Raw genomic sequence first — 54650 nt, forward strand, 5'->3', positions numbered from 1 at the left:
CGAAGTCATGAGTGAGGTGATGCAGAAAGCTATGGCTATGCAGCATGATGCTCCCGCTTCAATTCAATAACCCTGTTGCACTCAGCTCCTGCAACCACCGCCTTTATATATAAGGGGTTTGGCGTTTTGCTTTCTCGCGATATCGAAAAATATCATTTGGCCATGAAAGAAAGGGCTGGACATTCCGAAATAGTGGCATTTGGGCGATATGCCACTAATTGGTGATTGTTGGGCCACTATTGCGTGTAGGATTTTTCCGACATGCGGAGCGGCGCTCTTGTCAGGAATGGACGAATAGGCGTTTCGGTGAGGTCAGGACGATCGGAAATCCAGGGGAGGCGCGGTGGCATTGCACCACCGCAGGCTGAAGGCGGGCTCAGTCGTTCGGTGTGTCGCGCAGGAAAACCAGCTTGTCCGGTGCGGAATGTTCGGCGGAGTAGGAGTAGCCCTGGGAGTCGAAGCCCTTGAGGGCCTCAGGGTCGCGCAGACGTTCCTTGATCACGAAGCGAGCCATCAGGCCGCGCGCTTTCTTGGCGTAGAAGCTGATGATTTTGTACTGGCCGTTCTTCAGGTCCCGAAATTCGGTGTCGATGATCCGAGCGTTCAGCGCCTTGCGTTTGACCGCGCCGAAATACTCGTTGGAGGCCAGGTTCAGAAGGACGTCGTCGCCTTGCGCCGCGAGGGCCTCGTTCAGCCAGCCGCTGATGCGTTCGCCCCAGAAGGCGTAGAGGTCCTGGCCACGACGGTTGGCCAGCTTGGTGCCCATTTCCAGCCGGTAAGGCTGCATCAGGTCCAGCGGGCGCAGCACGCCATACAGGCCGGAGAGCATGCGCAGGTGATCCTGGGCGAAGTCGAAGTCGGCCTCGCTGAAATCCTCGGCATTCAGCCCGGTATAGACGTCTCCCTTGAAGGCAAGCAGCGCCTGCTTGGCGTTCTCCGGCGTGAAGTCGGGCGTCCAGCTGCCATAGCGGGCGGCGTTGAGCCCGGCGAGCTTGTCGGACAGATGCATGAGTTCGCCGATTTCGGCCGGAGCCATCCGGCGCAACTGGGCGATCAGTTCCTGGGCGTGATCCAGGTGTTGGGGTTGGGTGAAGCGGGAAGTGACCGGCGGGGTCTCGTAATCGAGGGTCTTGGCCGGAGAAATCACCATCAGCATGTATGGTCTCCTGTCAGCGTGCGGCGATTCTAGGGCCCCAGCGGTCCAGGCTCCAGCTATCGAGGCAATCGATTTTCCCTTTGAAGGTGCCGGGTGATCGGATGAGTGCAGCCTTGCATCGAGATGGGCAGGCGAGGAAGCGGTTGACCCTGGGGCCGCCCCGGGGTTTTAGTCTGCTCAGGTCTGCACTTTGGAAGAAGGACGTAACATGAATTCCTGTGATCATTCGCGCTGGGAGCCCTCTCACGATTACCGCCCCCTGGAGCACGGTAGCGAGCGGCAGGCCTGGCGTGTCATGGCACTGACCGGCGTGACCATGCTGGTGGAAATCGCCGCCGGCCACTGGTTCAACTCCATGGCGCTGCTCGCCGACGGTTGGCACATGGCCTCGCACATGGTCGCTATCGGTCTCACCGCGCTCGCCTATCTGCTCGCCCGTCGCTACGCACGGGACCGCCGCTTCGCCTTCGGCACCTGGAAGATCGAGATCCTGGCCGGCTTCGCCAGCGCCTTGCTGTTGGTGGTGGTCGCGGTGCTGATGCTGTTCGAGTCGTTCTGGCGGTTGTGGGAGCCGGTGCGGATCAGCTTCGACCAGGCGCTCTGGGTGGCATCCATCGGCCTGGTGGTGAATCTGTTGTCGGCCTGGTTGCTGCGTGACCAGCCGCATTCTCACAGCCACACTGGCGCCGATCACGATCACGATCACGATCACGATCACGATCACGATCACGATCACGATCACGATCACGATCACGATCACGGACATGGACATGCTCACGGTGGACGCGACCTCAACCGGCATGCGGCCTTCCTCCATGTGCTGGCCGATGCGCTGACATCGGTGGCCGCCATCCTCGCCCTGCTGGGCGGCAAGCTGTTCGGCTGGGATTGGCTGGACCCGGCCATGGGTGTGGTCGGTGCCGTGGTGATCGGTATATGGGCCAAGGGCCTGCTGGTAGAGACCGGCAAGGTGCTGCTCGATCGCGAGATGGATCACCCGCTGGTGGATCGGGTTCGCAGGGTTCTGGAGGACGAGCCGGACACTGAGATCGCCGATCTGCACCTGTGGCGTGTCGGGCGCGCGCAATATGCCTGCATCCTTTCCCTGGTGACCCACGACGACGTTTCGGCGGATCGCTACAAATCGCGCCTGACGGGCTTCAACGAGCTGGTGCACGTGACCGTGGAGGTCAACCGGTGCGGCATAGGACATGGAACGGACCAGGACGATCCGGTCTGTCGGGCGAAGGGATGAAGGGGAGTAAAGCGAGAGGCTCAGCCATATGACTGTAGCGGCGTGGGGAAGGGGCGCCAAGGGTTATTCGTCGAACCGATAAAAAAACCGTAACGGGTGTGAAAAACAGTTTTTCTGTCATTCCTTTTGCGGTATTACCAGAACAAGACCGCCGAATCCTGCAGTCAGGTGGCGTCCCTCCAGGCCCCGCACCTTGCCTGCAAATCCCGAGTTCGCTCGGGAGGCCGGCGGCCCCCTGCGGCGGAGCGCCGACCCGGCATTCCGTCGCTTGGCCCCTCCAAGAAAGGTGACCGAGTATGGATGACCACGGACGTGCCCGCTCCACCCAGCCCACCCTGTATGTCCTCGACACCAATGTCCTGATCCACGATCCGAACGCCTTGCTGAATTTCCAGGAACATCACGTCGCGATTCCGATGACGGTGCTGGAAGAGCTGGACAAGTTGAAGACTGGCAAGCACACCGTCGCTGCCGAATGCCGTCAGGCGATCCGCCTGATCGACCAGGTACTGGGCGAAGCCTCGCCGGAGGAAGTGGAGCAGGGCGTACCGATCCAGCGTGGTAAGAGCGGCCCCTGTGGCTGGCTGTCGATCCTCATGAGCAAGCGGGCCGAGACGGTACTGCCGGAGAACCACAACGACAACCGCATCATCAATCAGCTGGTGGAGTTGAAGAGCCGTCGCACCGGCGTCCCCGTGGTGCTGGTGACCAAGGACATCAACATGCGCTTGAAGGCGCGCGCCTGCGGTATCGCCGCGGAGGACTACCATACCGACCAACTGATCGATGACGTCAACCTGCTGTCCCGCGGCTACCACAGTCTGAGCGGGACCTTCTGGGACCGCGTGAGCAAGGTGGAGACCCGCCAGGACCATGGACGCACCTGGCACCGCGTGCAGCTCACCGACAACCTGCCGGCGGTGCACGTCAACGAGTTCATCGTCGACGAGCAGGGCTTCGTCGGCTGGATCAAGGGCATCAAGCAGGACGAATTGCTGATCCTCGACCTGCACCAGGAACCTCTGCTGCATCAGGAGGCCTGGGGCCTGAGGCCGCGGGACATCTACCAGGCGCTGGCGCTGTACGCGTTGCTCGACCCGGACATCCATCTGGTCAACCTGTCCGGTGCCGCCGGTTCCGGCAAGACCATCCTGGCCCTGGCCGCCGCCATCGAGCAGACCATGGTCAGCAAGCGTTACCGGCGCATCATCGCCACCCGCAGCGTGCAGGGGCTGGACGAGGACATCGGCTTCCTGCCCGGTACCGAGGCCGAGAAGATGGAGCCCTGGCTGGGCGCCATCACCGATAACCTGGAAGCGCTGCACATGGATGACGAGAACACCCACGGCAGCGTGGACTACATCCTGCAAAAAGTGCCGTTGCAGTTCAAATCGCTGAACTACATCCGCGGGCGCAGCTTCCAGCAGAGCCTGATCCTGATCGACGAGTGCCAGAACCTCACGCCGCACCAGATGAAAACCATCATCACCCGTGCCGGCAGCGGTTCGAAGGTGGTCTGCCTGGGCAACCTGGCGCAGATCGACACGCCCTACCTGTCCGCCACCAGTTCGGGCTTGACCTACCTGACGGAGCGCTTCAAGGACTTCCCGCACGGGGTACATATCACCCTTCAAGGGGTACCTCGTTCGGTGCTGGCGGAGTACGCCGAGGCCCATATGTAACGGGCCGGGGACGTTCCGGGGCTGTGGCTGGACGGTGCCGTCCGCCTGCGGCCTGTGGCCTGTGAAGGGGGTGTCGTGTATACAATGCGTCATTCCCTTCACAGATCGACTCCACAATGTTGACCCATCTCGATTCCCAAGGTCATGCCAACATGGTCGACGTCACCGATAAGGCGGTGACGTCCCGTGAGGCCGTGGCCGAAGCACGGGTGCGCATGCGCCCGGAAACCCTGCGCCTGATCCAGGACGGCGGCCATCCCAAGGGCGACGTGTTCGCCGTGGCACGCATCGCCGGCATCCAGGCGGCGAAGAAGACCCATGAATTGATTCCGCTGTGCCATCCGCTCCTGCTCACGGGCGTGAAGGTCGAGCTGGCTCCCGAGGGCGATGACACCGTGCACATCGTTGCCCGCTGCAAGCTGGCCGGGCAGACCGGGGTGGAAATGGAAGCCCTGACCGCCGCCAGCGTCGCCGCGCTGACCCTCTACGACATGTGCAAGGCGGTGGATCGCGGCATGACCATCGAACAGGTGCGTCTGCTGGAGAAGCTTGGCGGCAAGAGCGGCCATTACCGGGCAGAGGACGGCGCGCAATGATCCGTGTGCAGTACTTCGCTCGTTACCGCGAGACCCTGGGCCTCGATGGCGAGGCGCTCGACATGGCCTCCGACTGGACCCGCATCGACGACCTGCGCCAGCACCTGCTGGGCCGTGGCGGCGCCTGGGAGGTGCTCGCCGAGCGTAACCTGATGTGTGCCCGCAACCAGGAACTGTGCAGTCTCGACGAGCCTCTGGAAGACGGCGACGAAGTGGCATTCTTCCCCACGGTCACCGGAGGTTGAGCATGGCCATTCGGGTCCAGGCGGCGGCGTTCGACCCGGGGGTCGAGCTCAATGCCCTGCACGCAGCCAATGTCGGCGTCGGCGCGGTGGTCGGTTTCGTCGGCTATGTGCGCGACTTCAACGATGGCCAGGAAGTCGGCGGCATGTTCCTCGAACACTATCCCGGCATGACCGAGAAGGCGCTGGAGAAGATCGCCCGCGAAGCGGAGCAACGCTGGCCATTGCTCCGCCTCGAGATTCTGCACCGCATCGGCCGCCTGGAGCCGGGCGAACCCATCGTCTTCGTCGGCACGGCCAGTGCTCATCGCCAGGCAGCGTTCGACGCCTGCAATTTCGTCATGGATTACCTGAAGACCCGCGCACCGTTCTGGAAGAAGGAAGATACCCAGGATGGCCCACGCTGGGTCGAAGGCCGCGACAGCGACAAAGCTGCGGCCGACCGCTGGCGCAACGACTGATTTCCTTCGGCGACCGCCGCCTCCGCTCGTTTTTCTCTCCAGTTGCCGGGCTTTCGAGCCCGACGGCTGCGTTCGTCCGTTCACAACGCTGGGCGTTGACCATTTGTACTTATAAGTCCATATTGGACTAAAAGTACAAGATGGCGGCTCGCCCATGGGCACCGAAACCTGTTCGCTTCGCTTATCGCTTCCGCCCGTTCTCGCCACGGCGTCCTGCTTCCGTTCCTGCCAACCCCCAAAACCGTCCGCCTCAGGCGGCACGCATTCGCATCCGGGAGTCGCACCATGAAGAAAATCGTCCTGTTGGGCAGCCTTGCCCTGGGCCTGTTGGCCTCCAGCCTGTTCGCCGCCGATAAGCCCCTGCGCCTGGGCATCGAGGCAGCTTATCCGCCGTTCGCCTACAAGACGCCCGAGGGGGCGATCGCCGGCTTCGACTACGACATCGGAAACGCCCTGTGCGAACAGATGCAGACCCGCTGCGAATGGGTCGAGCAGGAGTTCGACGGGCTGATCCCCTCGCTAAAGGTGCGCAAGGTGGATGCGATTCTCTCGTCCATGACCATTACCGAAGAACGGCGCCGGTCGGTGGATTTCACCGGCAAGTACTACTACAGCCCTGCGCGTCTGGTGATGAAGGAAGGCACCACCGTGGACGCCGATTTCGCCAACCTGAAGGGCAAGCGCATCGCCGTCCAGCGTTCCACCACCACCGATCGTTTCGCCACCGGGGTGCTGCAGCCCAAGGGGGTCGAGGTGGTGCGTTACAGCACCCAGAACGAGATTTACCTGGACCTGCTCGCCGGCCGCCTGGACGGGGTGCTGGCCGATGCCATCCCGCTGGACGAAGGCTTCCTCAAGACCGAGAGCGGCAAGGGCTTCGCCTTCGTCGGGCCGGACTTCAGCGATCCGCATTATTTCGGCGAGGGGGCCGGCATCGCCGTACGCAAGGGCGATGCGGAGCTGCTGGACAAACTCAATGCAGCCATCGCGGCGATCCGCGCCAACGGCCGCTACCAGGCAATCCAGAGCAAATACTTCAGCTTCGACATCTACGGCGAGTGAAGGCGGGAGGGGCACCCTCCGTCAGACGTAGATCCGCTGGCCGCGATAGATCCGTACCGAGCCGGAGGGCTTTCCTGTCAGGCTGGCGGGAGCCGGTACGTCGGCCAGCGGCTGGCCCTTCGGGGTGGCGCGGACGGGTGCAGGGATCAGATCGCTGAACTCCGCCAGACGCTGGCCGAGGGTGCGGGTTTCCAAGTCGTTGGAGTTCAGGCAGGCGGCGAGCATCGCCGGGATGGCATCCGGCTGGCTGAGGCGGATATTCACCGCCAACTCGTCGCGCAGGCGCCGACGCAGTGCCTGCATGCAATCCAGAACGGCTTTGTTCAGCTCCATGCATTTCTCCTTCAGTGAGAACGCTCCGGGGGACACTCTTCCTGAGTGACCCGGAGCCGCGGGCTGGTACAGACCCGACCCGTCGTCTTCCTGACCGGAGAATCGCCTTGATCCCCCGATTAGTGCTGAGGCAAGCCTTGTGCCAGTTCACAGAAGGAGGAACTGCGCGGCGTCCAGGCAGTCGATGGTTCATCGCCGCTCCCGTCCGGTGCGTCGTGCACCGGCATGGCGCTACGCTGAAGCGCCGGACACGAACCGGTATACTCGCGGCTACCGAGTCTTCCCGCGCTCCCTGAAGGTTTATCCATGCGTAACGATGCCCACGACGAACTGGATCACGTGCCCAGCCTGAGGCCCGATATCCGCGATGACGACGACTTCGACCCGGATGCGGCCGATCCGCTGGAACGCGGTTACGGCCGTGGGGCGGTACGTGCGGCAAGGCCGGCGAAAGCCGCGAAAGGAGCCAGCACCGGCCCGCTGTGGGCGTTGGTCGGCGCCCTGACCATTGCCCTGGGCGGCCTGGGATGGTGGAGCTTCCAGCAGATTTCGCTGATGGAGCAGCAGTTGGTGGCGACCCAGGAGAGCTTCGCCCGCATCAGCGAAGAGGCTGCCGGGCGCATCCAGGACATCACCGGCAAGGTGGTGGCCACCGAGTCCAGCGTCACCACCGGTAGCGAAGCCCTGAAACTGCAGGTCAAGCAACTGGAAAGCAAACTCGCTGAGCTAAGCCGCCAGCAGCAGGGCGTTGCCGGGCAGCAGGGCGAACAGGCCAAGCGCCTCGACCAACTGGCCGCCGATCTCAAGGCACAGAAGAGCGACGCTGCCCAGCTCGATACCCGTCTGAAAGGCTTGGCCGGGGAACAGGAAAAGCTGCAGGCCGCACAGGCCGACCTGAAGGCCGCCCAGGGCGACACCCAGTCGGCCAAACAGGAACTGGCTCGCCTGGATACCCGTCTCAAAGGGTTGGCGGCGGATCTCGAAACCCTGAAGAAGCAGGGCAATCCCAACCAGGCCATTGGCCGCCTGGAGCAGGACCTGCTGGTCCTGCGCAGCGAAATGGAAACCCGCGCTGGCTCCGGCCAGGGCAGCGCCGCCGAATTCGACGCTTTCCGCGCCCAGATGACCCGCAACATCACTAGCCTGCAAAGCCAACTGCAAAGTCTGCAACAGCAGATCAACGCACGCTGATGCCAAACGCCATCCGGGTCACCCCGGATGGTGCCATCCCTGACCCGCTTTCCGTAGAGTCAGCTCTGCCGGCGAAGCTCCTGCGTGGCCTCCAATCGCGAGCGGAGCTCGCTCCTACACAGAGCCGTAACCCGGATTGCGCCCAGGCTTATCCGGGCTACGATCCGAAAGTCCACACCACCTCTGTGGGGGCGAATTTATTCGCCCGGCGATGGCCGCGTATCTGTGGGAGCGAGCAGGCCTTACAGCCGCGGATAGTCCAGGTAGCCCACCGGTCCCGAGCTATAGAAGGTCGCCGGGTCGGCTTCGTTGAGCGGGGCGTTCTGTTTGAACCGTTCCACCAGGTCCGGGTTGGCGATGTAGGGCACGCCGAAGGCCACCGCATCGGCTTTGCCGGCTGCCAGCCAGGCGTCGGCCTGCTCCCTGGTGAAGCGCTCGTTGGCGATGAACACGCCGCCGAAGGCTTCCTTCAGGCGCGGAGCGAGGCTGTCGTCGGCTTCCTTCTCGCGGGCGCAGATGAAGGCGATACCGCGCTTGCCCAGCTCGTGGGCGACGTAGGTGAAGGTCTCGGCCCGATTCGAATCGCCCATGTCATGCAGGTCGGCACGGGGCGCCAGGTGGACGCCGACACGACCGGCGCCCCAGACCTCGATGGCCGCATCGGTGACTTCCAGCAGCAGACGAGCGCGGTTTTCCAGCGAGCCGCCGTAGCGGTCGGTGCGCTGGTTGGTGCTGTCCTGCAGGAACTGGTCGAGCAGATAACCGTTGGCCGCATGGATTTCCACACCGTCGAAGCCGGCAGCCTTGGCGTTTTCGGCGCCGGTACGGTAGGCCTCGACGATGTCGGCGATTTCCTCGGTTTCCAAGGCGCGCGGGGTGACGAAGTCACGCAGCGGCCGCAGCAGGCTGACATGGCCCTTGGCGGCGATGGCGCTGGGGGCGACCGGCAGTTCGCCGTTCAGGTAGCTGGGATCGGAAATGCGCCCGACGTGCCAGAGCTGCAGCATGATCTTGCCGCCATTGGCATGCACCGCCTTGGTGATATTGCTCCAGCCGCGCACCTGGGCGTCGGACCAGATGCCGGGGGTGTCGGGGTAGCCGACGCCCATCGGCGACACCGACGTGGCCTCGCTGAGAATCAGGCCGGCGGAGGCGCGCTGGGCGTAGTACTCGGCCATCAGCGCGTTGGGCACGCGGCCTTCGTCCGCGCGGCAACGAGTCAGCGGGGCCATGACGATACGGTTGTTCAGTTCCAGGTCGCCGATCTTGATCGGGTCGAAGAGCGTGGTCATTGGAATATCTCCGTTAACGGTCGGTCGAGAGCCTGTTCGGGCTCGGTTTTTCGGGCAAAGCGGGGCGAGAAGCGAAGTCGGAGTGGGCCTGCTCCTGTTGAAAAGGGAAGAACGGGGAAGTGCTACAACTCGTCGCCGATCTGGCGCAGGAATGCCTGGATGGTGTCCTCGTTGCGTTTGAAGAAATTCCACTGGCCAACCCGCTGGCTGGTCACCAGTCCCGCCCGTTGCAAGGTCGCCAAGTGCGCCGAGACGGTGGACTGGGAAAGCCCGGTACGCTGGTCGAACTTGCCGGCGCAGACGCCGATCTCGAACGGGTGTTCCTGCTCGATGAAGTATTTCTCCGGGTCCTTCAGCCAATGCAGCATGTCGCGGCGCACCGGGTGGGCGAGGGCCTTGATGATTTCATCGATGTCGATGGGCATGACGTGGCGGTTCATGAATCGCGATGGAACGAACTGTATATCGGTCTATCGCGATATGCCGATCAAAGAGAGCGATAGTCGTCATCGACGGCTTCGATAGAAGGAATGGAGTAAGCTCGCTCCATGAATTACCTGGCCCATCTTCACCTCGGCGGCGATGCTCCGGCCGCGTTGCTCGGCAGTCTCTACGGCGACTTCGTAAAAGGTCCGCTGGACGGACGCTGGCCGACGGATATCGAGGCGGGAATCCGTCTGCACCGGCGCATCGATGCGTTTACCGATGCGCATCCGCTCATCGAGCGGGCCAAGGCGCGCTTTCCACAGGAGCGGCGGCGCCTGGCCGGCATCCTGCTCGATGTGTTCTTCGATCATTGTCTGGCGCGGGATTGGAACCTGTTCTCCGATGAGCCGCTGGACCGGTTCACCGCGCGGGTCTACCGGTTGCTCGCCGATGAGGCACGGCTGCCGGAGCGGTTGGCCCTGATCGCACCGCGCATGGCCGCCCAGGACTGGCTGGGCAGCTACCGGGAATTCGCTGTGCTGGAGCAGGTCATCGCCGGCATGGGGCGGCGTTTGTCACGGCCGCATCTGTTGGCTGGTGGGATGGAGCTGCTGGAGCGGCTGTACGAGCCGCTGAGCGAGGATTTCCAGCGCTTCTATCCGGAGCTGCAGCGCTTCGTCGATGCACAAGGGCAGGCGTTGCGCTGAGCGGTGTCCCGGATTGGCTCAGGACAAATCCGGGATACGGGGAGACGTATCAGGCGACGTCGCGCAGCCTGTCTTCCGGGGTGCCGAACAAGGCGTCATGCACCGCCTGCTGGGCACGCTGGGCCAGGGCGCCGCGCTCCAGGCCGTGGCTTTCGATGGGCGCCAGCAGGTGGATATCCACCTCGATGGGGTCGGCCTTCAGCAGGCGCAGCAGATGGGATGGCAGGTCATCGTCGCCGATGAAGGGGGCGACTTCGATATCCCGCTCGGCCCCGCGCCGATAACCGATCGCCACCGGCTGTAGCGCTACGCCGGCCTCGATGGCGCTGGCCAGCAGGCGACCGTGGAAGGTGCGCACGCGGCTGCCGTCGGTGGTGGTGCCTTCCGGAAAGATCGCCAAATGCCGCTGCTGGTGCAGGTGGCGGGCGAGCTGGCGGTTGACCAGATTGCTGTCGCCCGAGCCGCGGCGGATGAACAGGGTACCGGCCTTATGCGCCAGCCAGCCGGCCAGCGGCCAGGCACGGACTTCGGCTTTCGAGAGGAACGACAACGGTGCCAGGGCGCCGAGCAGCGGGATATCGGTCCAGGACACGTGGTTGCCCACCCATAGCATCGGCCGGTCCGGCAGTTGGCCGTGCACGGTCACGCGGAACGGCAGGGCGGCGGCGAGGCGGGCGAGGTACCAGCGGGTCAGGCGCTGGCGCAGCGGCATCAGGTCGTGGCGGCGCAGGCGTTCGAGCAGGCTCACCCATCCCGCCAGGACCAGGCCGAGGCCGATCACGGCGAGCAGGCTGGCGATGCGGAGGTAGAGGCGGAGTCGCTTCATCGGGGCTCCCGGCGCGGATCAGACCGCGGCCCTGAAGTGACGGGCGTAGCGCGGGCACAGCTCGTCGCGCTTGAGCAGGATGAACACGTCGGCGACCTGGAAGTCCGGGTCCCAGCAGGGTTCGCCGCAGACCTTCGCACCCAGGCGCATGTAGGCCTTGAGCAGCGGCGGCATCTCGGCGATGACGTTGCCCGGCAGCTCCAGCGGCGGCAGCGGGTTCTTCGGCTCGGCGCGCAGGTGTTCGGTGCACAGGTAGCGTTCGCGCAGGCGCTGCATGATCGCTTGGGCCTGGATACCGCCGTCCTGCATGGGGATGCTGGCGCAGCCCATCAGATAGCGGTAGCCGCCTTCGTTGAGCACTTCCGCGAGTTCGCCCCAGAGCACGGCGATGGTGGCGCCATTGCGGTAGGCCGGGTCGACGCATGTGCGGCCGATTTCCAGCACCGGCCCTTGCAGTTGCAACAGGCCATGCAGGTTGAATTCCTCTTCGCTGTAGAAGCGGCCCAGGCCGGCGGCGGCGCGATGGTCGAGCAGGCGGGTGGTGGCGACCAGGCGTCCGTTGTTCTGGTCGCGTACGCCGATGTGGGCGCAGTGCTCGTCGAAGTCGTCGAGGTCCAGCCCCTGCTCGGCGCCCTTGAGCTTGGCGTCGAATTCCGCGCTGAACACTTGGTAGCGCAGGGCCTGGGCTTCTCGCAGCGCGGCGGTGCCGAGCAGGCGTTCGGCTTGCAGGCGGCGTTCCGGGGTGGGCTGGCGGGTGAGGGCGATCTGGGTCATGTGAGCCTCCGTGAGCCGGCCTTTCTGGTGGTTGCAGCCGGTCGACTTTGTTGTGCAAGCTCAGGCTAGGCAGACCCGGTGTCACCCCCGTGACGGTTCGGTGATGCTTATGTGACGACCTTTTCAGGAGACCGCCATGCCCTGGCAATCCGTGCTCGGCCCCGCCGAACGCCTACCCGCGATGACTGCCCTGGACGACTGGTTCGCCGCCTTGCTGGAGCGCACCGGCAACGTCGGGCCGCTGGAGATGGCGTTGCTGGGAGGGCGTCTGGCGGCCACGCCGGGATTAGCCTTTCTCGCCGGTTACCAGGGTGCGTTGCGCGCGCTCTGGCCTTCGGCTCCGGCGAGCCTGGGGGCGCTCTGCGTCACCGAGCAGCGCAGCACCCGGCCGGCGGACCTGGCGACTCGCCTGGAGGACCTGAAGCTGACGGGGCGCAAGGATTTCGTCACCGCCGCCGAGGCGGCCGACTGGCTGCTGGTGGCGGCACGGGAAGAGGCGTCCGGGGAGCCGCCGCGGCTGGCGCTGTGCGTGCTCTACGGCGGCGCGCCGGGCGTACGTATCGAGCCCTTGCCGGCACTGCCGCTGATGCCGGACGTCGGCCATGCCCGCCTGCATCTCGACAACGCCCTCTGTGAGCGGCTGGCGGGCGACGGCTGGGATGCCTACGTCAAGCCGTTCCGCACGCTGGAAGATACCCACGTGCTGGCCGCGTTCTGCGCCTGGCTGTACGGCGTGGGGCTGGAGAGCACCTGGCCGCGCGACCTGTTGCTGCGCCTCGGCGCACTGCTCGCCGGTTGTGCCGAGGTGGCCCGGCAGAGCGCCGGGGCGCCGGCCACTCATATCCTGCTGGCCGGCCTGTTCGCCCAGTTCGAATCGCTCAGGCCGGCGCTCGACGCAGCCTTTGCCAGTGGAGAGCAGAGTTGGGCTGCGCTGTGGATACGGGATCGCGACCTGCTGTCGATTGCCAGTGGCCAGCGTGCACGGCGGTTGGAGATAGCCTTGGCGAGCCTGGGCATGGCATGACCGGTTGGTAATCGGAGTGTCGTTTCGGTCACGAAAGCTGCCTGACGACCTGCGCATATACCTCTAAAGACATATCTCGTTGATCCAGGTCAGTGAGGGCCTGGCGCGGAGCGCATATACCTAGCGTCGCTCTTTTCCGAGAGGTTTCCATGCGACGCGAACCCATCATGCTGTTCGATAACGGCAGCCACCAATGCCTGATGTTCGATGACCTGGTCAGTGGCGACGGTGTGCAGTCCAACCAGTTCCTGATCATCGACCATGACGAGTACCTGCTGCTCGATCCGGGCGGCGATCTCACCTACACACCCCTGTCGCTGGAGCTGTCCAAGCACATCCCGGTGCAGGACCTGACTTACATCTTCGCCTCGCACCAGGACCCGGACATCATCGCCTCGCTGGACAAGTGGCTGCTGCATACGCGCGCCCGAGTGATCTGTTCCAAGCTGTGGGCGCGTTTCCTGCCGCACCTGACGGCCAACTATCTGGCCATCAGCCATGGCATCTCCACCTACGACCGGATCATCGCCCTGCCGGACCGTGGGCAGAAGTTCCCTCTCGGCAAGTGCCAGTTGAAGGCAATACCGGCGCACTTCCTTCATTCGGTGGGCAACTTCCAGCTCTACGATCCCGTGAGCAAGATTCTCTTTTCCGGTGACATGGGCGCGTCCATGGTGGACGACGCCGACCCGGTGCGCGATTTCGCCAGCCATGTGCCGAGTATGGAAGGCTTCCATCGTCGCTACATGGCCAGCAACAAGGTCGCCCGGCTGTGGGCGCAGATGGTACGCGGCATGGACGTGGAAATGATCGTGCCGCAGCACGGCCGGCCCTTCGTCGGCAAGGAAATGATCAGCGCCTTCCTGTACTGGATCGAAGGTCTGGAATGCGGCATTGACCTGATGAGTGCCGACGATTACCGGGCGCCCTGAAACGGGCATCGCTTTCGCTTTTCCGTCATGAGGGCATGCTAGGGTTTCGCCTCCGACAGGAGGTCCTTCGATGCCCCGACCGTTTTCTTTTCTCCTTGGTATTGCCGGCTGCTTCGTCATTGGCGCCGCCCAGGCTGTCGCCGAAGCCTGGCCCGATGACGACTGGCCCCGCGGCGCGACGCCGACGGGCGAGGCCCTTGCCGCCTTCGAGTCCTATGCCTTCCCTGAGCGTGACGAGGTATCCCGGCTGGGCGTGCGCAGCGATGCGGTGGTGGTGATCCGCGACGGTGAGTTGATCTACGAACGCTATGCCGGCGAGACCCGCGCCGACACCCCGCACCTGACCTGGTCGGTGAGCAAGAGCGTGCTCGCCAGCGTCCTCGGCGTGGCCTACGGCGAGGGGCGTTTCCGCCTCGACGACCCGGCGGCCCGCTACTACCCGGCGCTCACCGCACACCCGCAGGTCAGTCTGCGGCACCTGCTCAACTGGTCCTCCGGGCTGGCCTGGCAGGAAGACTACGAGTACGCGCCGGTAAAATCGTCGGTGGTGGCGATGCTTTACACACAAGGGCGCACGGACATGGCCGCATTCACCGCCGCCCATGCTCAGGAGATGCCACCGGGCCAGCATTTCCGCTACTCCAGCGGCGACAGCAACGTCCTGGCCGCCGCGCTGAAAGGCGTGGTCGGTGCCGCAGCCTACCCGGACTACCCCTGGACCGCGCTGTTCGAACCGTTGGGCATTCGTTCCGCAGTGTGGGAGGCCGATGCCGCCGGCACCTTCGTCGGCTCGTCCTACACCTACCTCACGGCGCGCGATCTGGCGCGGGTCGGTCTGCTCATGCAGCGCGACGGACGCTGGTACGACCGGCAACTGCTGCCGCGCGACTGGGTTGCCTTCAACCGCACCCCAGCGCCGAGCTACCGACCGCTGGAAGACGAGGCGGTGCCCGGTGGCCATTGGTGGCTCAATGTGCGGCTGGGCGGTGCCGAGAAACCCTGGCCGAACGCGCCGGAAGACACCTTCGCCGCCCTCGGCCATTGGGGGCAGGCGCTGTACGTGTTGCCCGCCGCGCGACTGGTGATCGTGCGCTACGCCGACGACCGCGACGCCAGCTATCGCCATGACGAATTCCTCAAGCGTGCCGTCGCCGCCTTCGCCAGGGAGACCGGGCAATGATCCGTCGCCATCCGTTCCTCAGCCTGTTGGTCCTGCTGGTGGCGGTGCTCAGCCTGCTCGGCTGGCAGAACCGCACCCACCTGGCGGCCTTCCCGGACATCATCGGCGCCTACACGGCGAAGGAATATTGTTCCTGTCGCTACGTCAGCGGGAACTCGGCGGACTATTGCCGGGCCTATACCCAACAGTACGTGCCGATCAGCGCGTTTCACGACGACCAGGCCGGCAAGCGGGTGACTGCCCGTGGCCTCGGCCGTACGCATACCGCCGCCTGGCTCGGCCCGCGTCAGGGTTGCCGCCTGCTGCCGGAGGCGGACGATTTGCCCGAATCCTGACGGGCGCGGCGTCTTCGCAGGCGGCGCCGTGTTGCCCGCCTCGCGGAGTAGTCATGCGCGCATTGGTTTTTCTCCTGGCAGTCCTTCCGGCTTCCTGGGCGCTGGCCGACTGGCAACTGGACCCCAAGTTGTCGCGGATCAGCTTCGTCTCGGTCAAGCGCGGCGATATGGCCGACGTGCAGCGCTTCACCGAACTCTCCGGGACGGTCGACGGCCAAGGGTTGGCGCGTGTCGTCATTCCCTTCAGCGGTCTCGACACCGGGCTTGCCCTGCGTGACGAACGCACCCGCGAGACGCTGTTCGAAACCGAGCGCTTTCCCCAGGCGGAGGTGTCCAGCCAGATCGATCTGGCAATCTGGGAGCAACTGGACGTCGGCGCGTCGCAGATCGAGAACCTAGAGTTCCAGCTCGACCTGCACGGCCAGCAGCGGCGCCTGAAGGCCGAGGTGCTGGTCAGTCGCCTGGGCGAGGAGCGCCTCCAGGTGACCCTGCTCGAACCCTTGGTAATCAAGGCCGACGATTTCGCCCTGATCGACGGGTTGGAAAAGCTCAAGGCCATCGCCAGCGTTCCGTCGATCACGCCGGAGGTGCCGGTCTTCGCGGTGCTGAACTTCCAGCGGCAGCCCTGAACCGCTATGGTGCGCAGATTCCTTTCCACAGGGAGCGTTCATGCGAAAGCTGTTAGCTCTTGCGCTGGCTGCCTCGGCCAGTGCAACCGCCCATGCCAGTTGGTATCTGGATAACGAATCGTCACGGCTGTCGTTCATCTCCACCAAGGCCGTGAATTTCTCCGAGGTGCACCGGTTTCTCACGCTGCACGGCAAGGTCGACGACCAGGGTCGTGCGCGTTTGCGCGTCGAGCTGGAGTCGGTGAGCACCGGCATTCCGCTGCGCGATGAGCGGATGCGCAACCTGCTGTTCGATACCCGGCACTTCGCCGAGGCGGAGGTGGAGGCCCAGCTCGCCCTTGGGCCGATCACCGACTTGGCACCCGGCGCGCAACTGGAACTGCGCCTGCCACTGACCTTGCGTCTGCATGGGAAGGAAAAACGCCTGGACGCCGAACTGCTGGCGACTCGCCTGGACGACCGCCGTTTCCAGGTCGTGACCCTGGCGCCACTGGTGCTGCATGCCGACGACTTCGGTTTGGCGCCGGGCGTCGAGGCATTGCGCAAGGCGGCCGCGCTCCCGGCCATCAGCCTGTCCGTGCCGGTGGGCGCGGTGCTGATTTTCACCGCCCGCTGACATGCGTCGAGGCGCAATCTTTCCCTGGCGGGGCGGCAATCGTTTCGAATTGCTGGTGGATGGGCCTGCATTCTTCCCGCGTATGCTGGAGGCCATCGAGGCCGCCGAGCGCCAGGTCGAGCTGGAGCTGTATCTGGTCGAGGCGGGGGCCTGTCTCGACGCCTTGCTGGACGTGCTCTGCCGGGTTGGCCGGCGTGGCGTGCAGGTGCGCTGCCTGTTCGACGATTTCGGCAGCCTTGCCTTCACTCCGGCGGAGCGTCAGCGCCTGCTGGACGTCGGGGTGCAACTGCGCTTCTACAACCCGCTGCGCTGGCGACGAGGCTTGCGCAACCTGTTCCGCGACCATCGCAAGTTGCTGGTGGTGGACGGTACTCGTGCCTTCATCGGCGGCACCGGCGTGACCGACGACTTCTGGACGCCGGGCGCGGAGCAAAGCGCCTGGCACGAGATGATGGTGGAAATCGCCGGCCCGCTGGTGGCCGACTGGCAACAACTGTTCGAGCGCCAGTGGCTGGCCTGCCTGGCGCGCTTGGCGTGGAAACCGCAGTACCCGCTTGGGTTGCCGCGTCTGCCGCCGTACCCACCAGCGGGCGTGGGGCTGGGCCGGGTGGCCTATGCCGATGCCCGCCAGCATCGCGACATCCTGCAATCGCTGATCCGCTCCCTGCGCGGCAGCAAGGCGCGCATCTGGCTGGCCACGCCCTATTTCCTGCCAACCTGGAAGGTCCGTCGCGCCCTGCGCAAGGCCGCGTCGCAGGGTATCGACGTGCGTCTGCTGCTCACCGGCCAGCATACCGATCATCCGCCGATACGCTACGCCGGCCAGCGCTATTACCCACGGCTGCTCAAGGCCGGGGTACGCATCTTCGAATACCAGCCGCGCTTCATGCACCAGAAGATCGTGCTGGTGGACGACTGGGTCAGCATTGGCTCATGCAACTTCGATCATTGGAACCTGCGCTTCAATCTGGAAGCCAACCTGGAAGCCATGGACCCGCAACTGACCCGGTCCGTGACGGAAAGCTTCATCGAGGACTTCGGTCAGAGCCGTGAAATCAGTCTGGAGCTGTGGCGGGCGCGGCCGTGGTGGCGGCGTCTGCAACAGCGTCTGTGGGGCTGGCTGGACCGGCTGGTGGTGAACCTGCTCGACCGGCGCGGCTGACCGCACTTTTGTCGGGTGCCGTGGCTGATGGTGATGGCTATGCTCGGCGCATAACCATAGAGCCTGTTCAAAGTCTGCTGCGCGTCGGCCCTGCTGCGTTGAAAACAGGCTGGATCGCCAGCCCGGTCGGACTGCTCATTTACAGTTCGTAAACTCCGCGTCCTCGCCTGTTTTTGCGGGGCCGCCGAGGCCTTGCATGGCTCTAGCTCGCGAGACTTTGAACACGCTCTTAAGAGGGAAGCGTATGCGCAGTCGCCTGTTGTTCGTCCTTCCGTTGCTGGCCGTCCTGGCCGGTTGTTCCACCTCCGGTGCCTTCTTCGGCGAAACCGACGGGCCGGCATTCCAGGCTCACACGCCGAGCGACGGGCAGCATGCGCTGGTCTACCTGTACCGGCCGCGCAGCGACTGGGCCGACCAGGAGCTGGAGGCCCCCGGGCTGTTCATCAACAACAACCTGATCGGCAGCCTGCCGAGCAATGGCTACCTGGTGCTGGAGTTCGAGGCCGCCGGCTATCAGCTGGAAATGCGTCGTCCCTTGTTCGGCAGCTTCTGGACCCTGTTCGCCGACGGCCCGCTGGATTTCACCCGCATCGCCAGCTTCAGCCTGGAAACCGAGGCGGGCAGTGCCTACTACCTGCGCTACGACGAACTCAACCCGCCCCCGGCCAACTGCAAGCCGAACCAGGGCGACGGCCCGTTGCAACTGGTATCGGAAAGCCTCGCGCTGAGCGAACTCGCCGCGACTCGACAGGTGCAGCCCTTCGAGCAGATCGCCGCCAACGGCGACAAGAAACCGCGACCGCAGCGTGGCTTCTGGCGCGGCGTAGGGCGGGCGTTGGACAAGATCGGTATCTGAGGGCTACGGGCGGAGAAGTGTGGGAGTGAATTCATTCGCGAACCCAGATACACCGCTGCTTCGCCATTCGCGGATGAATCCGCTCCGACAATAGCGGCCGCCTCTGGGCGAACTCATTCGCCCAACCCAACCCTGTTCCACCCGTCGCAGCCAATCGGCCATCCGCCGTTGTAGTACTACGCTATTACCCGCTGCCCGGGGAGGCGCGCGATGATCCGTGCGTTCCCCATCCATCAAGGAGACAGATCATGGCTGCGAAGAAGATTCTGATGCTGGTCGGCGACTACGCCGAAGACTACGAGACCATGGTGCCGTTCCAGGCACTGCAGATGGTGGGGCATACCGTGCATGCCGTGTGTCCGGACAAAAAGGCCGGGCAGAGCGTTCGCACGGCGGTGCATGACTTCGAAGGCGACCAGACCTACAGCGAGAAGCCCGGACACAACTTCGCCCTGAATGCGGACTTCGCCGGCGTGCGTGCCGAGGATTACGATGCGCTGTTGATCCCGGGTGGACGGGCGCCGGAATACTTGCGGCTGAACGCCACGGTGATCGAGCTGGTGAAGGCGTTCGATGCGGCGAAGAAACCCATCGCGGCGGTCTGCCACGGCGCCCAACTGCTCGCCGCTGCCGGCGTGCTCAAGGGCCGTGCCTGCAGCGCCTACCCGGCTTGTGCCCCGGAGGTGCGGCTGGCGGGTGGCGACTACGTGGCTATCCCGGTGGACCAGGCACACGTCGAGGGTAATCTGGTCACCGCGCCGGCCTGGCCGGCGCATCCGGCGTGGTTGGCGAAGTTCCTCGAACTGCTCGGTACCCGCATCGACCTGTAGTCGTCGCGGCTCCCGGCGCGACCGATATGCGCCGGGCAGCCGGCTTCGGAGATCGAAATGTGTGAACTCTATGTAAAAGCCGACCCGATTCTCTACGAGTCCCGCTCGCGCTCGCTGCGCATCCGTGGAGTGGTCACCACCCTGCGCCTGGAGAACCAGTTCTGGGACATCCTGCGGGAAATCGCCGAAGTGGACGGCATGACCACCAACCAGTTGATCACCAAGCTGTACGACGAGGTGATGGACTATCGTGGCGAAGTGGTCAATTTTGCGTCCTTCCTGCGGGTGAGCTGCACCCGCTACCTCGCCCAGCGCCGCGCCAGCGTGCATGAGTTGCCGAAACCGCGGGCATTGGCGTAGCGGTGAGGTAATGTCGGCGAAGCTCCGCTGAGCGAATGAATTCGCCCCGGTTGCGTGTACCATCGGTCCGCTTTTGTAGGAGCTAGCTCCGCTGGTGATGCACTTGTGCTGCCCATTTCGCGAGCAAGCTCGCTCCCACAAGTTTCCACGCCTTCCACGGGAGTGGGTCATGGGTGGGGGCGAAGTTCCCCTCAATCGACCTGGGCGATCCAGTCCATCAGGTTGTAGTAGTTGGTCACGCGGGCGATCTTGCCGTCGCGGATCTCGAAGAAGGCGCCGGCCGGCAGTTCGTAGGTCTGGCCGGTGGCGGGCGGCAGGCCTTCGTCGTCCACCAGATACTGGCCATGCACCACGAACTCCGCCGCGGCGCGGCTGCCGTCGCCGTTGGTCATTACCACGATGTCGCTGAGGCGCTCCTTGTAGCAGTGGTTCATTTTGTCCATGAAGGCGCTGAACGCCGGCTTCCCGGTCTCCCGCATGCCCTGGTTGATGTCATGGACGACGTCGTCGCAAAGCAGGGCGAGGAAGGCCGGCATGTCATGGGCATTGAAGGCGGCGTAGTAAGCGTGGATCAGCTCGGTGGTGGTCATGCGATGGTTCCTGTCGCAAAGGGTTAAACCGGACGATGACGGCCATGATAGGTTTTTCACTTAGATGGGGCATTGCCATCCACGTCATTTACGCCAACAAAACGACGTTTTTTTCATGGATATCCACCTGCTTCACGGTTCGGCCATCGAACCGTTCATAACCGACCTGGCGCGGCTGCGCATCGAAGTATTCCGCGAGTTCCCGTACCTCTACGACGGTACCGCGGAATACGAGGCGAACTACCTGAATACCTATGCCCGTTCGGCGCGGAGCCTGTTCGTCCTGGCATTGGACCGCGGGCAGGTGGTCGGTGCATCCACCGGTTTGCCGATGGCCGACGAGACGGACGAGTTCAAGCGGCCGTTCCTCGAACAGGGCTGGGACCCGCAGCGGATTTTCTATTTCGGCGAGTCGGTGCTGTTGCCGGCATACCGTGGCTCCGGCCTGGGCGTGCGTTTTTTCGTCGAACGCGAGGGGTATGCCCGTCGCCTCGGTGGTTTCGACTGGTGCGCGTTCTGCGCCGTCGAGCGTCCTGCCGATCATCCGCGCCGGCCTCCCGGCTACCAGCCGCTGAACGCCTTCTGGGAGAAGCGCGGCTATCGCCATCACCCCGAGCTGCGCACCGAATACCGTTGGCGGGACCTGGGCGATGCCGAGGAAAGCGCCAAGCCCATGTCCTTCTGGCTGAAAGAGTTGAACACATGATCCGGGTCGCCGCCTGCCAGTACGCCATCGAATTGTTCGAGACGGCCGAGTCCTATGCCGGGCACCTGCGCGCCCTCTGTCGCCAGGCGACCGGGCAGGGCGCCCGGCTATTGCTCCTGCCGGAATACGCCGGGCTGGTCCTCAGCGGCCAACTGCCGCCAGCGCAACGCAGCGACCTGTCGGGTTCTATCGCCGGTATCCAGACGTTGCTGGACGGCTGGTTGCAGCTCTGTGCGGACATCGCCCGTGAGTTGGGAATTTATCTGCAACCGGGCTCGGCGCCGGTCCGCGACCCGGATGGCCGCTACCGCAACCGCGCCTGGCTGTTCGGCCCGGATGGCTGCCTGGGGCATCAGGACAAGCTGATGATGACCCGCTTCGAGCGCGAGCAATGGGGCATTGAGGCGGGGGAAGGACTCAGGGTGTTCGATACCGACCTCGGTCGATTGGGCATCCTGATCTGCTACGACAACGAATTCCCGCTGCTCGCCCGCCGCCTGGCCGAGGGCGGTGCCGATCTGATCCTGGCACCCAGTTGCACCGATACCGAGGCTGGCTTCCACCGGGTGCGCATCGGTTGCCAGGCGCGGGCGCTGGAAAACCAGATCGCCGTGCTGCAGTCGCCCACCGTGGGGCTGGCGCCCTGGTCGCCGGCACTGGACGAGAACATCGGCCGCGCCGGGCTCTATGTCCCGCCGGACTACGGCATGCCTGCGGATGGTGTGGTGGCGTCGAGTGCCGGGCTCTGTCCGTCCGGCAGCCAGTGGCTGATCGCCGATCTCGATCTCGACGAGGTACGCCGGGTACGCGAGCAAGGGCAAGTGTTCACCCGCCGCGACTGGCCGGAGCAGTTCGCGGACGGGATGTTGCGATTGCGCTGAGGAGCCGGGCGGCGGGCGCCCGGCGATTCTTCCCTTAGCGTCCGGCGTTGGCCTGGAGGGCGGCGACGGCCTGTGCCAGATAGGCGAGGAGCGCCGGAGTCGTCCAGGTGCCTTCGTTCAGGGTCGGTTCGCGCTCATGGGCGAGGCGAATCTTCCGGTGCGTCTCGGGATCGTCGCCAGCGTAGCCGCGCAACAGCTCCAGCCAGCGGCCGGCCAGTTGGCGCGCTTGCGGGCTGTCCGCTGCCATGCCGTCGTCCATTACTTGGCGCAAGTCCGCCAGCAGCGCCGGCCATGCCTGCATCCGCTGCGCATAGTGCCCTCGCATGAAGGTCATCTCGTCGGCCGACAGGTAGCGCTCGTACAGTGCCAGCCGGCTCTCCGCGAAGGCCGTCATGATGAACGCGCCGATCGCCGGCGTGATGCCCAGTTGCGCCTGCAGCGAGGCTTCGTGGGCATGCATGTCGTTGAGCTTCACCAGCCAGGCCGGGTTCGCCGCCGTGTCGCGTTCCAAGGCGCACATCCAGCGCCGGGCCAGGGCCTGGGCGGCTTCGCTGCGTGGCGATGCGGACTGGCGCATGAGAGTCTCCGCCTCGCGGGCCAGGGCGGTCCATTCCTCGCGCTTGGTGGCGCCGTCCTGGTAGAAGGGCAGTGCGGCGAGTTCTTCCGGGGAAAAGTAGCGGTCGTACATGGTCATCATTTCCAAGGTGGTCAGCCAGTCGGCCAGCTCCGGCTCTTCCCCATCGAGAAACTGCCCGTGCAACTGCGCCAGTCGTTCGCGCAGCAGGCGTTGTTGGGCGATCTGTCGATCCAGCAGACGGATCTGCTGCTCGACGAGACGGGGAAGGGACAGATCCGGCCGGTCCAGGATCGCTCCGATGTCCGCCAGCGAGACGCCCAGACCTCGCAGCGCCTGGATTTGATGCAGGCGCGCGATGTCCTTGCGTCCATAGAGCCGGTAGCCGGCGTCGGAGCGTGCCGAAGGACGGAGCAGGCCGATGCTGTCGTAATGGTGCAGGGTCCTGACGGTCAGGCCGCTGCGTCGGGCGAGTTCGCCCACGCGCAGGTTCATCGATGTGTCCTCCCTTCGAGCGTTGCCATCCTCGGGCCTCACGTTGCGTGAGGGTCAAGCGTTCTTTCCGGCTGCGGAAAAACGAACGCCCCGAACGGGTCGGGGCGTTTGTCGTGTCGCGAGGCGGTTTTTTTACTTCACTTCCACCGCCAGGTTCTCGGCGATCTTCTTCTGCCAGATCGCCGGGCCGGTGATGTGTACCGATTCGCCCTGGGTGTCGACCGCCACGGTCACCGGCATGTCCTTCACTTCGAACTCGTAGATGGCTTCCATCCCGAGTTCCTCGAAGGCCAGCACCTTGGACTTCTTGATCGCCTGGGCCACGAGGTATGCGGCGCCGCCGACGGCCATCAGGTAGACGGCCTTGTTGTCCTTGATCGCCTCGATGGCGATGGGGCCGCGCTCGGACTTGCCGATCATGCCGAGCAGACCGGTCTGCTCGAGAATCTGGCGGGTGAACTTGTCCATGCGGGTGGCGGTGGTGGGACCGGCCGGGCCGACCACTTCGTCGCCGACCGGATCGACCGGGCCGACGTAATAGATGAAGCGGCCTTTCAGGTCCACCGGCAGCGGCTCGCCCTTGTTCAGCATGTCGACCATGCGCTTGTGCGCGGCGTCGCGGCCGGTGAGCATCTTGCCGTTGAGCAGCAGGGTCTCGCCCGGCTTCCAGCTCTGCACGTCTTCCGGGGTAACGGTGTCGAGGTTCACGCGACGCGCACTCGGGCCGGCTTCCCAGACGATTTCCGGGTAGGCGTCCAGCGGCGGCGCCTCCAGGCTGGCCGGGCCGGAGCCATCGAGCACGAAGTGGGCGTGACGGGTGGCGGCGCAGTTGGGGATCATGCACACCGGCAGCGAGGCGGCGTGGGTCGGGTAATCCATGATCTTGACGTCGAGCACGGTGGTCAGACCGCCCAGGCCCTGGGCGCCGATGCCCAGCTGGTTGACCTTCTCGAACAGCTCCAGGCGCAGTTCCTCGATGCGGTTCTGCGGGCCGCGGGCTTTCAGTTCGTGGATGTCGATGGGCTCCATCAGGACTTCCTTCGCCATCACCGCAGCCTTCTCGGCGGTGCCGCCGATGCCGATGCCGAGCATGCCCGGCGGGCACCAGCCGGCACCCATGGTCGGAACGGTCTTCAGCACCCAGTCGACGATGGAGTCGGACGGGTTGAGCATGGCCATCTTCGACTTGTTCTCCGAGCCGCCGCCCTTGGCCGCGACGTCCACCTCGACCTTGTCGCCGGGGACGATGGAGTAGTGGATCACCGCCGGGGTGTTGTCCTTGGTGTTCTTACGGGCCCCGGCCGGGTCGGCCAGGATCGAGGCGCGCAGGACGTTCTCCGGCAGGTTGTAGGCACGGCGAACGCCTTCGTTGATCATATCGTCGACGCTCATGGTGGCGCCGTCCCAACGCACGTCCATGCCGACGCGGATGAACACGGTGACGATGCCGGTGTCCTGGCAGATCGGGCGGTGGCCGGTGGCGCACATGCGCGAGTTGATCAGGATCTGCGCCATGGAATCGCGCGCGGCCGGCGATTCTTCCTTCAGGTAGGCCTCGTGCATGGCCTGGATGAAATCAACCGGGTGGTAATAGGAGATGAACTGCAGGGCGTCGGCGACGCTCTGAATCAGGTCGTCTTGCTTGATCACGGTCACGGGGGCGCGCTCCTCTGGAATACGGGAACATCTGGAAGCGCCGGACCACGACCCGGCGCGCTTGCAAGGTAAAAAAGGCGCGGCAGTATACCGCGCACGTCGTAACGGGGACACCCGCCACGGTCGACCTTGGTAGGTGATCGCCAGATTCGGCCGGCGACTTTTCCTCTGGAATCTAGGCATTTTGTGATCACAGGGGTAGAGTGGCGGCCAGGTGCCAGCACGGGACGGAGCCCATGAGCACATCGAGTCACCGGGGCAAGCGCCGAGCCTTGCAGAGCCTGCTGATGAAGCGCTTCTACATGGCGGCGGCGACGTACGGCCTGGGATTGCTGCTGAATTGGGTCGCGGTGTTCAGCGACCTCTACCAGGCGTCGGTGGCCGGTGCGCTGCTGACCACCGGGCTGGTCGTGCTCAGCCAACTGGCCTTCTTCCTGATCTTCCGCAGCGGGCGCAACCTGCGCCTGCGCGATCCCAGCCTGACCGAGCCCCAGGTGCTGGTGGCGCTGGCCTGGCACACCTGGTTCCTTTCGCAAATGAGCGTCGGGCGCGGCACCTTGCTGGTGCTCTACGTGTTGATCCTGCTATTCGGCGTCTTCCAGTTGCAGCCGAAAGTCTTCGTGCGCTGCGCCGCTGCGGCCTTCTTCGGATTCGCCGGGCTGAACCTGTGGGAAGCCTGGCGGATGACCCTGGACGATCCCGGCCTGGCGGTGCTGCAGCTCAGCGTGCTGTTCGTGGTGCTGGTCTGGCTCAGCCTGTTCGCCAGTTACGTGCACGCGCTGCGCCAGCGCATGCGGCAAAGGCGCTTTGCCTTGCAGGCGCATCAGGATACGCTGCGCGGCATGATGCGCCAGCTCGAAGACCTGGTTGCCACCGACGAGTTGACCGGGTTGTTCAATCGCCGCCATTTCCTCCGCCTCGCCGCCCGTGAACTGGGGCAGCTTGCCCACGGCCGCCAGCTCGGCCTGGCACTGATCGACCTGGATTACTTCAAGCGGATCAACGACGTCCACGGCCATGCTGCTGGCGACCGCGTGCTGCAAACCTTTGCCGCGGTGGCGCGGGCCTGCCTGCGCGACGGCGACGTGCTGGCGCGTTATGGCGGCGAAGAGTTCGTCCTGCTGCTGCCGAACACCGATGCCGACCAGTGCACCGCCTGCTGCGAGCGCCTGCGCGAAGCCTTCAGCCAGGCCGAGCCGGTGGGTGTGCAGGTGGACAACCTCAGCCTATCGGTGGGCATGACCCTGCTGAACTGCGGCGACGATCTGGACGAGGCCTTGCAGCGCGCCGACCAGGCGCTCTACCGGGCCAAGCGTGGCGGGCGCAACCGTTGCGACGCCACCTGGGAGGGCGTCGATGCCTGAGCTGTACGCCGGCGGCCGCCACTGGGTCGTCGCCCCTGGCGCCAACCTGCTGGACGCCTTGCGTGACGGCGGGGTGGCCGTTCCCTACAGTTGCCGGGCCGGCAGTTGTCATGCCTGCCTGGTGCGTTGCCGGCGCGGCGAACCGAACGATGCCCAGCCCGATGCGCTCGACGCCGCGCGCCGCGAGAGCGGCTGGCGGCTGGCCTGTCAGTGCCGGGTAGTGGATGACCTCGAGGTGGAAGTCTTCGACCCGCTGCGCGACGGGCTTCCCGCCGACGTGGCGGAAGTCGGCTGGATGAGCCCGACCGTCCTGCGGTTGCGCGTGCATCCGCAGAAGCCGCTGGCCTACCGCGCCGGGCAGCATCTGGTGCTGTGGACGGCGACGGGAGTGGCTCGACCGTATTCCCTGGCCAGCCTGCCGGGCGAGGACCCTTGGCTCGAATTTCACTTGGACTGCCGTCAGCCCGGGGCCTTCAGCGATGCAGCCCGGGCCTTGCGTCCGGGCGATGCGTTGCGTCTCGGCGAGCTGCGCGGCGGAGCTCTGCACTACGACCCCGACTGGCAGGAGCGGCCGCTCTGCCTGATGGCTGCCGGCACCGGTCTGGCGCCGCTCTGGGGTGTGCTGCGCGAGGCGCTGCGGCAGGATCACCGAGGCCCCATCCGCCTCATTCACCTCGCCCATGATGCCGCCGAGCATTACCTCGCCGAGCCCCTGGCGGCGCTGGCCCGGCAGCATCCTGCGGTGCAGGCGGAGCTGATCGTGCCGGCCGAGTTGCCGGCTGTTTTGGCCGGATTCCGCCTTGTTTCGCGGCAAACCGTCGCCTTACTCTGCGGCCATCCCGACCGTGTCGAGACCTTCGCCCGCCGCCTCTATCTCGCCGGCTTGCCGCGCAACCAGATGCTGGCCGACGTTTTTCTCCCGCGCGTCGGCTGACTTCGCCGCCAGGGAATCGCCATGACCGATCACATCCTCGTCGAGCGCGAGCAGGGGCTGCTGACCCTGCGTCTCAATCGCCCGGACAAGCTCAACGCACTGACCCGCGCCATGTACGGCCGCCTGGCCGATGCACTGACCGAGGCCGACCAGGATCCGACGGTGCGGGCGGTGCTGATCGCCGGCAGCGACACCTGCTTCACCAGCGGCAACGATGTGGAAGATTTCCTCAAGGCGCCGCCGAGCGGCCTGGACAGCCCGGTGTTCCATTTCATGCGCGCGCTGTTCGAGCTGAGCAAACCGGTGGCGGCGGCGGTGGCCGGGCCGGCGGTGGGTATCGGCACCACGCTGTTGCTGCATTGCGACCTGGTCTACGTGAGCCGGGATGCCCGTCTGAAGATGCCGTTCGTCAACCTCGGCCTGTGCCCCGAGTTCGGTTCCAGCCTGATCCTGCCGCGTCTGCTCGGTCAGGCACGGGCGGCTGAATTGTTGCTGCTGGGCGAAGGGTTCAGCGGCGAACAGGCAGCGGCCTGGGGCATTGCCCTGGAAGCGTTGGACGACGGCCCTGCCACCCTGGCCAGGGCACGGGAGCGGGCCTTGCGCTTCCTCGAACTGCCACCGGCCGCGGTGGCCGACAGCAAGCGTCTGATGCGTGCGCCGGGGCGCGAGGAGCTGCGCCGGGTGATCACCGAAGAAGGCGAGCTGTTCGGCCAGCGCCTGCGTTCGCCGGAGGCGGTCGAGGCACTGAGCGCATTTTTGCAAAGGCGGAAGCCGGATTTCTCTCGCTTCGCTTGAGAGCGGCTCCGGACACTGGTCAGCCGCAGGTAACCCGCTTGATCACCTGGGCGGCGTCGGTTTCCAGGTTGAGGCGCTGGGCGTTGTATTCCATGGTCACTGCGTCGTTCGGTCCCAGCACACGCGCGGTCTGGGCGCCGGCCTTGCGGCGGGCTTCTTCGAGGATCTCGAAACTGGCGGTCTTGCCGATCAGGCTCTGCACCGGCGCGGCGTCGCATCGGCCGCTGAAGTGATCGCCGGCCGGCTCTTCCGGTGCCTGGACGGGTTTATCCGTCGTACTGCTGCAGCCGGCGAGAGTGGCGAAGACCAGGGCGCAGCCGATGATTAATTGTTTGGAATGCATGCTCTCTCCTTGGGTGTCGTGAAGCACAACCATACCCGCCAGGGGCAGGCGTGTGCATCGGACTGTTCCGGCGAGGTGGTGTTCCCGGTGCGTATGTATCGGCGCTTGTCAGGCGGTGGTGTCGATGAAGTTGCCGAGATTCGGCGGATTGGCGCCGGAGGGCAGGGGTGGCAGGGCCTCGACCAGGGCTAGGGCGCTCAGGGCCTGGAGGTCCAGCGCCTTTTCCAGGACCTGCACGGACGTTTCCATCGCGAGCTGCGCGGCGGTGGCGGCGGTGAAGGCGCTGGTGAGGCTGGAGATTTCCATGCGGGTCCCTGGGCCGGAAGGGGAGCCTGCAGGTTAACCCGGATGCGTCCGGTGCGAAACCCATGGGGAGCGCCGGGGGACGGAAGGTCGTGGTGGCCCGATAGAAAAGCGCACCTGATCTGAGCGTTTTGGATCGCATGGCCGCTTTCAAAATCGGTAGGCGCTGAAGTCAGCCAGAAAGACATGACTACTTCAGGCCACCCCTAAGGCCGATCAGTTAATCCCCAATCTTCCCAAAGGAAACTCTGAAAAAGCCCTGAATTTGCGAAGCAGCCGCTCTGTAACCCGCATGGTTGCTAGAGCGTATTTTTCAAGGACTGGCTTTTTCAGACCATCCCAAACAGCCGATCAGAAATGGAATGCCAGTCAGCTTAACTGGCTGGTATAGCCGCTTCGGCTCTTCTTTTTGTCAGGGAACATATTTCAACTGGAACTGTTGGTTTATTCCGTTCAAATGGGTCCATTGGCGAATATCGCCGCCGTTCTCGGTGCTGAAGTTGAAAACATCGAGGGCCAAGTTGCTGTGCCGTGAAACGATATTGTAAAACCCGGCACCGACATCGATCAATTTCCATTGTTGATGAGTACCACCCGTCCAGGTGCCCTGGCGGATATCCGCTCCCGCCACTGTGCTTTGTTGTTCGACTTCAACGGCTTTGCCGCTATGGGAAGCTCGGATCGAGTAATAACCATTCCCCAGCGATTTGAGATCGAAATGCTGGTTGGCACGATTGTCGTATGTCCACTGTATGATATCGGCATTATCTGCCTTGCTGCCTCCCTCCACATCCAAGACCTTTCCACTGAGCCGGGAAACGATTGCGACACGTCCCTCGATGCTCGTCATTACTGTGTTCGAACTCTTCTGTAAAGTGAAATTGCGTGTGAATTTAGGCCAGTCGTTAGTGAAGCTCATCTGGAGAAGATCAAGCCTTGGGATTCCTTTGTCGGTGGTGCCGTCATAGTAGTGAATGCTGACAAGGTGCTGGCCGTTATTATTGAAATAACCAAAATGGCCAGGTCCAATGTAACGGCCCTTTGTCTTCAATACGGTAGTGCCGCCACCATTATAAAGATCGACCCCGTTTTTATCGAGAAACGGGCCTGTCGGTTTGTCGGATTTTCCTGCCACGACGTAATAAGTGCTTTTCGTTCCTGCGCAGCAATCGCCAAGGTTGGCGAAGAGATAATAATAGCCGTTGATATATTGAATCTGGCCCGCCTCGAGTTCATGCCACTTACCATTATTCCCTGCGACAGGATAGCGGATATTATTCATCCTTTTGCCAGTGGTGGGGTCGATTTGTGCAACGAACAAGCCAGAATAGTGGGAGCCATATATCATCCAGACGTTATCGTTCGCGTCCTTGAATACGCCAGGGTCAATTGTATTCGTAGGGAGCTTATATGGGGAGTAAGGTTCGGTTTTCGATGATACGACCATTCCTAGGTCGCGCCACTTCGGAGTGTTCAGAGAATCAGAAACGGCAACGCCTATCGCTGATTCGAAGCTAGAATCCGTTGTGGCAAAGGCAGAATAGTAGAGATAGTACTTGCCATTCATCTTTACTACGTCTGGAGCCCAGAAGTGTCCTTTGAAGTTCTTGACATATTTATTTATCCAGTTCGGCCATGTGCCTTCTGGGAATGTCGGGCCGTTGAATTTCCAGTCGATTAGGTCTGTTGAGTAGCGACTATCTATTCCGTTGCTGGTACTGAAGGTCCAGTAAGTATTTTCTTCTTTTTGTATTGTGGCAGGATCGTGGATTTCTGTGATTCCAGTTAATTGAATGGCATGTATAGGCATGGCAACACATGCCAAAAGGCTGAAACAGAACCCAGTAAATGGTTTTTTCATGTAGATGTGCTTCCTGAAGGAAAGGCGAAAGGAGGAGTTGTTAGATTTCTTGGTAAACGATGTTGCTTCAGGGAAATCCAGTCACGCGGGCCGCCAAATTACCTGCGCAGGTGGAAGTATGGCAATTCTGTCTTGGTTTGTTATGCATCTCGATTCACAAAAAATCGACTGTATCTGGGCCTTTGGGACTTGGGCTTTTCTGCTTTATTTTAAGGATTTTCTTATTCTTCGTAGGGGATTGCTGGCTTGGTGTGGGAAGTTGCTGATACATGGATATTTGGAAAGCTCCGAAGAAGAACTTCCCGATGCTGGTGAAATACGCAGATCCCATTGCCGAGTATCCCGATGAGGCAGATGACTTTCGCCGACCCTGAGTACTCCGGTAAACGCAAGCTTGCGAGCACGGTCTATCGTCTACGTATATAGTCGTCGCTTTCCGCCATCGAGGTACCGAGTCGCTTATGCAAAGGAATGCCGGTCAGGGGCTTTCGTTCGCCAGACGTCTTTACGCGCCGCGCCTGTTCGGTCTGGGGGTCGGCTTCTTCTGCGTCGCCGCCGGGCTCTGGTACCTCGATAAACCGGCCTGGGTCTGGGCGCTGCTGGTTTTCAACGGCTATCTCTGGCCGCACTTGGCCTTTCAATTGGCGAAGCATTCCCAGACCCCCTACCGCGCGGAGCATCGCAACCTGCTGATCGACTCGGTATTCGGCGGGTTCTGGACCGGCGCGATGCAGTTCAACGCGCTGCCCAGCGTGACCATTCTCTCGATGATGGCGATGAACAACGTCGCCGCCGGCGGGGCGCGTTTCTTCCTGGTTGGCAGCCTGGCGCAATTGGCGGGCGTGGCGATCGCCCTGCTGGTCTTCGGTCCGGCGTTTTCCCCGGAGACCCGTCTCGAACAGCTCTACGCCTGCCTGCCGATGCTAGTGCTCTATCCGCTGTCGCTGGGCCTGGTGTGCTACCGCCTGACCATTCAGCTGGCCGACCACAAGCGCGCCCTGCGGGCGGTCAGCCGTACCGACAGCCTGACCAGCCTGTACAACCATGGCTATTGGAAAGACTTGCTCCAGGTCGAATTCCTCAAGTGTCGCGGCCACCATCAGCGTGCCACGGTGGCGCTGATCGACATCGATCATTTCAAGGCGATCAACGACACCCACGGGCACATCGTCGGCGACAGCGTGCTGCGCCTGCTCAGCGAGCGTCTGGTGCAGAACCTGCGTAGCGAGGACCTGGCCGGGCGCTACGGTGGCGACGAGTTCTGCGTGATCCTGCCGAACACCCCGCCGGTGCTGGCCAAGGAGATCATGGAGCGGCTGCGGGAAAGCCTGAGCGACGTGCGCACCGAGCTGGCACCCGAGCTGCGCATCACCCTGAGTATCGGCCTCGCCGGCTACAGCCCTTACCAGCGGGATGCCTCCGACTGGCTCAAGGACGCCGACCAGGCGCTCTACGTCGCCAAGTCGTCCGGTCGCAACCAGGTGAGCATGGCCAACGATGCGCTGCATCATCCGCCGCCGGTCGAGGGCTGACGCGCTCCGGAATCAGGCGGAGCTGCGCAGCCGGGCGAGGTCGCGCAGCGGCGGTGCGCCGAACTGGCGGCTGTACTCGCGGCTGAACTGCGACGGGCTCTCGTAGCCCACCCGGTAGCCGGCCGCCGAGGCTTCCAACCCTTCCGCCAGCATCAGCCGGCGGGCTTCCTGCAGGCGCAACTGCTTCTGGTATTGCAGCGGGCTCATGGCGGTGACTTCCTTGAAACGGTGGTGCAGCGTCGACGGGCTGAGATTGACCGTCCGCGCCAGTTCCTCGATACGCAATGGCTTGTGGTAGTAGCGGTTCAGCCACTCGATGGCGCGCGTCACCCGGTGCGTCTGGCTGTCGGCGATGGCGATCTCCACCAGGCGCTGGCCCTGGGGGCTGCGCAGCAGGCGGTAGAAGATTTCGCGCAGGGCCAGCGGCGCCAGCATGGGGATGTCCTTCGGTGTGTCGAGCAGACGGATCAAACGCAGCACGGCATCCAGCAGCGGCGCATCGACACGCCCAAGATACAGGCCGCGACGATCCTGGGTGGTCAGGCCGAGCGGGCCGGCATCGGCGATCAAGCTGCCGATCTCCGCCGGGTCGATGGCCAGCTTGACACAGAGATAGGGCTGTTCCGGCGAAGCCTCGATCACCGAGCCGGTCACCGGCAGGGTCACCGAGGCGACCAGGTAGTTCAGCGGGTCGTAGACATAGCGCTCGTCGTTCAGCATCACTTCCTTGCGACCCTGGGCAATGATGCACAGGCTGGGCTGGTAGACCCCCGGAGTGAAGGAGGTGGTCTTGTCGCCGCGGATCAGGTCGAGGGGGGCAATAGCGGTCTGATGAATGCCTTCGGCAGTGGTGAAGCGCGAGATCAGCGCCGCCAGTTCGTTCTGGCGCTGTTCGATATCGAGGGGAAGCGCGGCGGTATCCGGCATGATGGGCCTCCTTGGACTTTTCACCAGCTTAGCGGGGCGCGATGAACAAATCTGCGGGCCTCCCCAATCCCGTGCAGGATCGTGCAAGCAATCGGCAGGAACGTGCAACGTCCGGCAGCCCGCGCATGACAGCCTTGTGACGGGCTTTCGCGGACTTTTTCCGCGCGCCGGCCGGCGCGACAGTTTTGGGCAAGAACCCGGCAGGAATCGGTTATCGACCCACGCCAATCAGCCCTTACTCTGGAAGAGTCTCGACCGCTGGTCGTTTCCTGCCGCTTTTTCAAGGAGCACCGCCATGAGCGAAACGATGCCCGTCACCACTCTGGCTCTGGTTCGCGCCCGCGCCGGCCGCTCGGACGAACTCGGCTGCCGTCTCGGCGTGTTGATCGAGCCCGCCCTGAGCACGCCCGGCTGCCTGCGCTATGAACTGCAACGTGCGCCGGACGATCCCGATCTCTGGCGAATCCATGGCCTCTGGGCTTCGGAGGAGGCCATGACCACCTACCTCGACATGCCTGTGGTGCAGGTATTCGCCGACATTCTCCACGACCGATCCGCCAGCCTGGTGGACCTGCACAGCTTCGCCGGCAGCCTCGCATCGCTGGAAGACTGGCGGGCGGCGTAGCATGTCAAAGCCATGGCAGTCGGGTAGGCTAGAGGCTTTCTCACTGCCAGGGATATCGACATGACCACCGAGACGGATGCCCAATCCCAGCCGGTCGAACCGCTCAACGCTATCGAAGTCCGCATCGTCGGCAGCCTGATCGAGAAGCAGGCCACCACTCCGGAAGCCTATCCGCTGACGCTCAACGCACTCCTGCTCGCCTGTAACCAGAAGACCAGTCGCGAGCCGGTGATGAACCTCACCGCCGGCCAAGTCGGCCAGAGCCTGCGCCGCCTGGAGGATCGCGGCCTGGTGCGGCTGGTGATGGGCAGCCGCGCCGACCGCTGGGAACACCGTGCGGAGAAGGGCCTGGAGCTGACCCCGGCGCAGGTGGTGCTGATCGGCCTGTTGTTCCTGCGCGGCCCGCAGACCCTCAACGAGCTGCTTACCCGCAGCAACCGGATGTTCGAGTTCGACGACCTGGACGATCTCCAGCACCCGTTGGAGCGTCTGATCGCCCGCGGCCTGGCCTGCAAGCTGCCGCGCCAGCCGGGGCAGCGCGAAGACCGCTACATGCACCTGCTGGGCGATCCGGCCGACCTCGAACAACTGCTCGCCGCCCGCCAGGCCCAGGATGCCCGCCAAGGCAGCGGAGCAGGGCAGACGGATGAGCGAGTCGATGCGCTGGAAGCCCGCCTGGCCGAACTGGAGGAACGTCTGGCACGGTTGGAGCAACGGGTCGCCGACTGACGCGCTGGCCGTTCCGTCGCCCCGGGCTGAACCTCGTCGGGTCTTTGCGACTCAACAGTGCAAGTGCAGCGGACGGGGTGTGGCATGGTGAACGAGGCTTTTCTTCAGACCGTTCGCAGGGCGTGGCCATGGGGGCTGCACGGTTGAAGCGGACGGCGCCGAAGGCGCGCGGCAGTGTCGTGCTCTATCCCAACCGGCGTTCGGAGCCACAGCACGAGCGGGTGGTGCACGCGGCGCTGGCGCAGCGTCTCGCGGCGCTGTTGGGGATGGTCTTCCGCGGCGATTTCGACCCCACGGCCCGCCCGCCGGAACCGGTCTACTTCGTGCCGAGCGACAGCATCGTCGGTCTCGACGAAGCCCGCCGACTGGGTATCGCCAGCGAGCGGGACCTGTTCGGCGGCGTGGTACCGCATCCCTTCATGGCCACCAAGGCCATCACCCATCCGCTGGTGCGGCCGAAGGCGGCGGCGCCGGCCGGCTGGTCGGCGGCTTTCGGCCAGCATGTCGACCGCGCGGTATTCCGGGGTTTCACCGTGTTCAGCCTCGACGATGCGTGGACGGCGGCGCGGCGCCTGTTCGCCGACGGGCCGATCCGCATCAAGCCGGTGCGGGCCACCGCCGGGCGAGGACAAGTGGTGGTCAACGACATCGCCGAACTGGAGGCCGCGCTGGACGCCCAATGCGTCGACGAGCTGGCGAATTGCGGACTGGTGCTGGAAGAACACCTGGAACGCATGACCACCTTCAGCGTCGGCCGGGTGCGGGTCGGCGAGCTGCTGGCCAGCTATTGCGGCACCCAGCGGCTAACCGTCGACAACCAGGGCGAGACCGTCTATGGCGGCTCCGACCTACTGGTGGTGCGGGGCGACTTCGACGCGCTGCTGCAGCTCGACCTGCCGGAGGCGGCACGTCTCGCCGTCACCCAGGCCCAGCTCTACGACGGCGCCGCCAGCGCATGCTTCGCCGGCTTGCTGGCCTCGCGGCGCAACTACGATATCGGCCAGGGGGTGGACGCCCGGGGGCGGGTCCGCTCCGGCGTGCTCGAACAATCCTGGCGCATCGGTGGCGCCAGCGGGGCGGAAGTGGCTGCGCTCCAGGCGTTCCACGGCGGCGGGCAATGCGCGGTGCGGGCCTCGACGGTGGAACTCTATGGCGGTCGGGAGACTCCACCCCCACAGGCGGACGTGCTATTCGATGGCCTCGACGAGGAGGTCGGGCGAATCACCAAGTACATCACGGTGGAGGCTTATGAACACCCGGAGTGAGGCGCTGGAAATCGCCGTCGACGACGAACAGATCGACGCGACCCTGCTGGCGCCAAGCGCGAAAATGCCCGGCGTGCTGTTCGTGCACGGCTGGGGCGGCAGCCAGAAGCGCGACATCGCGCGGGCCAAGGGCTTGGCCGGGCTCGGCTGCGTATGCCTGACCTTCGATATGCGCGGTCATGAACGAACGCTGGAGCGGCAGCAGCGCGTCACCCGCGAAGACAACCTGCGCGACCTGCTGTCCGCCTACGATCGCCTGGCTCGCCACCCGTCCATCGACCCCTCGGCCATCGCCGTGGTCGGCAGCAGCTACGGCGGCTACCTGTCCACCATCCTCACCAGCCTGCGCCCGGTGCGCTGGCTCGCGCTGCGCGTGCCGGCGCTGTACCGCGACGAAGGCTGGCTGACGCCGAAGCGCGAACTCGACCGCAAGGATTTGGTGGAATACCGCAACACCCCGCTGCCTTCCACGGCCAATCGGGCACTGGCGGCCTGCGCGGCATTCGAAGGCGACGTGCTGATCGTCGAGTCCGAACAGGACCACCTGATCCCCCACACCACCATCACCAACTACCTGTCGGCGTTCTCCCGTGCCCATTCGCTGACCCACCGCATCATCGACGGCGCCGACCATGGCCTCACGAGCGAAGCCTGCCGGCAGGCGTACACCTCCATCCTGCTCAACTGGGCAACGGAAATGGTGGTAGGGGCGCGCATTGGCGACGGCGTGTTCGAGGAGGTGGCGGCCTGATCGGGCTTGGGTCGAAGAGGGCGGGGTGCCCAGGGCTTGCCTTGCAAAGTCCGTGAGGCTCTTCTAGCGTGAACTGCACCGCAGGACGCACCCGTTGGCAGGAGCCTCCGCTGTTCTTCATCCTCGCCGCATCCGGTTCGTTCCTCGCGTCCAGGCTCCGCCATAACGGGCGGATGTAGCTATCCCCGTAGCAACCGACTGGCGCGCAGGCGCAAGGAGGCCGGGATGGAAAGGATGTCCGCTGGCGGTCCATCGTTTCGCTTCCTGGCCTCGATGGCCATTCCCTTCGTTGTTTTTCCGCTCCGGCCAGATCGGGGCAATCCCATACCTGTCCATTCCCGCAGGGAGACCGCTCGGCCTCTGTCTCGTTGGCCCCGAAGCGCTTCGCCGTATCAGCCATCGGAAGATCCGCATTACAAGGAGATAACCATGCCACGCGTGTTCGAGTCCCTTTCGGGGCGGTGCCTGTTCCTCTTGCTACTGGCATTTTCGTTGCTCGGCGGCAAGGCCGTCGTTGCCGACGATAGCTGCCCCGCCAGCCAGAGCTGGATCACCAGTCCCAATCCGCCCAGTGAAATCCCCGAGGGCAGCAATGCCGATTTCTGCGATTTTTACCAATTCAGTTGGCAGTGGTTCCTGCAACTGACCAGCCCGTCGTCAAGCGATGCCAGCCTGCGCAACTTCCAGGTGCCCACCAGCTTCCCCGTGCTCCAGGCCACTGGGACGGACTCCTGTTCGCCGAATGCGCCGAAGGAAGTGATGTTCGTCCGCACCGTCAAGCCGGTTGCCGCCGACACGCCGTTCAACCTGCCCGACCGCACCGGCCAGGCGGCGAAGGGGGCGACCATCTATGACCAGGACGGCAATGTGGTGTTCTACGAGGTGCGCTTCAGCCGCAACCTGTGCAACGTCGGGCAGATCCAGTCGCAGCCGCAATTCCCGGCTGGCACCACCGAGATGAAGATCGCTTGGCGCATCATCACCGACGCGGAGAAGCCGCAGTACTTCTGGATCGAAGCGAACGTGGATGGTGTGCCCGGCGATGAGCTGCTGGGCATGGTGGGTTTCCATATTGTCATGGCCACGGCGCTGCACCCGGAGTTCATCTGGGCCACCTTCGAGCACCGCGCCAACGCGCCCGAATGCGCCAACCCGGGCACGGCGCCGGCTTCCGGCTGGTCGTTCACCAGCGCTAAATGCGCCGGCGAGCTGCCCAACCCGTCGTCGGACTGTGCCTTCAACCAGGCCGTGGAGAGCCAGAGCCTGACCGGGACACCGACGGAAATCTGCCGGGTATTCCATGACGGCACCGATCCGAGCGACCACGAAGGCACGGACAATATCGCGATCATCGACAGCATGAATACCCAGATCCAGGCCATGCTGGCCGCGCTGCCGAGCAGTAGCCCTATGTCTGTCTGGCAGAATTACATGATGGTCGGCGCGCTCTGGGAAAACGACGTCACCCAGCCGTCGTCCACCGTCTCCAACCAGCGCGGCTCGATGCGCCTGGCCAACACGGTGATGGAGACCACGGTACAGAACATCGATCTCAATGCGACGTTCGTCTCTAACTGCTTCGGTTGTCACCAATTCGCCGGTTCGGGCAACAGCAACACGCTGCCGTCCTCCAGCCTCAGCCACATCTTCGACGATGTGATGCAGGGCCAGTGCAAGGCCAACGACGTCCAGGCCGGGCCGATCTGGAACAACCAGGACGCCCAGCAGAAATGCGTGCAGACCTGCCAGAACAAGGGAGGCTGGAACGGCAACTGGAAAACCACCGAGCCGGGTGTGATGTCCGTCTGCGGCTGTTGCGGCGGCTGACAGGGTTGTGGCTGCGGCCACGTCTGCCGGGCCCGAAAGGGTCGTCGTCGGTAGCGTGGCCGGAGCCCTTGGCGCCGCGCTTCAGCGGGACCATCGCGCGTCCTGTACCGACCCTCTCCGTGGGAGCGAATTCGTTCGCGATTGGCGAAGCGCCGTCGTCCCCCCATCGCGAATGAATTCGCTTCCACCGGATAATCCATATGCCTCCTGTGGGGCGAATTCATTTGCCCACCGGCACCCTCACTTCCCGCGAATCAACCGGCGCAGGGCGAAGCGGTTCGGGTGGCAGGCTTCGGCCACGCTGCGCGGCAGGGGCAGGGGTTCGTCGTCGAGCCAGGCGGCCAGCAGCTCGCCGGATAGCGGCGCGGTGACCAGCCCGCGTGAGCCGTGGCCGCTATTGACGTACAGCCCTTCGTACCAGGGGCAGGGTGTGTCCGGCACTTGGCGGGCGTCCTTGGCCAGCACGGCGTAAGCCTCGGCCAGGGCTTGGCTGTCCGCCAGCGGACCGACGACCGGCAAGTAGTCAGGGCTGGTGCAACGGAACGCGGCGCGCCCTTGCAGGATAGCCGGGTCGAGGCGGTCGGCCTGCAGGCGATTGCCGAGGTCCGTGGAAATCTCCCGCAGCAAATCCAGGTTGCTGGCGTGCTCGGCCGTCGTCGGCGTGCAGTCCTGGCTGTGGAAATCGAAGCTGGCGCCCAAGGTGTGCTCGTCGCCACGGGCCGGTGCGACGTAACCCTCGGCGCAGACCACGGTACGCAGCGCCCGGCTTTCCGGAGTGGCTGGCAGACGGGTGATCTGCCCGCGGATGCGCTTGAGCGGCAGGTCGGCGGAGTAGGGGAAGCGCTGGATATCGGCGGCACCGGCCAGCACTGCGACCGGTGCCTCGGCCAATACCGTATCGCCGGCACGGGCCTGCCAGCGCTCACCGACCCGCTCCAGCGACAGCGCCTCGCGATGCGTCAGCAGACGGATATTCGGATGCTCCAACAGCCTGCGGCACAGTGCCGGCGGATGCGCCCAGCCGGCTTCCGGGAAGAACAGCCCGCCTGCCGGCAGCGCCACGCCGGCCAGGTCTTCGGCCTGCTGGCGATCCAGTCGACGCAACAGACCATCCGTAAAGGCGTCGGCCAGTTGCGTCTGGCGCTCGGCCTCTTTCTCGTCGAATGCCAGTTGCAGCACGCCGCAGGCGTCCCACTCGGCACCGCGCTCCAGCCGTTCCAGCAGGCGGCGGCTATGGCCGAAGCCGCTGACGATCAGACGCGACAGCGGCGTGCCGTGGGCGGACAGCTTGAGATAAAGCACGCCCTGCGGATTGCCGGAGGCTTCCTGCGCCGGCTCGGCGTGGCGCTCCAGGACCGCCACCTGCCAACCGCGCGCGGCCAGGCTGGCAGCCGTGGCGCAACCGGCCATGCCGGCGCCGATCACCAGGGCGCTGCGCTCCGGGGGACACCAGCCGGGGCGGGCGAACCAGGGTTTGGCGGCTGCCCGTGGGGTGCCGACGAAGTGGCCGCGCAGCATCTGCCATTTCTGGCCGAAGCCCTTGACCTTGTTCATCTCGAAGCCGGCCTCGTTCAGCCCGCGACGAACGAAACCGGCACAGGTGAAGGTGGCCAGGGTTGTGCCGGCGGCGGACAGCCGGGCCATCTGGGCGAACAGCTCCGGCGTCCACATCTCCGGGTTCTTCGAGGGCGCGAAACCATCGAGGAACCAGGCGTCCACGCACGCATCCAGTTCCGGCAGGCACTCCAGCACATCGCCGACCAGCAGGGTGAGCACCACCCGCCCGCCAGCGAACACCAGGCGCTGGAAGCCCGGATGAATGGCCACGTATTGCGCCAGCAATTGCCCGGCGTAGCCGGCCAATTCCGGCCACAGCGCCAGGGCGCGCTGCAGGTCGTCGCGGTGCAGCGGGAATTTCTCCACGCTGACGAAATGCAGCCGCGCATCGGCCGGCGCCGTCTGCTCGAACAGTTGCCAGGCGCAGAGGAAGTTCAGCCCAGTGCCGAAACCGGTTTCGCCGATCGTCAGCCGTCCGCCGGCCGGCAGGGCGGCGAAGCGCTGCGGCAGGTCGTTGTGACCGAGAAACACGTAGCGGCTTTCCTCCAGGCCCGAGGCGCGGGAGAAGTAAATATCGCCAAACACGCTGGACAGCGGTTGGCCTTGTTCGTCCCAGTCGAGCTGGGCGTGGGAAGTGTCGGACATCGCAAGGACACCATGCGCGGAGGCGCGCATTGTAGCGCGCACGCAGGGGAGCGGCGTGCGGCATTCCGGCGCCCACACGGTCTGTATCAATCCGCTAGGCTGTGCGAATCGGGGCGGTGAGCCCATTGAGTTGAAAGCTATTCAGGAGGGAGAGCCTGCATGTTCGAATCTGCCGAGATCGGTCACGCCATCGACAAGGACACCTACGACGCCGACGTGCCGGTGCTGCGCGAGGCATTGTTGGAGGCCCAGTATGAGTTGCAGCAGCAGGCGCGTTTCCCGGTGATCGTGCTGATCAACGGCATCGAGGGCGCCGGCAAGGGCGAGACGGTAAAGCTGCTCAACGAATGGATGGACCCCCGGCTGATCCAGGTGGAAACCTTCGACCAGCAGACCGACGAGGAGCTGGCCCGCCCTCCGGCCTGGCGCTATTGGCGGCGGCTGCCGCCGAAGGGGCGGATGGGCATCTTCTTCGGCAACTGGTACAGCCAGATGCTCCAGGGGCGGATCCACGGCAACTTCAAGGACCCGGTGCTGGACCAGGCCATCGAGGGGGCGGAGCGGTTGGAGCGCATGCTCTGCGACGAGGGTGCGTTGATCTTCAAGTTCTGGTTCCACCTGTCCAAGCAGCAGATGAAAGCGCGCCTGAAGACGCTCAAGGACGACCCGCTGCACAGTTGGCGGCTCAGCCCACTGGACTGGCAGCAGTCGAAGACCTACGACAAGTTCGTGCGCTACGGCGAGCGGGTCTTGCGCCGCACCAGCCGCGACTACGCGCCCTGGTACGTGGTGGAAGGCTTCGACGAGCACTACCGAAGCCTGACCGTCGGCCGCATCCTGCTGGAGGGCATGCAGGCGGCCTTGGCCAACAAGCACCGGCCGGCCCGCCAGCCGCACGCCGCGCCGCTGGTTTCCAGCCTGGACAACCTCGGCCTGCTGGACAGCCTGGACATGAGCCAGAGCCTGGACAAGGAGCGCTACAAGGAACAATTGGCCACCGAGCAGGCGCGCCTGGCCGGACTGATGCGCGACAAGCGCATGCGCAAGCACGCGCTGGTGGCGGTGTTCGAGGGTAACGACGCGGCCGGCAAGGGCGGTGCCATCCGCCGTGTCGCGGGGGCGCTGGACCCGCGGCAGTATCGCATCGTGCCGATTGCCGCGCCCACCGAGGAGGAGCGTGCTCAGCCCTACCTCTGGCGTTTCTGGCGGCACATCCCTGGGCGCGGCATGTTCACCCTGTTCGACCGTTCCTGGTATGGCCGCGTGCTGGTGGAGCGGGTCGAGGGTTTTTGCAGCGAGGCGGATTGGCTGCGCGCCTATGGCGAGATCAACGACTTCGAAGAACAGCTCACCCGTGCCGGCGTGGTGCTGGTGAAGTTCTGGCTGGCCATTGACAAGGACACCCAGTTGCAGCGCTTCAAGGAGCGCGAGCAGACCGCCTTCAAGCGCTTCAAGATCACCGAGGACGATTGGCGCAACCGCGAGAAGTGGGACAGGTACAGCGATGCGGTGGGCGATATGGTCGACCGCACCAGTAGCGAGATCGCGCCCTGGACGCTGGTCGAGGCCAACGACAAGCGCTTCGCCCGGGTCAAGGTGCTGCGCACCCTTAACGATGCGCTGGAGGCGGCCTTCGCGCGGGATTGAATCGCTCGCCATGGCGCCGCATACGGCCGATGAATGATCGTCGCCGCGGGCGACGTGGCGGTTCTATGCTCGGCTGATCGTCAACCTGAGAACAACAAGAGGTGTGCCATGCGTGAAGTGGTGATCGTCGACAGCGTGCGGACTGGCATGGCCAAGTCCTTCCGCGGCAAGTTCAACCAGACCCGGCCGGACGACATGGCGGCCCACTGCGTCAACGCGCTGCTGGCGCGCAACGATCTCGATCCGGCGCTGGTGGACGACTGCATCGTCGGCGCCGGTTCCAACGAAGGCGCCCAGGGCTACAACATCGGCCGCAATGTGGCGGTGCTTTCCGGCCTGGGCATCCAGGTCGCCGGCATGACCCTCAACCGTTACTGTTCCTCCGGCCTGCAGGCCATCGCCATCGCCGCCAACCAGGTGGCGTCCGGCTGCAGCGACATCATCGTCGCCGGCGGGGTGGAGTCCATCAGCCTGACCCTGAAGAGCGTCAATACCGATCACCTCTACAACCCGCTCATCCAGGAGCGCTTCCCAGGTATCTATTTCCCCATGGGGCAGACCGCCGAGATCGTCGCTCGCCGCTATGGCGTGACCCGCGAGCAGCAGGATTTCTACGCCCTGCAAAGCCAGCAGCGCACCGCCCGAGCCCAGGCCGAGGGTCTGTTCGCCGACGAAATCGTGCCGATGAGCGTGAAGTATCTGGTGGAGGACAAGGCCACCGGCGAGAAGAAGATTCTCGACGGTGTGGTCGACCGCGACGACTGCAACCGCCCCGACACCACCCTGGAAAGCCTCGCCGGTCTGAAGCCGGCCTTCGCCGAGGACGGTTCGGTGACCGCCGGCAACGCCTCGCAGCTCTCCGATGGCGCCTCCATGACCCTGGTGATGAGCCTGGACAAGGCCCTGGAACTCGGCCTCAAGCCCAAGGCATTCTTCCGCGGCTTCGTCGCCGCCGGCTGCGAGCCGGACGAGATGGGCATCGGCCCGGTGTTCTCGGTGCCCAAGCTGCTCAAGGCCAAGGGCTTGAGCGTCGCCGACATCGATCTCTGGGAGCTGAACGAAGCTTTCGCCTCGCAGTGCCTGTATTGCCGCGACCGGCTGGAAATCGACAACGAGAAGTACAACGTCAACGGCGGTTCCATCTCGATCGGCCATCCCTTCGGCATGACCGGCTCGCGCCAGGTCGGCCATCTGGTGCGCGAACTGCAGCGGCGCAAGCTGCGCTACGGCGTGGTGACCATGTGCGTGGGCGGCGGGATGGGCGCGACCGGGCTGTTCGAAGCGGTGCGCTGAGGCAAAAATGGGTGGGCAGGCTCTGTGTCGAACGGAGCCTGCCTCCTCGAAAGAGGGTGCGGTGCCCGTCAGTTGCGGCTGGGGACCGCGCGGCCGTAGAGGGCACTGGATTGCTGCATGCGCTGGATGTAACGGCTGATTTCGTGTTCGGCGTCCACCCGGGTGAAGAAGGGGCCTTCGAGCGTACCTTCGCGGGTGGCGAAGAAATATTGGCCGTTCACCGAACTGATGCGATCACTCCGGTAATGCGTACCAGGCAGTGCATCGACTGCGCGTTTTCCATACATGGTCGAATCTCCCGAGACAGACTGGCTAATTTCAGTCTAATTCGGCCTGGCAGGCCTGCCTGATTGGGCGACCAGTGGTCGGAAACTCTTCCTGATCGACGAGAATCGCTGTTTTGGGCGCCAAACGCCTGACGAATCCCGCTGCTCGATCGGTACAGTTGCCTGACGCAATGGACAGGAACTGTGGCTGTGCCGCTGCTGGCACACTCCCTAGAATGGTCGGTCGCGGCCCGCCCGTCATTCCCCCGCATTCGGGGTCGCTCCGAGGCTGCCATGCACATCTCATCCGGCCGTTGGCTGTACGGCCTGTCGCTCGCCCTGCTCACCGCCGTGCTCTGGGGCATCCTGCCAATCAAGCTGAAAGAGGTCCTGCAGGTCATGGACCCGATCACCGTGACCTGGTACCGCCTGCTGGTGTCCGGCTCCCTGTTGCTGGCCTACCTCGCCGCGACCCGCCGCCTGCCGCGCTTCCGGCCGCTGGGGCGCAAGGGCGCCTGGCTGGTGGCCGCGGCCATCGCCGGGCTGACGGCCAACTACGTGCTCTATCTGATCGGCCTGAAGCTGCTCAGCCCCGGCACCACCCAACTGGTGATCCAGGTGGCACCCATCCTCCTGCTGATCAGCAGCCTGTTCATCTTCCGCGAGCGTTTCAGCCTGGGGCAGGGCATTGGCCTGGCGATCCTGCTGGTGGGCTTCGGTCTGTTCTTCAATCAGCGCCTGGGCGAGCTGCTGACCTCGCTGACTGCCTATACCGCCGGGGTGCTCACGGTATTGCTGGCGGCCTTCGTCTGGACCTTCTACGGGCTGGCGCAGAAGCAACTGCTTACCGTGTGGAACTCGCTGCAGGTGATGATGGTGATCTACCTCGGCTGCGCCTTGCTCATCACCCCCTGGGCCCTGCCGCTTCAGGTTCTGGAGCTGAGCCCGCTGCAAGGCTGGCTGCTGCTGGCCTGTTGCCTGAACACCCTGGTGGCCTATGGCGCCTTCGCCGAAGCCCTGGCCCATTGGGAAGCTTCGCGGGTCAGCGCGACCCTGGCCATCACCCCGCTGGTGACCTTCGGCTCCGTCGCCCTGGCCGCCAGCCTCTGGCCGGACCACGTACAGCCGGAGCAGATCAACACCCTCGCTTATGGCGGAGCCTTGCTGGTGGTGCTGGGCTCGGCACTCACCGCCATCGGCCCATCCATGCTCGCCGGCTGGAGAGCACGGCGGGCTCGGAGTGAGGAAGAGTTGGGCATGTAGGCCGTGTGAGCGGGCTCATTCACTCACGCGGCAGCACAAAAAGGGGCGAATTCATTCACCCGACGTAACCGCCCCTAGGCGAATGAATTCGCCTCTACAGGACCTTCTGCCTTCTCAGCAGGCTATGACCGGGGCGGTGTGCCGGATGGCGTGGTCTTGCGGGTTTCGTTGAGGGCGGCGATGGCGTTTTCGAGCTGGGTCCTGAGCGCGCCGAAGTTCTGTTCGAAGCACTTCTGTACCTCGTTCTTCACCAGTTCCTCCAGGCGGCTGGCGATCTGTGCGGTTGCCGCCGGGTCGGTACCGGCCTGGGCGGCGCCGGGTATTGTCGGGTGCAGGTCGGCCAGGGAGTGGGCCGCCGTCACCGCCTTGAGGATCGCCTGTTCGCCGTCCTCCTGGGCCTGGAGGGCCTGGGTCGATGCATTCTGCACGTTCTGCAGGATTTGCCGGATCGAGTCCTGGGTCTGCTGCTTGCCGGCCTCGATGGCCTGTTCGACCTGCTGTCGCGCCAGGGCGGCGGGGTCGTTGCCGGCCTTGGCGGCCAGGCCGAGCTGGAATTGCTGCAACTGCTGCCGTTCGGTGGCGGTCAGTGGGCGCTTCAGCCAGCTTTCCGCCAGCCGGTTGAGGCTTTGGTTCAGTTCGTCCGAAGTGGCCATGGGTGCTCCCTCCCGTGAGGCGATGTGTGGCGTTGGGCGTGCCGGGCAGGCACGCCCGTGGGATGTGCGGCTCCGCCTTCAACTGCTGCCGTCGCCGGTTGGGGGGGTACACAGGGCCGAGGCGGTGTGCAGGGCCGTATGGGCGGTGCTCAGTTGCAGGGCCATCTGGCTGAGGCGTGCCAGGATGTCGTTCGGGTGGTCTTGGGACAGCGACTGCAACCACTGGTTGAGGCAATCGGAGAGCAGGGACTTGACCTGTTCCTTGAGGTTTTCCAGTTCGTCTTGCATGGCGGTTCTCCTGGTGGGGTGGGCTCACTTCAGCAGTTTCAGCAGGCTCAACAGCTTGGCCACGTCGCTGTCCTGCACTTCGATCAGGCGCTTGCCCGTACGGGGTCGCGCCGGGGCTTCGACGGGCGGTGCCGGCGGTTCGGCTACCCCGGTTGCCGGGCCGTTCGACTCGCTGCGAATCAGGTACTGGACGAGGGAGGGCATGGTGGGTCTCCTCAGATTCGCCGGGACTCGATCAGCACGACCGAGTCGGGCGATTCGAAGCCTTCCAACCGGCTCAGCCGGCGCCACTCGAGGGCGATGGCCGGCTCCCCGGGCGTGCCGATGGTGGCGTCCCAGTACGCCTTGCCCAGGGCGACGAACAACCGGTGGGTGTTTTCCAGCGACGCTTCGAGAATCCGGCCTTCGCGGCTGGCCAGGCCGTAATTGAGCAGGATGCTCATGCGCATGGCCTCGTCCTGGACGTTGGAATGCTCCACGCCCTGGCCGTCGGCGCCGAGCAGGTAGGAGCGCCAGTTCAGCACTTGGGCGAACAGCTTCAGGTAGAGCTGCAACAGCGGGTATCCCTTGCCCTCGCAGAGCGGTCGATGCAGATCGCATTGCTGCTGGAAGTAGAAGCGCAGCCGGTCGCCTATCGCTGCCGGCGTGCCGGGTGGCAGGTGCTGGGGGAAGTGCTGCATGCCCTGGTGGAACGCCGCTTCGCCCGCGGTAAGGCCGTAGACGTAGTCGATCTGGGACTGGTCGAGGCGCTCTTCGCCCTGATAGGCCACGGCATCGATCAGCTCGCGCAGCACGTCGGTGCCGATGAAGCCATTCAGGTGGCGCAGGCCGCGGTTGAGGCGGTAGGCCTGGGCGGAGTCGAACAGGCCGGCGGCGCCGGTGATGAAGTTGCTGCCGAGGTTGGTGTCGAACAGCAGGGCGGGGTACTTGCTGGCGATGTAGTTGCGGTAGTGGTAGGCGTGGCCGATGCGCAAGGTGAACGGCGAGTCCGGCTCCGTCAGCCGCTCATAGTTGGTCGGACCTTGCCCGTCCTGGGCGTCGAGTGCGCGGCTCAGGTTCATGATGTTGGTCCGGGCGTAGTAGGCGACCAGGCTCTGGGTGGTGGCGCTGGTGATGTCGAAGCGACGCAAGCGCAGTCCGGCGACGGTCAGGCTGTTGTCCTGGAACAGTTCGTCGAACAGCCCGGCCAGGGCGCTGTGGTCGTCGGTGGAAAGGCCGCGGTTGCGCTTGTCGCGCTGCTTCACCGGGCCTTGCAGCAGGGTGTTGGCGTAGCACTTGTAGGCGTAGGCGCAGAGGTTGCGATAGAACGCGGCGGGCTCGACATGGGTGGCGTTGCGCAGGAAGTAGCCGCACAGCGAGCGGTTGTTGTCGGAGATGCCGGTGCCTTCGCCGCAATGGATGTGCAGCACCACCTTGCGGGTGTCCGGGTTCTTGTCCGCGTAGCTCTTGAATAGCGGAAGCGAGCCCAGGACGAAGGTGAAGAAGTCGCGGTAGAAGCCCGTGCGGGTTTCCGCGCCGAGCAGGTCGATGCCGACCAGCGTGGGGCTTTTCGGGGTGTCGCCGTCCAGCTCGAAGTGCGTGCGGATGGCCGCCAGGTCCTTGTTGAACGGAGTCAGCGCCGTGTAACCGTGGGCGGTGTGGGCGAGCAGCCGGTAGGCGGTCCCGTGGGCCTGGTTGAAGGCAGCGAACAGCGCGTTCAGGTCGTCGATCTCGTCTTCGCCGGTGGCCGTCTGGGTGTAGGCGATGCCCTCTTCGCGCAGGAAGCAGAGGGTGAATCCGGCGAACAGCTCGGTGTGGCGTTCGCGGATGATGCCGCGGGTCCAGTAGGCATCGTCGAACGGCGTGTATTTGTTGGCCGTCCAGATTTTGCGGTTGAAATAGCGCACCAGCTCGAAGGTTTCCGCGTCGCGGACCGCCTCGGAGCGCAGCAGCTCGACGACGGTGCGGTAGAGGTCGGGTTGGTCGATGGCCGGGGCGACACCGAGGTTGCCGAAGCGCTGGAGCAGGATGGCGCAGGCCAGGTAGGTGCTTTCCGCAGCGCATTCGCCGCGCAGGTAGGCTTCTTTGTCGAAGGCCAGGAAAGGGTTGCGGGCGATGGTGCGTTGCAGGGCCAGTTCGAAGAGTTCGTAGTGCGCCGCTTCCCGGGCCTTCTCCCTCGCCTCGTGCGGGGCGTCCGGGTGGACGCCGTTCTTCGCCATCAGCAGGCCGATCAACGATAGCTCCTGGCCCTTGGCGACCTGGAAGGCGGTGCTCCGTCCCTTCGGCAGCGGAATGGGCTGCGCGGGCCAGTCGGCGGCGGACCAGTGCATGCGGCTTTCCACCGGCAGGATGCCGGCGAAGTGGCTGTGGAAGTCGAAGGGATACCCCATGAACAGGGTCGGCTTATCCAGTGTGAAGTAGGCCATGGGCGTGCTCTCCTGCTATCAGGACGCGTCGCCGCCGGAGGGCGGCGTCGTCTTGCCGTTGCGGTTGGCCAGGGTGTCGGCGTACTTCGCGATGCTCTGGTCGATCTTGTCGATGGCGAAACTGGCCGATTCGGCTTCGAGCGCGCCGGCAGCGGCGGCGACCGCGGCGGCGGCTCCCATCAGCAGGTCGGTGGCGAGCGCGCCGAGGGCGTCCTCGGCGGCCTGGGCGAGCTTGTTCTCGGCGATGTTCTCGGTCATTTGCTTGAGCAGGACGGCCTGGCTCGCCAGGGCGATCTTGCTCACGCCGTCGAAGTAGTTGGCGGCGGATTGCGCCACCAGTGCGGAGGCCTGGCTGATCATCATGTCCGGCGCGGTGGCGATCTGCGACGACGCATAGCTGGCGGTTTCCGCGTTGCTCAACTGCACGGCCTGTACGATCTGGCTGTTCAGCGCGCTGGTGTCGGGTGGCGTGGCCTTGCCGGACTGATTGAGCAGGCGGTCGGTCATCGCCGACAGGGTCGAGGGGCGCTTCGGTAGCGTAACGCCGGGGCTGGGCGCGGCCGGGGGATCGTCCTGTGCGGGTGTGTTCGTCGTTTCATCGGATGCGGGTGATGTCGTCCCGTCGCCGGTGCCTTCTGGGGAAGCGGGTTTCTTGCCGAAGCCGAACATAGGCTGTGCTCCTGTCCTGGGCTAGCCGATCACGAAGTCTTTTCGCCGATTGCCATGATCATCGACACGGCCTTGGAGACCACGGCGGTGGAGATCTGGTTGAGGGCTTGCTGGCTGTACACGGCGTTCTGCAGCGAAAGCCCGGCCGAGTGGCTGGCGACCTGGTAGAGCGAGGCGATGGCCTGGGCCGGGGCTTCGGCCACCACCTTGACGTTGGTCTGGGTGACGGCGTCGGTGATCTGCGGATTGACCTCTGTGTTGTCTGCCATGGAACTCTCCTTGGGATGAAAACGGCTGGCTTCGTCGTGCCGCCGCTCCCGGATCGGGAGAGGGGCCTTTGCTCACCGCGTGTCCGAATCGCTCGTCAGGAAGGAACGCGGCTGCCGCCGTGTTGTGAACGCCCCTGCGAAAAAATCTGGTCGCCCAACCGGTTGCGCAGCAATTGCACGCGCTTGCGCACCAAGGGTTGGGTGATGCCCAGTTCATCGGCGATGTCGGCGTAGGGGCGCTCCTCGATGAAGCGCAGTTCGAACAGGCGTTGCTGGGGCAGCGGCAGGCGGGCGACCGCGGCGCCGATCTGGGCGAGCCGCTCCAGTTGTTCGAGGCGTTCGAGGAGGTTGGCAGGCGAGGCGAAGCGGTCGATCTGCTCGCTGTGCAGGTCCACGCCATGGTCGAACAGCCGGCTCTCGCGCTGGTGGTGGCGGGCGCTGTCCAGGTAGACGTGTTCCAGGACAAGGAACATGAAACCCTCAGGATCGCGGACGCGCTCGGGGGCGCGGCGGAGAAACAGCAAGGCCTTGAGCGCGGTGTTGCTGAGCCACTCTTCGGCGCGCTCGCGGTCGCCCCGGGCCAGGCGTTGCGCGCGCTTGCGCAGGTTCGGTTGGACGGCGCGCCAGCTCTGCTCGAAGAGCCGGTCGATGCCGAGGAAGCCGCCATTCAGCCGGGTAAGACACTCCATCGTTGCCACCTCCCTGTGTGCTCATGCCTGGGAGGCAGTCTGAGTGGGGCATGCCCGGTGACGCTGTTACCTGGGTGACACTGCGCCGGAGGGCAGTTCCGCCATGCGCCGCAACTGGCCGATGTCGTTGATCAGGATGCGGTCGCTGCGGCAACTGATCAGGCCTTGGCGCTTCCAGCTCTGCAACTGGGCGTTGAGCTTCGGCCGGCTGGCATTGAGCATCGCCGCGAGGATGCTCTGGTTGGCCGGCAACGCGGCGCTGGCCGCGTCGGAGGCGGACGCATCCTGCGCCAGGCTGGCCAGCAGGTAGCGAGCCAGGCGGGATTCCAGGCGATGCAAGCAGACCATCTCGACGAAGCTGGAGGCCTCCCGCAGCCGCGAGCAGAGCAGGGCGAGGGCGCGCTCGAGGAAGGTCGGGTTGGCGATCAGCGGGGCGAAGTGGCGCCGGCCCAGGATCAGCACCCGCGTGGGGCCTGAGGCATAGGCCGAGGTCTCGCGCCGGCTCGGCTGGATCAGTGCGGTTTCCCCGACCACCTCGCCGGGGCCGATGTCGTTGATGATCAGCTCGCGGCCGTCCGGACCGTAGAGAACGGTGTAGATCTGTCCGGTGGTCACCAGCGCGATGAAGTCGTCGGGGTCGTGCTTGAGAAACAGCACGTCCTTGTCACGCAGGGTCCGTTCGGTCGAATGGAGGGCGACGTGCCGGATCAGCTCCGCCGGCAGGCCGCGCAACAGATGGGATTGTCCTGACAGGGTTTCGCGACGCAGAAGGCTGTCTTCCGCTGACTCGTTCGAATGCATGCGTTCGCCTTGGCCTGATTGATCGGTAGCTCCGATGAGGCGGTACGGCGGCTCTCAAGGATCAGTCAGTGGGACGTGCGCAGCGTCGATTTGTGAAGGCTGTTACAGAAGAAATACCGGAGCCATGGCCGTTACGGCGGCGACAGTGGGAAGCGAGTGAGGGTACGGTGAACGGCACGGGTGCTGCCTTCGTGAGGCGGCACCCGTGGGACATGGATCATTCCAGGCGCGTGAAGGTGAACTGCTGGTTGTTGCCGTTCAGCCAGTTCCACTGGGTAAAGGCCGCGCCATTGTTCAGCGATACCCCGAGTACATCGGCGACCTTGCCGCTGTGGCGGGCGGTCATGCGGTAGTTGCCGTCGCTTTCGGCCTCGATGAGCCACTGCTGCTGGTTGCCGCGCGAGCACGCCAATTGCTGCAGGCGTGCGCCGTTTGCAGTGCTGGCGCCGGTAACGTCCATGCACTTGCCGCTGTGCTTGGATTTCACCTCGTAGTAGCCGTCGCCCAGTGCGGTGAGGACCCAGCGCTGGTTGTTGGCCTGGTGGCAGGTCCATTGGATCAGCGCCGCGCCGTCCGCCGTCGAGGCGCCGCTCACATCGAGGCATTTGCCGCTGTGCTTGGCCTTGATGCTGTAGGTGCCGTTGGCGAGGGCGCCGGTTGCCGGCGTTGCCTGGGTGACCTTGGTCGGCAGGAAACCGGCGATTTCGTCGCGCACGTTGTTGATGGCCAGCGCGGCATCCGCCTGTTCGGGCTGACCGGCCTCCACGCCGCAGGGCAAGCCGTTGCAGGTAATCCGAGGGTTGGAAAACTTGGGTACCGAGGGGGCACCGAAGGCGCTCCCGTAAGCCATCACGGTGGCGAACACGCCGTCGACACCGTATCCCAGAGCGTAATCGTAACGTACCCCACTGGTGTTGCCCTGGCGCCGGGAGTGGTGCAGGCCCATGGTGTGGCCGAGTTCGTGGGCCATGGCCTGGGCGCCGCAATCCGGGCCTACCACACTGAACGCCCAGTCCGGATGGATCGCCAGGTAGCCGATGCCGCAGTAGCCGCTCTTGTGCAACTGGCTGACGTAGTCCGCGCCCAGTTCGGCGCGCTTCTGCGCCACGGCGCTGTCCGTCCGCACTCTGCCCAGCACATCGCCCATCTCCGTGCCGGGATCGTTGTGGTTCATGACGCCGACCAGACGCAGTTGCACGTCGACCTGGCTGTTGGCGTAGATGGTGTTGATCTGCTCGACCCAGTTCTGCATGGCGGCCTGGACGTCGCCATTGAAATAGGTGTTGCTGTAGTCGTCGTAGGTCACCAGCAGGTCGACCTGGGCGGCCTGGGCCATGGCCAGCGGCAGAAGGGCCAACGCAGTCGTCATGCCTGCCTGGCATACGAATGAGCGCATCGTTCGCATCGTGGTTATGTTCCTGAGTGTTTGTGGAGGCCGGGCTCAGTGCCCGGCGGGATGGTCATCGGTGGCCGCGCCGCCCTGGCCGGACGGAACCTCGATGTGTTTGTCTCCTCCCTTGAACAGGGTGGCGCTGGTCGCGATCCAGCCCTGGTTGCCGTGGGCCTGCAGGGCATAGAGCCCCTGGGGGGTGGTGATGCCGCCGACGATCAGCCCGTTGCCTCGGGTGATCGTCACTTGGTTGTCCTGGGACAGTTCCTCGATGTGGCCGGACCAGGTCATGCTCTGGCCATCCGTCGACCGCACGTGGTCGATGACGACGTCGTAGGTCTGGTTGGCCTGGGCGATTGGCACTTCCAGGTGATCGCCGGGAACCAGGGACTCGATCTTGAGCGGGTCGATGCTGATGAATTCGCGGCCGTCACTGCGTTGTTCCGCCGTGAGCGGCAGTTGGTCGGGCGAGCCCTCCAGGGGTTTCCAGGCGGCTTTTTCCTGCAGGGCCGTCCAGAGTTTTTTCGGGTCCACGGCCTGGCCGTCGCGCCGTGCCAACACTTCCTGCAGGCGGTCGCCGAAGGTGGCGTAGTAGGGGTTGGGGTCGGGCTGCATGAGCAGTTGCAGCGTTTTTTCGTCGTCCTGCTTCGGTTTACCGGTTTGCGCCGCGGCAGTGTCGGCCGGGCCCGGTGCGGGTTTGCCCGGTTGGGTCGAAGCGGTAGGGGCGTCGGCTTTCACCGAGGCAGCCTGGTGATTGGTGGCCTGGGTGCCGGAGGCCAGTAGCCAGCCGATGGACGCGACCGTGCAGAGTATGGCGGCGCAGGCGAGCGCCGCCTTGTGGTGTAGTGGCATGGAGTGCTGTCTCGGTTACCGGCGGGGAAATGCCCGAAACGGAACCTAGCAAGGCGAAACCGGGATCGCAGCGTCACCAGGGCAGGAAATTGTCAAAGCGTGGATGACCTCACTCGGGGTGTGCCACCTGCTTCGAGTTACCTGCCTGAGCTGGAAATGCGACCTCGGCGAGCGTTCTCCGCCGAGGTCGTTCGGTAGGACACCGATCAAAGGGCGCGGCGATAGCGGAAGCGACACCCCGAAGGGTCATCCACGATCAGGGTGTCGTCGTCGAGCGAATAGGCGTAGGTGACCACTTCGTCGTTGGCGAGGGACAGCGCGAGGCGTCCGGGTACATCCGTCGCCCAGGTCCCTCCGTCCCACCAGGTGAAGCCGCCGGCGGGTTCGGTGCTGCCGAAGTAGAGGCCGGTGGGCTCGAAGCGCAGGTGCGCAGCGTACTTCGCCGCGCAGGCCGCGTCGTCGATCTTCTGCCAGCTTCCCACCAGCCGTGGATCGTGCGCTGTCATCGTCCTGTTCCTCTCCGCGTTTCGCCCGGTGGTCGCTCAAGCGCGCAGACGGGGCGTATCGGGTTTGCCGCTGTCGCGCTCGTCGAGGGCATCCAGCGCCCGCCGGTCGGCGACCGGCAGGGCCATTTTCTTCGCCCTCGCCTTGAGTTGCTTGGACAGTTCTTTCAGCGGTGCGCCGCCCGCATCGGCCTGGCTGGCGGCTTTCGCCAGCTTGCCCAGCTCACGGGGGCTCATCACGCAGCCGTCTTCCAGCAGCGCCGCGGCGGCCTTCAGGTCGGCCTTGCGGTTTCTGAAGCGGCGCGCGACCCGCTTGGCTTCGATGACTGCGTAATGCGGCCGCAGCACCGGCGAGTCGAGGGCACACTGGATCGCCTTGATGCCCTCGGTGAGGTGATCGCCGCCGATGGCCAGCACCAGATGCGCATCGGGCGTCGCCAGGATCTGGTGCGCCGCCTCCGCATGCCGGGCATCGACCGCGGCGGTCACCATCACGGTGGCGCTGCCGGCCACGCGGGCGACCATGCCTTCCACGTCCCAGTGCACCTCGACCTGGATTTCATGCACGCCCGAAGTGCCGAACAGGGCGCCCTCGGCGCCGCGCAGCAGGGTCATGGAGTCTTCGATCCGCTCGCCCGGCTGCAACAGGTTGAAGGCGTGATCCTCCAGGCAATGCACCACGGTGCGGAACGAGCGGGCCGTACCGGCCGGATCGATCACGCTGCCGCTGACGAACTCGCCTTTCAGGCTGAGGTTGGCCGGGACGCGGATCGCCCGGTCGCCACGGTTCACCAGGGCGATATCCACCCGCACCGGCGCGCCCAGCGGCAGCTCGGCGAGCAGCGGTTTCACTTCCAGTGCCAGGCCTTCCACGTCGATTTCCAGGTCGGTGGGGGTGATCAGCGGCGTGTTCATCGAGGCGCCGCTGAAAGCCACCGAGCCGGGACGCACGAAGGGATCGGGGTAGTGGCGCAATTGCTTGAGGTTGTCCGGGTGGAACGACCACTGGATGTTGCTGGGAAATGGCGTACCGGGAGTGCCGGCGGCGGCGATCACGTCACTGGTGCACATGAAGCCGAGGTCGGCGAAGTTGTGGTACAGGCCCATGGCATGGCCGATCTCATGCACGGCGGTGCGGAAGTAGGGCGCGTCGGCGGTGCCGAAGCGTTGGCCGCTGACCGTGCCCCAGCCGGCATCGATGATCCAGTGCGAGGCGATGCCGATGCCTTCGCGCGGCACGTTGTTGGAGTCGGTGCCGCCGTTGTCGTACATGATCCCGCGCGGGGTCGAGTCGATGTTCTTCACCGCCAGCACGTGGTAGCGCCATTCCGCATCGAGGTTGGCGGCCGCGCGGCGGGCAAGCATGGAGGCGTGC

At 64.8% G+C, this 54650-nt stretch carries 59 protein-coding genes (1 of these 59 running past the window's edge); 32 read left to right on the plus strand and 27 right to left on the minus strand.

Translation table 11 applies throughout. The features are described from left to right. Window positions 1-376: 376 nt before the first annotated feature. Window positions 377-1156 (minus strand): peroxide stress protein YaaA, encoded by a 780-nt coding sequence (gene yaaA, locus BZL41_RS05250; RefSeq protein WP_095598317.1) that lies wholly within the window; start codon window positions 1154-1156, stop codon window positions 377-379. A gap of 208 nt (window positions 1157-1364) precedes the next feature. On the opposite strand from yaaA, the gene dmeF reads away from it, so the two are divergent. The 6 genes from dmeF to BZL41_RS05280 all read left to right on the plus strand — a co-directional run bounded on the left by dmeF (window position 1365) and on the right by BZL41_RS05280 (window position 6454). After that, complete coding sequence (gene dmeF / locus BZL41_RS05255; RefSeq protein WP_095598318.1) at window positions 1365-2411, plus strand: CDF family Co(II)/Ni(II) efflux transporter DmeF; 1047 nt, start codon at window positions 1365-1367, stop codon at window positions 2409-2411. A gap of 296 nt (window positions 2412-2707) precedes the next feature. Beyond that, window positions 2708-4093 carry a PhoH family protein gene (locus BZL41_RS05260; protein ID WP_095598319.1) on the plus strand — a complete coding sequence of 462 codons (1386 nt, stop codon included), beginning with the start codon at window positions 2708-2710 and terminating at the stop codon, window positions 4091-4093. Between the two features lie 116 nt (window positions 4094-4209). Beyond that, on the plus strand, window positions 4210-4689 hold the full coding sequence (gene moaC / locus BZL41_RS05265) for a cyclic pyranopterin monophosphate synthase MoaC (RefSeq protein WP_095598320.1): 480 nt from the start codon (window positions 4210-4212) through the stop codon (window positions 4687-4689). Then, a complete protein-coding gene (moaD, locus tag BZL41_RS05270) occupies window positions 4686-4934 on the plus strand; it encodes a molybdopterin converting factor subunit 1 (protein WP_095598321.1) in 249 nt (82 codons plus the stop codon). The genes moaC and moaD overlap by 4 nt, the downstream gene beginning before the upstream one ends. Window positions 4935-4936: 2 nt before the next feature. Continuing rightward, window positions 4937-5392: a molybdopterin synthase catalytic subunit MoaE gene (gene moaE / locus BZL41_RS05275; RefSeq protein WP_095598322.1), complete on the plus strand. Its 456-nt coding sequence runs from the start codon at window positions 4937-4939 to the stop codon at window positions 5390-5392. Between the two features lie 285 nt (window positions 5393-5677). After that, complete coding sequence (locus BZL41_RS05280; RefSeq protein WP_095598323.1) at window positions 5678-6454, plus strand: ABC transporter substrate-binding protein; 777 nt, start codon at window positions 5678-5680, stop codon at window positions 6452-6454. A 21-nt stretch (window positions 6455-6475) separates the two neighbouring features. Here BZL41_RS05280 and BZL41_RS05285 read toward each other — a convergent pair whose 3' ends face one another. Further along, window positions 6476-6787, minus strand: coding sequence for a hypothetical protein (locus BZL41_RS05285; protein ID WP_095598324.1), 312 nt, complete (start codon window positions 6785-6787; stop codon window positions 6476-6478). A 306-nt stretch (window positions 6788-7093) separates the two neighbouring features. On the opposite strand from BZL41_RS05285, the gene BZL41_RS05290 reads away from it, so the two are divergent. Beyond that, entirely contained in the window at window positions 7094-7978 is an 885-nt protein-coding gene (locus tag BZL41_RS05290) for an ATPase (protein WP_095598325.1), read from the plus strand. Window positions 7979-8220: 242 nt separating this feature from the next. On the opposite strand, the gene BZL41_RS05295 is transcribed toward BZL41_RS05290, so the two are convergent. Beyond that, on the minus strand, window positions 8221-9270 hold the full coding sequence (locus tag BZL41_RS05295; RefSeq protein WP_095598326.1) for an alkene reductase: 1050 nt from the start codon (window positions 9268-9270) through the stop codon (window positions 8221-8223). A gap of 122 nt (window positions 9271-9392) precedes the next feature. Next, window positions 9393-9695, minus strand: a complete 303-nt coding sequence (locus tag BZL41_RS05300) for a helix-turn-helix transcriptional regulator (protein WP_095598327.1) — start codon at window positions 9693-9695, stop codon at window positions 9393-9395. Between the two features lie 123 nt (window positions 9696-9818). On the opposite strand from BZL41_RS05300, the gene BZL41_RS05305 reads away from it, so the two are divergent. Next, entirely contained in the window at window positions 9819-10403 is a 585-nt protein-coding gene (locus BZL41_RS05305) for an ACP phosphodiesterase (RefSeq protein WP_095598328.1), read from the plus strand. A 49-nt stretch (window positions 10404-10452) separates the two neighbouring features. On the opposite strand, the gene BZL41_RS05310 is transcribed toward BZL41_RS05305, so the two are convergent. Together BZL41_RS05310 and olsB are read right to left on the minus strand one after the other, a co-directional pair. Beyond that, a complete protein-coding gene (locus BZL41_RS05310; RefSeq protein WP_095598329.1) occupies window positions 10453-11229 on the minus strand; it encodes a 1-acyl-sn-glycerol-3-phosphate acyltransferase in 777 nt (258 codons plus the stop codon). An 18-nt stretch (window positions 11230-11247) separates the two neighbouring features. After that, the gene (olsB, locus tag BZL41_RS05315; protein ID WP_095598330.1) at window positions 11248-12003 is read right to left on the minus strand and encodes an L-ornithine N(alpha)-acyltransferase; all 756 of its coding nucleotides are present in this window, start codon (window positions 12001-12003) and stop codon (window positions 11248-11250) included. 136 nt (window positions 12004-12139) lie between these two features. Between olsB and BZL41_RS05320 the strand changes: the two genes are divergently transcribed. From BZL41_RS05320 to BZL41_RS05365, 10 genes are all read left to right on the plus strand, one after another. Beyond that, on the plus strand, window positions 12140-13027 hold the full coding sequence (locus tag BZL41_RS05320) for an acyl-CoA dehydrogenase family protein (protein WP_095598331.1): 888 nt from the start codon (window positions 12140-12142) through the stop codon (window positions 13025-13027). A gap of 149 nt (window positions 13028-13176) precedes the next feature. After that, entirely contained in the window at window positions 13177-13959 is a 783-nt protein-coding gene (locus tag BZL41_RS05325; protein ID WP_095598332.1) for an MBL fold metallo-hydrolase, read from the plus strand. Window positions 13960-14029: 70 nt separating this feature from the next. Continuing rightward, window positions 14030-15139 (plus strand): serine hydrolase, encoded by a 1110-nt coding sequence (locus BZL41_RS05330; RefSeq protein ID WP_095598333.1) that lies wholly within the window; start codon window positions 14030-14032, stop codon window positions 15137-15139. Next, window positions 15136-15474, plus strand: coding sequence for an amidase (locus tag BZL41_RS05335; protein ID WP_084336258.1), 339 nt, complete (start codon window positions 15136-15138; stop codon window positions 15472-15474). Before BZL41_RS05330 ends, BZL41_RS05335 begins: the two co-directional genes overlap by 4 nt. Window positions 15475-15527: 53 nt before the next feature. Continuing rightward, a complete protein-coding gene (locus tag BZL41_RS05340) occupies window positions 15528-16103 on the plus strand; it encodes a YceI family protein (protein WP_095598334.1) in 576 nt (191 codons plus the stop codon). A 40-nt stretch (window positions 16104-16143) separates the two neighbouring features. Beyond that, window positions 16144-16719 carry a YceI family protein gene (locus tag BZL41_RS05345; RefSeq protein ID WP_095598335.1) on the plus strand — a complete coding sequence of 192 codons (576 nt, stop codon included), beginning with the start codon at window positions 16144-16146 and terminating at the stop codon, window positions 16717-16719. A gap of 1 nt (window position 16720) precedes the next feature. Then, window positions 16721-17881, plus strand: coding sequence for a phosphatidylserine/phosphatidylglycerophosphate/cardiolipin synthase family protein (locus tag BZL41_RS05350; RefSeq protein WP_095598336.1), 1161 nt, complete (start codon window positions 16721-16723; stop codon window positions 17879-17881). Between the two features lie 244 nt (window positions 17882-18125). Next, window positions 18126-18737: a DUF2846 domain-containing protein gene (locus BZL41_RS05355; protein ID WP_095598337.1), complete on the plus strand. Its 612-nt coding sequence runs from the start codon at window positions 18126-18128 to the stop codon at window positions 18735-18737. 245 nt (window positions 18738-18982) lie between these two features. Beyond that, complete coding sequence (locus tag BZL41_RS05360) at window positions 18983-19567, plus strand: DJ-1/PfpI family protein (protein ID WP_174706135.1); 585 nt, start codon at window positions 18983-18985, stop codon at window positions 19565-19567. A gap of 57 nt (window positions 19568-19624) precedes the next feature. Further along, window positions 19625-19927 carry a ribbon-helix-helix domain-containing protein gene (locus BZL41_RS05365; protein WP_084336252.1) on the plus strand — a complete coding sequence of 101 codons (303 nt, stop codon included), beginning with the start codon at window positions 19625-19627 and terminating at the stop codon, window positions 19925-19927. Between the two features lie 191 nt (window positions 19928-20118). Here the strand turns inward: BZL41_RS05365 and BZL41_RS05370 are convergent, their stop codons facing one another. Continuing rightward, a complete protein-coding gene (locus BZL41_RS05370) occupies window positions 20119-20517 on the minus strand; it encodes a nuclear transport factor 2 family protein (protein ID WP_095598339.1) in 399 nt (132 codons plus the stop codon). Between the two features lie 115 nt (window positions 20518-20632). On the opposite strand from BZL41_RS05370, the gene BZL41_RS05375 reads away from it, so the two are divergent. Together BZL41_RS05375 and BZL41_RS05380 are read left to right on the plus strand one after the other, a co-directional pair. Beyond that, window positions 20633-21223, plus strand: coding sequence for a GNAT family N-acetyltransferase (locus BZL41_RS05375; protein ID WP_095598340.1), 591 nt, complete (start codon window positions 20633-20635; stop codon window positions 21221-21223). Next, window positions 21220-22104, plus strand: a complete 885-nt coding sequence (locus tag BZL41_RS05380; RefSeq protein ID WP_095598341.1) for a carbon-nitrogen hydrolase family protein — start codon at window positions 21220-21222, stop codon at window positions 22102-22104. The genes BZL41_RS05375 and BZL41_RS05380 overlap by 4 nt, the downstream gene beginning before the upstream one ends. 34 nt (window positions 22105-22138) lie before the next feature. Here the strand turns inward: BZL41_RS05380 and BZL41_RS05385 are convergent, their stop codons facing one another. Continuing rightward, window positions 22139-23173 carry a MerR family transcriptional regulator gene (locus tag BZL41_RS05385; RefSeq protein WP_095598342.1) on the minus strand — a complete coding sequence of 345 codons (1035 nt, stop codon included), beginning with the start codon at window positions 23171-23173 and terminating at the stop codon, window positions 22139-22141. A 132-nt stretch (window positions 23174-23305) separates the two neighbouring features. Continuing rightward, window positions 23306-24829, minus strand: a complete 1524-nt coding sequence (locus BZL41_RS05390; RefSeq protein WP_095598343.1) for a fumarate hydratase — start codon at window positions 24827-24829, stop codon at window positions 23306-23308. Between the two features lie 236 nt (window positions 24830-25065). Between BZL41_RS05390 and BZL41_RS05395 the strand changes: the two genes are divergently transcribed. From BZL41_RS05395 to BZL41_RS05405, 3 genes are read left to right on the plus strand one after another with little or no spacing between them, the layout of a single operon-like run. Further along, on the plus strand, window positions 25066-26193 hold the full coding sequence (locus BZL41_RS05395) for a diguanylate cyclase (RefSeq protein ID WP_095598344.1): 1128 nt from the start codon (window positions 25066-25068) through the stop codon (window positions 26191-26193). Next, window positions 26186-27127, plus strand: coding sequence for an iron-sulfur-binding ferredoxin reductase (locus tag BZL41_RS05400; protein ID WP_095598345.1), 942 nt, complete (start codon window positions 26186-26188; stop codon window positions 27125-27127). The genes BZL41_RS05395 and BZL41_RS05400 overlap by 8 nt, the downstream gene beginning before the upstream one ends. A 21-nt stretch (window positions 27128-27148) precedes the next feature. Continuing rightward, window positions 27149-27922, plus strand: a complete 774-nt coding sequence (locus BZL41_RS05405) for an enoyl-CoA hydratase (protein WP_095598346.1) — start codon at window positions 27149-27151, stop codon at window positions 27920-27922. Window positions 27923-27941: 19 nt separating this feature from the next. Here BZL41_RS05405 and BZL41_RS05410 read toward each other — a convergent pair whose 3' ends face one another. The 3 genes from BZL41_RS05410 to BZL41_RS05420 all read right to left on the minus strand — a co-directional run bounded on the left by BZL41_RS05410 (window position 27942) and on the right by BZL41_RS05420 (window position 30429). Beyond that, window positions 27942-28265: an I78 family peptidase inhibitor gene (locus BZL41_RS05410; RefSeq protein WP_095598347.1), complete on the minus strand. Its 324-nt coding sequence runs from the start codon at window positions 28263-28265 to the stop codon at window positions 27942-27944. A gap of 108 nt (window positions 28266-28373) precedes the next feature. Further along, on the minus strand, window positions 28374-28571 hold the full coding sequence (locus tag BZL41_RS05415; protein ID WP_095598348.1) for a YjfB family protein: 198 nt from the start codon (window positions 28569-28571) through the stop codon (window positions 28374-28376). A 409-nt stretch (window positions 28572-28980) separates the two neighbouring features. Next, window positions 28981-30429, minus strand: coding sequence for an RICIN domain-containing protein (locus BZL41_RS05420; RefSeq protein WP_095598349.1), 1449 nt, complete (start codon window positions 30427-30429; stop codon window positions 28981-28983). Between the two features lie 461 nt (window positions 30430-30890). On the opposite strand from BZL41_RS05420, the gene BZL41_RS05425 reads away from it, so the two are divergent. After that, window positions 30891-31961, plus strand: a complete 1071-nt coding sequence (locus BZL41_RS05425; RefSeq protein ID WP_095598350.1) for a diguanylate cyclase — start codon at window positions 30891-30893, stop codon at window positions 31959-31961. A gap of 12 nt (window positions 31962-31973) precedes the next feature. Here BZL41_RS05425 and BZL41_RS05430 read toward each other — a convergent pair whose 3' ends face one another. Then, on the minus strand, window positions 31974-32888 hold the full coding sequence (locus tag BZL41_RS05430) for an AraC family transcriptional regulator (RefSeq protein ID WP_095598351.1): 915 nt from the start codon (window positions 32886-32888) through the stop codon (window positions 31974-31976). Between the two features lie 295 nt (window positions 32889-33183). Here BZL41_RS05430 and BZL41_RS28370 point away from each other — a divergent pair, with 295 nt between their 5' ends. The 5 genes from BZL41_RS28370 (at window position 33184) to BZL41_RS28805 (ending at window position 38085) form a co-directional block, all read left to right on the plus strand. Continuing rightward, on the plus strand, window positions 33184-33513 hold the full coding sequence (locus BZL41_RS28370) for an antibiotic biosynthesis monooxygenase family protein (RefSeq protein WP_168190953.1): 330 nt from the start codon (window positions 33184-33186) through the stop codon (window positions 33511-33513). 60 nt (window positions 33514-33573) lie between these two features. Beyond that, window positions 33574-34242, plus strand: a complete 669-nt coding sequence (locus BZL41_RS05440) for a YceH family protein (protein WP_095598353.1) — start codon at window positions 33574-33576, stop codon at window positions 34240-34242. A gap of 128 nt (window positions 34243-34370) precedes the next feature. Further along, on the plus strand, window positions 34371-35507 hold the full coding sequence (locus BZL41_RS05445) for a DUF3182 family protein (RefSeq protein ID WP_095598354.1): 1137 nt from the start codon (window positions 34371-34373) through the stop codon (window positions 35505-35507). Continuing rightward, window positions 35491-36258: a S9 family peptidase gene (locus tag BZL41_RS05450; RefSeq protein ID WP_095598355.1), complete on the plus strand. Its 768-nt coding sequence runs from the start codon at window positions 35491-35493 to the stop codon at window positions 36256-36258. Before BZL41_RS05445 ends, BZL41_RS05450 begins: the two co-directional genes overlap by 17 nt. Before the next feature lie 429 nt (window positions 36259-36687). Next, window positions 36688-38085: a mannan-binding lectin gene (locus BZL41_RS28805; protein ID WP_218224428.1), complete on the plus strand. Its 1398-nt coding sequence runs from the start codon at window positions 36688-36690 to the stop codon at window positions 38083-38085. A gap of 240 nt (window positions 38086-38325) precedes the next feature. On the opposite strand, the gene mnmC is transcribed toward BZL41_RS28805, so the two are convergent. Then, window positions 38326-40287, minus strand: a complete 1962-nt coding sequence (mnmC, locus tag BZL41_RS05460) for a bifunctional tRNA (5-methylaminomethyl-2-thiouridine)(34)-methyltransferase MnmD/FAD-dependent 5-carboxymethylaminomethyl-2-thiouridine(34) oxidoreductase MnmC (RefSeq protein ID WP_095598356.1) — start codon at window positions 40285-40287, stop codon at window positions 38326-38328. A gap of 159 nt (window positions 40288-40446) precedes the next feature. Here mnmC and pap point away from each other — a divergent pair, with 159 nt between their 5' ends. Continuing rightward, window positions 40447-41934 carry a polyphosphate:AMP phosphotransferase gene (gene pap / locus BZL41_RS05465; protein ID WP_095598357.1) on the plus strand — a complete coding sequence of 496 codons (1488 nt, stop codon included), beginning with the start codon at window positions 40447-40449 and terminating at the stop codon, window positions 41932-41934. A 108-nt stretch (window positions 41935-42042) separates the two neighbouring features. Continuing rightward, the gene (locus tag BZL41_RS05470) at window positions 42043-43227 is read left to right on the plus strand and encodes a thiolase family protein (RefSeq protein WP_095598358.1); all 1185 of its coding nucleotides are present in this window, start codon (window positions 42043-42045) and stop codon (window positions 43225-43227) included. A gap of 68 nt (window positions 43228-43295) precedes the next feature. Here BZL41_RS05470 and BZL41_RS05475 read toward each other — a convergent pair whose 3' ends face one another. Then, entirely contained in the window at window positions 43296-43514 is a 219-nt protein-coding gene (locus BZL41_RS05475; RefSeq protein WP_095598359.1) for a DUF6316 family protein, read from the minus strand. Window positions 43515-43787: 273 nt separating this feature from the next. Between BZL41_RS05475 and BZL41_RS05480 the strand changes: the two genes are divergently transcribed. After that, window positions 43788-44756 carry a DMT family transporter gene (locus tag BZL41_RS05480; RefSeq protein WP_095598360.1) on the plus strand — a complete coding sequence of 323 codons (969 nt, stop codon included), beginning with the start codon at window positions 43788-43790 and terminating at the stop codon, window positions 44754-44756. Window positions 44757-44878: 122 nt separating this feature from the next. On the opposite strand, the gene BZL41_RS05485 is transcribed toward BZL41_RS05480, so the two are convergent. The 12 genes from BZL41_RS05485 to BZL41_RS05540 all read right to left on the minus strand — a co-directional run. After that, window positions 44879-45409: a hypothetical protein gene (locus BZL41_RS05485; protein WP_095598361.1), complete on the minus strand. Its 531-nt coding sequence runs from the start codon at window positions 45407-45409 to the stop codon at window positions 44879-44881. 78 nt (window positions 45410-45487) lie between these two features. Then, window positions 45488-45697: a hypothetical protein gene (locus BZL41_RS05490; RefSeq protein ID WP_095598362.1), complete on the minus strand. Its 210-nt coding sequence runs from the start codon at window positions 45695-45697 to the stop codon at window positions 45488-45490. A gap of 24 nt (window positions 45698-45721) precedes the next feature. After that, on the minus strand, window positions 45722-45901 hold the full coding sequence (locus BZL41_RS05495; RefSeq protein WP_095598363.1) for a hypothetical protein: 180 nt from the start codon (window positions 45899-45901) through the stop codon (window positions 45722-45724). A gap of 11 nt (window positions 45902-45912) precedes the next feature. After that, window positions 45913-48102: a hypothetical protein gene (locus BZL41_RS05500; RefSeq protein ID WP_095598364.1), complete on the minus strand. Its 2190-nt coding sequence runs from the start codon at window positions 48100-48102 to the stop codon at window positions 45913-45915. A gap of 18 nt (window positions 48103-48120) precedes the next feature. Continuing rightward, window positions 48121-48771: a hypothetical protein gene (locus BZL41_RS05505; RefSeq protein WP_095598365.1), complete on the minus strand. Its 651-nt coding sequence runs from the start codon at window positions 48769-48771 to the stop codon at window positions 48121-48123. A 29-nt stretch (window positions 48772-48800) separates the two neighbouring features. After that, a complete protein-coding gene (locus tag BZL41_RS05510) occupies window positions 48801-49040 on the minus strand; it encodes a RebB family R body protein (RefSeq protein WP_084336221.1) in 240 nt (79 codons plus the stop codon). A gap of 95 nt (window positions 49041-49135) precedes the next feature. Then, on the minus strand, window positions 49136-49729 hold the full coding sequence (locus BZL41_RS05515; RefSeq protein WP_095598366.1) for an RNA polymerase sigma factor: 594 nt from the start codon (window positions 49727-49729) through the stop codon (window positions 49136-49138). A 66-nt stretch (window positions 49730-49795) separates the two neighbouring features. Then, the gene (locus BZL41_RS05520; RefSeq protein WP_095598367.1) at window positions 49796-50530 is read right to left on the minus strand and encodes a Crp/Fnr family transcriptional regulator; all 735 of its coding nucleotides are present in this window, start codon (window positions 50528-50530) and stop codon (window positions 49796-49798) included. 217 nt (window positions 50531-50747) lie between these two features. Further along, window positions 50748-51926 carry an RICIN domain-containing protein gene (locus tag BZL41_RS05525; RefSeq protein WP_218224434.1) on the minus strand — a complete coding sequence of 393 codons (1179 nt, stop codon included), beginning with the start codon at window positions 51924-51926 and terminating at the stop codon, window positions 50748-50750. A gap of 45 nt (window positions 51927-51971) precedes the next feature. Next, the gene (locus BZL41_RS05530; RefSeq protein ID WP_095598368.1) at window positions 51972-52772 is read right to left on the minus strand and encodes a hypothetical protein; all 801 of its coding nucleotides are present in this window, start codon (window positions 52770-52772) and stop codon (window positions 51972-51974) included. A 206-nt stretch (window positions 52773-52978) separates the two neighbouring features. Continuing rightward, window positions 52979-53278, minus strand: a complete 300-nt coding sequence (locus BZL41_RS05535; protein WP_095598369.1) for a hypothetical protein — start codon at window positions 53276-53278, stop codon at window positions 52979-52981. A 36-nt stretch (window positions 53279-53314) separates the two neighbouring features. After that, window positions 53315-54650: the 3' portion of a hypothetical protein gene (locus BZL41_RS05540; protein WP_174706133.1), read on the minus strand. The gene runs 848 nt beyond the window's last position; only the last 1336 of its 2184 coding nucleotides appear in the window; its start codon lies beyond the right edge, outside the window — the gene reads right to left on this strand; it ends in the stop codon at window positions 53315-53317.

The organism is Pseudomonas sp. PIC25 (assembly GCF_002286785.1).
In the GTDB taxonomy this organism is placed as follows: Bacteria; Pseudomonadota; Gammaproteobacteria; order Pseudomonadales; family Pseudomonadaceae; genus Pseudomonas_M.

Bases quoted from the DNA above. Each gene is read 5' to 3' on its own strand.
- BZL41_RS05385 (WP_095598342.1), bottom strand. From the start codon at position 23,173: ATGAACCTGCGCGTGGGCGAACTCGCCCGACGCAGCGGCCTGACCGTC.
- moaC (WP_095598320.1), top strand. From the start codon at position 4,210: ATGTTGACCCATCTCGATTCCCAAGGTCATGCCAACATGGTCGACGTC.
- BZL41_RS05520 (WP_095598367.1), bottom strand. From the start codon at position 50,530: ATGCATTCGAACGAGTCAGCGGAAGACAGCCTTCTGCGTCGCGAAACC.
- BZL41_RS05475 (WP_095598359.1), bottom strand. From the start codon at position 43,514: ATGTATGGAAAACGCGCAGTCGATGCACTGCCTGGTACGCATTACCGG.
- BZL41_RS05505 (WP_095598365.1), bottom strand. From the start codon at position 48,771: ATGTTCGGCTTCGGCAAGAAACCCGCTTCCCCAGAAGGCACCGGCGAC.
- BZL41_RS05310 (WP_095598329.1), bottom strand. From the start codon at position 11,229: ATGAAGCGACTCCGCCTCTACCTCCGCATCGCCAGCCTGCTCGCCGTG.
- BZL41_RS05260 (WP_095598319.1), top strand. From the start codon at position 2,708: ATGGATGACCACGGACGTGCCCGCTCCACCCAGCCCACCCTGTATGTC.
- BZL41_RS05420 (WP_095598349.1), bottom strand. From the start codon at position 30,429: ATGAAAAAACCATTTACTGGGTTCTGTTTCAGCCTTTTGGCATGTGTT.
- BZL41_RS05355 (WP_095598337.1), top strand. From the start codon at position 18,126: ATGCGCAGTCGCCTGTTGTTCGTCCTTCCGTTGCTGGCCGTCCTGGCC.
- yaaA (WP_095598317.1), bottom strand. From the start codon at position 1,156: ATGCTGATGGTGATTTCTCCGGCCAAGACCCTCGATTACGAGACCCCG.
- BZL41_RS05480 (WP_095598360.1), top strand. From the start codon at position 43,788: ATGCACATCTCATCCGGCCGTTGGCTGTACGGCCTGTCGCTCGCCCTG.
- BZL41_RS05470 (WP_095598358.1), top strand. From the start codon at position 42,043: ATGCGTGAAGTGGTGATCGTCGACAGCGTGCGGACTGGCATGGCCAAG.
- BZL41_RS05375 (WP_095598340.1), top strand. From the start codon at position 20,633: ATGGATATCCACCTGCTTCACGGTTCGGCCATCGAACCGTTCATAACC.
- BZL41_RS05450 (WP_095598355.1), top strand. From the start codon at position 35,491: ATGAACACCCGGAGTGAGGCGCTGGAAATCGCCGTCGACGACGAACAG.
- BZL41_RS05295 (WP_095598326.1), bottom strand. From the start codon at position 9,270: ATGACCACGCTCTTCGACCCGATCAAGATCGGCGACCTGGAACTGAAC.
- BZL41_RS05405 (WP_095598346.1), top strand. From the start codon at position 27,149: ATGACCGATCACATCCTCGTCGAGCGCGAGCAGGGGCTGCTGACCCTG.
- BZL41_RS05345 (WP_095598335.1), top strand. From the start codon at position 16,144: ATGCGAAAGCTGTTAGCTCTTGCGCTGGCTGCCTCGGCCAGTGCAACC.
- moaD (WP_095598321.1), top strand. From the start codon at position 4,686: ATGATCCGTGTGCAGTACTTCGCTCGTTACCGCGAGACCCTGGGCCTC.
- BZL41_RS05495 (WP_095598363.1), bottom strand. From the start codon at position 45,901: ATGCCCTCCCTCGTCCAGTACCTGATTCGCAGCGAGTCGAACGGCCCG.
- pap (WP_095598357.1), top strand. From the start codon at position 40,447: ATGTTCGAATCTGCCGAGATCGGTCACGCCATCGACAAGGACACCTAC.
- BZL41_RS05380 (WP_095598341.1), top strand. From the start codon at position 21,220: ATGATCCGGGTCGCCGCCTGCCAGTACGCCATCGAATTGTTCGAGACG.
- BZL41_RS05340 (WP_095598334.1), top strand. From the start codon at position 15,528: ATGCGCGCATTGGTTTTTCTCCTGGCAGTCCTTCCGGCTTCCTGGGCG.
- BZL41_RS05410 (WP_095598347.1), bottom strand. From the start codon at position 28,265: ATGCATTCCAAACAATTAATCATCGGCTGCGCCCTGGTCTTCGCCACT.
- BZL41_RS05370 (WP_095598339.1), bottom strand. From the start codon at position 20,517: ATGACCACCACCGAGCTGATCCACGCTTACTACGCCGCCTTCAATGCC.
- BZL41_RS28370 (WP_168190953.1), top strand. From the start codon at position 33,184: ATGAGCGAAACGATGCCCGTCACCACTCTGGCTCTGGTTCGCGCCCGC.
- BZL41_RS05530 (WP_095598368.1), bottom strand. From the start codon at position 52,772: ATGCCACTACACCACAAGGCGGCGCTCGCCTGCGCCGCCATACTCTGC.
- BZL41_RS05335 (WP_084336258.1), top strand. From the start codon at position 15,136: ATGATCCGTCGCCATCCGTTCCTCAGCCTGTTGGTCCTGCTGGTGGCG.
- olsB (WP_095598330.1), bottom strand. From the start codon at position 12,003: ATGACCCAGATCGCCCTCACCCGCCAGCCCACCCCGGAACGCCGCCTG.
- BZL41_RS05515 (WP_095598366.1), bottom strand. From the start codon at position 49,729: ATGGAGTGTCTTACCCGGCTGAATGGCGGCTTCCTCGGCATCGACCGG.
- BZL41_RS28805 (WP_218224428.1), top strand. From the start codon at position 36,688: ATGCCACGCGTGTTCGAGTCCCTTTCGGGGCGGTGCCTGTTCCTCTTG.
- BZL41_RS05300 (WP_095598327.1), bottom strand. From the start codon at position 9,695: ATGCCCATCGACATCGATGAAATCATCAAGGCCCTCGCCCACCCGGTG.
- BZL41_RS05280 (WP_095598323.1), top strand. From the start codon at position 5,678: ATGAAGAAAATCGTCCTGTTGGGCAGCCTTGCCCTGGGCCTGTTGGCC.
- BZL41_RS05305 (WP_095598328.1), top strand. From the start codon at position 9,819: ATGAATTACCTGGCCCATCTTCACCTCGGCGGCGATGCTCCGGCCGCG.
- BZL41_RS05490 (WP_095598362.1), bottom strand. From the start codon at position 45,697: ATGCAAGACGAACTGGAAAACCTCAAGGAACAGGTCAAGTCCCTGCTC.
- BZL41_RS05400 (WP_095598345.1), top strand. From the start codon at position 26,186: ATGCCTGAGCTGTACGCCGGCGGCCGCCACTGGGTCGTCGCCCCTGGC.
- BZL41_RS05365 (WP_084336252.1), top strand. From the start codon at position 19,625: ATGTGTGAACTCTATGTAAAAGCCGACCCGATTCTCTACGAGTCCCGC.
- BZL41_RS05290 (WP_095598325.1), top strand. From the start codon at position 7,094: ATGCGTAACGATGCCCACGACGAACTGGATCACGTGCCCAGCCTGAGG.
- dmeF (WP_095598318.1), top strand. From the start codon at position 1,365: ATGAATTCCTGTGATCATTCGCGCTGGGAGCCCTCTCACGATTACCGC.
- BZL41_RS05445 (WP_095598354.1), top strand. From the start codon at position 34,371: ATGGGGGCTGCACGGTTGAAGCGGACGGCGCCGAAGGCGCGCGGCAGT.
- BZL41_RS05440 (WP_095598353.1), top strand. From the start codon at position 33,574: ATGACCACCGAGACGGATGCCCAATCCCAGCCGGTCGAACCGCTCAAC.
- BZL41_RS05350 (WP_095598336.1), top strand. From the start codon at position 16,721: ATGCGTCGAGGCGCAATCTTTCCCTGGCGGGGCGGCAATCGTTTCGAA.
- BZL41_RS05510 (WP_084336221.1), bottom strand. From the start codon at position 49,040: ATGGCAGACAACACAGAGGTCAATCCGCAGATCACCGACGCCGTCACC.
- BZL41_RS05325 (WP_095598332.1), top strand. From the start codon at position 13,177: ATGCGACGCGAACCCATCATGCTGTTCGATAACGGCAGCCACCAATGC.
- BZL41_RS05330 (WP_095598333.1), top strand. From the start codon at position 14,030: ATGCCCCGACCGTTTTCTTTTCTCCTTGGTATTGCCGGCTGCTTCGTC.
- BZL41_RS05535 (WP_095598369.1), bottom strand. From the start codon at position 53,278: ATGACAGCGCACGATCCACGGCTGGTGGGAAGCTGGCAGAAGATCGAC.
- BZL41_RS05425 (WP_095598350.1), top strand. From the start codon at position 30,891: ATGCAAAGGAATGCCGGTCAGGGGCTTTCGTTCGCCAGACGTCTTTAC.
- BZL41_RS05285 (WP_095598324.1), bottom strand. From the start codon at position 6,787: ATGGAGCTGAACAAAGCCGTTCTGGATTGCATGCAGGCACTGCGTCGG.
- mnmC (WP_095598356.1), bottom strand. From the start codon at position 40,287: ATGTCCGACACTTCCCACGCCCAGCTCGACTGGGACGAACAAGGCCAA.
- moaE (WP_095598322.1), top strand. From the start codon at position 4,937: ATGGCCATTCGGGTCCAGGCGGCGGCGTTCGACCCGGGGGTCGAGCTC.
- BZL41_RS05525 (WP_218224434.1), bottom strand. From the start codon at position 51,926: ATGCGCTCATTCGTATGCCAGGCAGGCATGACGACTGCGTTGGCCCTT.
- BZL41_RS05500 (WP_095598364.1), bottom strand. From the start codon at position 48,102: ATGGCCTACTTCACACTGGATAAGCCGACCCTGTTCATGGGGTATCCC.
- BZL41_RS05415 (WP_095598348.1), bottom strand. From the start codon at position 28,571: ATGGAAATCTCCAGCCTCACCAGCGCCTTCACCGCCGCCACCGCCGCG.
- BZL41_RS05395 (WP_095598344.1), top strand. From the start codon at position 25,066: ATGAGCACATCGAGTCACCGGGGCAAGCGCCGAGCCTTGCAGAGCCTG.
- BZL41_RS05485 (WP_095598361.1), bottom strand. From the start codon at position 45,409: ATGGCCACTTCGGACGAACTGAACCAAAGCCTCAACCGGCTGGCGGAA.
- BZL41_RS05320 (WP_095598331.1), top strand. From the start codon at position 12,140: ATGCCCTGGCAATCCGTGCTCGGCCCCGCCGAACGCCTACCCGCGATG.
- BZL41_RS05430 (WP_095598351.1), bottom strand. From the start codon at position 32,888: ATGCCGGATACCGCCGCGCTTCCCCTCGATATCGAACAGCGCCAGAAC.